Genomic DNA, 57,671 nt, shown 5'->3' on the forward strand with positions numbered 1-57,671 from the left:
CCGACGCTGGTGTCGCGGTATGGGTACTGGCAGGGGGCGCAAGGGGTGCTGGAGCAGTACGAGAACATGCAGTATCGCCCGCGGCAGTTTGCCGCCGGTCTCACCCTGGAAACCGGCGCCACCAGCTACGGCACCCAGGTCGTGGCTAACCCCGGCCCCTACGCCCGCTGGGACGCCCTCTCGCTGCCCAACACCTATATCGTCACCGTCCAGGGCCAGCCCGAGGTCGTCCACTTCACCCTCAGCCGACCCGCCCGGGTCGGCCTGATCTGGCGCGCCGGTTCCTTCCGCCCCGGTTGGCTGGGCTCCTGGTCGCAGAACGGCAGCGTCCAGGTCACCCGCTCGGGCAGCACCCTGACCTACCCGGTGTTCGTCAAGGACCTCCCCGCGGGCCAGGTCAGCCTGCCCAGCGTGGGCTACCCCAGTGAGAGCGGCACCCAGAACTACAGCGTGATCGTGGGCGAGCAGGGCGGGGTGGCCCCGGTGGTGCCCGCCGTTCCGGCGGGCCAGACCGTGCCGGTGCCCAACCAGAGTTGCCCGGCCTGGGTGCATGATCAGTACAAGGCCCAGGGCCCCGACGGCCAGTGGTACCCCACCTGGCACCCCCAGATCGACCCGGTGTACTGGTGCTACTTCCGCCACGAACACGGCTCTGATCCCAAACTTGCGGGGGTAGACGCGGGTGGCAAGCCACTGTACACGCCGCTGTACGGCTACACCGCCGCGCAGGACGGCCATAGCGAGCCGCACGAGGGCTTCAAGAGCCAGGTGTTCCGGAACACCGACGGAACCTGGTGGAACGTGACGGTGCATATGGGCTCCAGCGGCCTGGGGCGGGTCTGCACCCGCTACCACACCTTCGACCTGGGGGTGACCGACGGCCAGACCCTGAAGGCGGACGTGCACCTGATGGGGGACTTTGGGCGGGCGAGGTATTCCCCGGCGACCAATATGGTCGCGAACGTGACCGGGTGCAAGGACGCGGCGGGCAATCTGGTGGATCAGAACAGCATCCGCGACATGGGCTCCCGCACGCTGGGGTCACCCAACACCAACGGGTATGAGCCGTGGGTGGTGGACAACGAGTACAACGTGACGGGGTTCTTCCCGAACTTTTTCAGCGTGAAGCAGAGCTTTCCGATGACCCGCTGCGCGGTGGTGCCCAGTTGCACCTCGTTGCAGGACCTGATGGCGCTGGACCCGGTGCACTCGGGGAGTGAGCGCTTCCTGGAATATGGCCCGACGCGGGTGGTGGCGGGGGACCACGGCCAGAATGTGGGGGTGTACTACACCGATCCGATGGGCGCGAAGTTCGTGGGTTCCAGCGTGACGGGCGCGACGCGGCAGTTCATCGCCAGCGGCTTCCGCTCGACCCTGACGTCACCGCCGGACCCGACCGGGTATTGCACGGCGCGCGACGCCTGGGGGGTGGAGTTCAAGTGCCAACTCCGTTTCCTCACCGGCGACAAAAACCTCGAACACTCCCTCAAAGCTCCTAACTGAATGGCGGGTCGTCCCAACCGAGTGGGACCTAGAAATATTAAACGTGCTTGACATGTTGCTGTGGAGACTGGCGCTGGGTGCGCTACTGGTCCTGTGGTGGAGCGTGCTGTTCTGGCAACGGGGCCACCTGACCCGCTGATTGCCACCCTCTGATCCTCTCCTCTCGCCAGCGAGTCCTCTCGCTGGCGAGTTCTCATTCAGTCATCCCCTTCCGTTCTCCTGTCGTTACCCGCTTTGGGATCGAGAGCGGCAATCAGCGTGGTTCCGTGGCAAACATACTCGTGCCCCTTCCGTTCCTCCTGTCCGGGGAGAATAGGGCAGGTCGTGACGTTGCCCCCGTTTTGAGACTCTGCGCCAGGTTTGACGAGGGGGGGCAAGCTAAGGGATGGACTGCGACCTGCTCCCCCTCCTACGTACCGTTCTCCCCCAGGTGTCGTGGTTCGCCAGATCCTCGCCGAGCCGAATCAGCTGATCACCCTCGAACTTGACGCTGTCGCACCACAGGCCTGTTGCCCTTTGTGGCAGCAGGCGTCCAGCCGGGTTCACAGCCGTTACGCGCATACCCTCCATGACCTCCCCTGGTCAGGTGTTCCGGTCAGGCTTCTCGTTCACGTCCGCCGCTTCCGTTGCTGGCCACCCGGCTGCCCCCGAGTCATCTTCGCCGAGCGGTTCTGCACTCTGACCCCTCCTGATCAGCAACACACGTCGCGCAGCACAGCCGTGCTGCGCACGCTGGTGACCGCCCTGGGTAGTCGGGGCGGTGCCCGTCTGGCACCCGACCTGCAGGTCCACCCCAGCGCCTCCAGCCTGCAGCGCCTCCTGGGCCGCGTCACGGTCCCCTCGTCGGGGACTCGATCATCGGTGTGGATGACTTTGTCCTCAACCGCGAGCAGACCTAAGGCACTGTGATCGTCGACCTCGAAACCCATCGTCTCATCGAGCTGCTGGGGGATCGGACAGCCAGCACGCTGGCCGCCTGGTTGCAGAGTCATCCTGAAGTGCAGCTCATGGCCCGCGACCGGTCACCCGAGTACGCCCGCGGCATCCAGGGCGAAGGGAAGACTTAGTTCTCAGTGCTGCAGCGGCAAAGTGAACATGGTACATACGTCCTGAATAACGGGCCATCACTTGTGCCGTGGCAAATAGCAATCCCAGGCAAGGTGAAACGCAATCCCAGATCAGATGGAAATTCCCAGCCGTGCAGTTGCCCTGGTCGAACGGGCCGGTGGAGGGGATGGTGAACAAGATCAAGCAGGTGAAGCGGTAGGTGTTTGGACGCGCTTCGTTCGGGACGCTACGACACCAGGTTCTGCTGGCCTTCGACCCCCGTCATCAAACCTGGCGCAGAGCCTAAAAAGAGGGGCAATGGCAACCGCCGCGGTGATAAGGTCATCCGCAGCCACGCTTGGGGCGAACTGGCTGGCCGCCCGCTGCCTGATTCGTGGCAACCGCAGGACGCCCACCTGTACCGGTGTAACTTCGCGTTTTCTGACTCGCCGGGGGCCTCATACGCCTGCGGGGACCACAACGTCGCGTAGCAAGCTGAGGTACTCGTTGGCCAGGGTTCGCCACTCGTAACGCCGCGCCACAGTGGGATCAAGTGTTTCATCCTGGGTGTTCACAAACTCCCGGACCCCGGCAGCGATGCCTTCTGGCGTGGGCTCGGTCCAGATCAGGCCGGGAATGCCCATGCGGCGCGTTTCCTCGAGTTGAGTAGAGATCGTGCGTTTACCAGCCGCTGTGTATTCCAGGAGCTTGATGGGGCAAGCCCCACCCGTGAAGTCCGTGACGTCGAAGGGCAGCAGGCCGACGTCAATCCCGGCGAAAAAATCGCGGACATTCCTGACCCATCCCAGAAAGGTGACCCGGTCCTCGAATCCCCCGGCCACCGCAAGGGCCCTCGCCCGCGCCAGTTCGGGCCCGTCTCCCGCCACCAGCAGGCGGGTGCCTGGCGGCCACAGCGCGAGGCTACGCACGCTACGAGTCAGGCCCGAGAACTCCCCGAAAAAGCCGATGTAGCCCACCAGCGTGTCGGACTCTTCTGCCCCGACACTGCGGCGAAATGCGGCGCGGTCCCCACCAGCCACACGTTCAGTGTGAACACCGTTGGGGAGGTAGGTGGCATCATGGCCCCAGCGCGCGAGCTTCTCCACCAACACCTGTGAGGCACACACCCGGAGGCGGGCGTCCCTCGCCAACTGCTGCTCCAGACGATCGATTTCCTTTGCCAACCGCGGGTGCCCACGGTGATCCTGCCAGTAGGAGGGATTGTCATCGAAAAAGTCGGCGACGACGGGAACTTTGAGGGCCGGAAGCTGCATGGGACGCGCCGCGACCACTACGTCAATGTCTGCCCGCGTCACCAATTCTGTAACGTGGGACGCCAGGGTGTTTAAGTTGTGCGCGCGGAGTATGGGGGAAAAGAGGGCGAGGGGAACATTTGGGATGTGAGATAACGTAAGCCGCCCCTGTGTTTCGGTGAGTGTTTTGCCAGTGCGCTGCAGCAACCGCGGATCAAGCAGCTGGCGGGGGTGCTCCAGCTGGGTCCAGGTCACGACATTCACCTCTATATCCGGATGATGCAGGAGGGCTTCGACGAAGTAACGAGCACGCTGACTGGTTGTCCAGGGAGCGTGGGGAAGCCAAAGGATCCGCACGAAGATTACCTGCCCTGGCCTGACTCAATCATTTGCAACCTCCCAAAACGAAGCTGATCACATTGGAAGAGCAGGGCCAAATCGTATACAGGAAAGCTGGAGTGGTCAGGAGTGGCTCGCTCTGGACAGGATGGGCTACGGCTTGGATCCCCCGATGGGATTACTGTCGGGCTCTGGGGGACTGTTAGGACTAGGTTCCGGTGAAGAGTGCAGCGCCTGGGCCAGATGTTTCCAGTTGCCCAGATGTTCGAGACGCGACCAGGTATAGGTACCTGACACAGCCCCACGTCCAGCATACGACTCTCCTTTTCATGGGAGCGGACTGTGCTTAAGATCGACTATCGCTGGACGTCGAAGTCTAAGTCAGGTGCTTCCAGCTTTTCGAGCCGGGATCGCTGATACGCTGCACGCTGATTTCGTGCGTTTTGCTGCCGTCCCTGCGCGCTATCCTCCTTTCGACCGTACAATGCATGTCTAACTGCCGGTCAAAAGACCCACACCTGTGCTATTAGATTTTTCATATTTTAAACGAGGTCGGTATCAGATGCAACCTTGATAACCACAAGTAGAGGCTGCCAAGGACGCCATGCAAAAAGGGGTTTGACTCAGGAGTTGCACCTGAATAAGCAGCGAAAAAGCGCTCCTGGCCGAGAACATCTGGGAGTGTCAACGTCTCAGATTCTGGGAGAGCGTGATCGCATTCTGACAGATCAGCTCCTCGCTATCCCCACCACTGTTTATTGTCAATGGCGCCCGTAGGGATCTCCCTCGCTTTTGGTGACGCGGGCCGCCGGGCATCAAGGTCGGTGAAGCTCAGGTCTTGCACCTGGGTAGGGCGAGTGAATAGCCGTACTGCTGCAAGAAATCCTCCTCTCGCCAGACTAGTACAGCAAGTCGCTGAACGACCAGCCGGGGCAGGGCCACCCGGGCCGCGACTTCGGCCGCTTGTTCCAGCGAGAGGGTGTCGGTGCGGCAGAGCAATGCCAGCGTGAACGTAGCGAAGACCAGCAAGACCCAGCGGTCCAGTCCCTGCGCGGTTCGCAACGCGAACCGATTCAACCCGAAGCCATGCTTGGCCTTTTTGATAAAAGACTCGATGGCCCACCGGTTTCCCCCCTCCCGGGCGACGGTGTCGCCCGGGAGCAGTTGGGAGGCCACAGAGAAAAGGGTCCGCTCCCCTCGGTCGACCCGGGCGAGCGTCAGGATCTCCCACGGCCAGTTGGCGAGGTGAACCCAACTCCCGTGCTCACAGTCCTGCACCGTGACGTGACCGGGATGGTCCGTCCGGCGAGTCGAGCGCACGCCGACCACGAACTCGAAGTCGAGGTCCCGCACGCCCTCCAGGAACGCCGCCGCCTCGAAGCCACTGTCGGCTAGCACCCACACGGCGAAGCGGCGACTCACGTCGGTGGGAACGGTCGCCAGTAGGTCCAGGGCGAGCCGGACGGGGGAAGGGGACCCCTTCCCTCGATACACCCGGTATCCCACCGGAAACTTCAGGTCTCCATACACCGCGTACAGCACCACCAGATGAATGCCGTGGACCTCGCCCTGCACACGAACAAAGGGCAACCCGCGTCCCGTCTTCGGAACGCTGGTCAGGTCCACGCACAGCCGCAGGCGAGGATGGTGTTTGCGCCGGGCCGCGAGCAGCAGGGCGTCCCATTGGGTCTGGACCAGGGTCGCCCAGCACTCAGCTGTGTCCCACTCGTACACGTTCAGCAGGCGACTGAGCGCGCTGGCACTGACCATATCGGCCCGGTGCAGTGCCGTTTTCGTCTTCAGGTCGAGAAAGACCCCCAGCGCAGCCTCCAGGCTGCGCTGCTGATACGGGCTGGTGGGCACAGACAGGAATCTGTCAGGATACGAGCGCGCTCCCCGAGAAGCTTAAGGTTCCACACACCCTCTTTCTCGTGTCTGGGAGCGCTGCTTCACTACCTATTCAGGTGCAAGTTCTGAGCCTATCCAGGTGCAAGACCTGAGGCAATCCAACTTCTCACCTCTCAAAAGCCGAAATACATTCCGTCTCCCGCTTAAAATCAGGCGCTAAAATTCAAGTCGTCTTCACTCAATCTGATTCGGTTATTTTATATATGATTGGGAGTCCTATGCGCTCTACTGAGGGTAGCACGATTCGTTATAATTTCTCTGGTTAATTCCTCGTAGCGGTCTACGACTACATCCCAGTTGAACTTAATTAAAGCTTTCTCGTAGGCTGCTTCGCCCAGTCGTGCGCGAGTTGAGGGATCCAATAGCTCATAAATTGCCTTCACAATACATTCAGGCTTCCCTGGATCAATCAATAAACCTTCTATATTGTTCTCGATCATATCTTCAACACCCCCAACACGAGTGGCAATCACCGGCTTTCCGTAGCTCATTCCCTCAAGTACTGACAGAGGAAAGGTTTCTGCTTCACTGGGTACAATTACAATGTCGGATTCTTGGTAGAGTTGGTCTTTGATTTCATCACTCACTCTCCCATGACATATAACCTTTTCTTGAAGATTGTGAAAAGTAATAGCTTCCTTAAATTTCTCTTCGTGCGCTCTCCACAAGCTGCCGCCAGAACCTATCACATGATATTCAACATTCAAGTCGCTCTGTGAGAGTGCTTCGAGAACATCCATGTGCCCCTTATTCGGCTTGAGGCTGGCTACATGAATTAACTTTAACGGCCGATCTTTGGATCGCGTACTTGGAGTATTGAGTCTTTGTAAATCGACCCCATTTAACAGAATTTTATACGTTCCATGGAATATATGGCTGTTCTTCAGTATTTTTACGTCAAAACTGGACAGTGCTCCTAGTGCAGTGATTTTAGAAAATAACATTGATAGGGCATGCCGGGCTAACAACCGATAGATTCTTCCCTTGAAACCACGATAGCCTCCATCTACTGTTTCAAATATACCGTGGGTTATTATAATTGAAGGTATATCCCTTGTCTTGATGTGAGACGAGGCCTTTGCAAGGAAATATGGAAAAGTGACCGAGTGTATATGAACGACATCTGCCTCCAATCGTTTCATCGCCTGCATAAGGCTGGGAGAATGGATGTCGGTAAAGCCGAAAAGCTTGATGAATTCGAATGGGTGACGAAATACTTTAATAGAGCCTTCAAGTACTTCGATTGGAAGTGATTGCTCATATCTAAGGGTGTGAACCTCGACTAAGTGCCCGCGAGCCGCCAACATACGTGCTACTCGTTCTGTTACTACTTCCGCCCCGCCTATAAACGGCGGGTAGAAGGGAGTCAAGATTCCAATTCGGTATTTCTGTTCCACCATTCTAACACCTTCCTTAGGCCGTCAATCAGCGAATGGCTTTGTCTGAATCCTAGCGATTTCAACCTCGTAATGTCTGGTTTTAAAACTGCAATATCTCCGGGCCACGAATGTCCTGTTATGGTAATTTTCTTATGTGTCTGTCCAGTTATATCTAGAACCTGTTTAGCGAGATCAAGCACTGTAAAAGATTCCTCTGAACCGATGTTGTAAGGCTTTGAATCACCCTTCTCTGCCACCAGCACAGTTGCCTCAGCTGCATCAGTAACATACAATTGTGTTCTTACTTGTTCTCCGCTGCCAAGAACTTGAAATGTATCGCCCGATTCGTATGCCTTACGCAAATAGTCAAACACGATGTACCGTGGTTGACGAGGTCCAAAGCAGTTAAAATACCGTATTATACGAGTGTCCAGACCATACTCGCGTCTGTATAGATCTGTATAATGTTCACCGGACAGTTTCGAGGTGCCGTAATAGCTAATAGGCTCAGTAGGATGCACCTCGTCAGTAGGAATATATTGAGGTGTCCCGTACACAGCCGCACTGGATATGTATATGAATTGTGAACGTCTTTGGCGTGCGATTTCAAGCATGTTTAACGTTCCAACAACGTTAGTGGTTAGATCATACATCGGGTCTTGTGAAGACCTCGGAACACTAGCATTTGCGGCCAGGTGAAAAACTCTGTGTATATTAAAATCTTTGATAATGTTTATTAAAGATTCGTCCCTGGTGTCGGCTCGTATAAGTTCTATCATTGACTTTGAACAATTTAGATTCTCCTCACGACCAGCATCGAAATTATCTACAACAATAACACTGCGGCCCTGATTGGTTAAATAATCAACCAGGTGAGAGCCAACAAAGCCTGAACCGCCGGTAACGAGGTCGTAAATTGTTTCCTTGGGCATTACCTATTCTCCAAATTGTGCTATTTGCTGGTGCTATATTTTCGATGCTTCAACTAAGTGATTTTTGACCAAATCTTTATCTCCCTTCGGCTGGTTTTTGGACGTGGGTGGCTTTGTTGGAATGATATCGACTGAGCCTGTAGTCCTAGCGTTCGAAGGGGCGCTGGGGCAGGCGGCGCACCAGTTGAACTGTCCCGTTATCGTAGACCCGGTTACCCAGCAGGAGCAGCGGCAGGCTCGCCCGGTCCGCGAAGGCCTGTGCCCGTACCGCTGGGGAATCCAGCCCCATCTCGACCCTGGCGCCTGGCGTACCCGCCACGAACTCGTTGCGGTTGGGGCGGAAAGTGGAGTACAGGCTGGCGTAGGCGAAGTCCAGGCGGCCCCGGGTGCCAGTCCACAGAGCGGCGTACTGCTCCTGCTCCGCCCAGAAGTGCATGGCGCGGACCTCCTGGGGCAGGTAGAAGGTCCACAGGTTGCTGATGGCCGGGTCCACGGTGGCCTTGAGCAAGCTCAGCAGTGCGAAGGCCACCAGAGCTGCCTGCAGGGCAGGCCTCATCCCGCGCCGGGCGAGAGCGGCCCGCGCCACCCTTAGGCGCAGGACCAGTGCCAAGCTCAGGCTGAAGAGCGGCGCGGCGAGCAGCACGAAATAGGTGTACAGCCGGACCTGCAGGTTGTTGCCCTCGGCCAGCCCCAGGAAATCCACCGGGATGCTGCATGCCAGCAGCATGCCGAAGGCGCCGTAGAGCCCCAGCAGGAACAGCCGCGGGGCCGGGGTACGGTCCAGCCGCCGCAGGGCCCGGCCCGACAGCAGCAGCCAGAAGCCGAACGAGACGAGAAACAGCAGCCAGCGGAAGGCCGAGACGACGCGGTAGACGAGCTGGCTGGCCCATTCCTGCCGCACGGCGGTGTACGGGTTGGACTGGGTGTCGAAGGAGAGGAACAGCGAGGCCAGGCGCTCCAGCATGGTCCGGTACGTCAGCAGTTGGCTGCTGGCGAGCGGGTACAGGTACCACATCACCAGCAGCACCAGGCACCAGGAGAGCCCCGCCATCAGCAGCAATCGGCGGGCGGTGAGGGCGTGCCGCGCCGCCCCGGCGGGTCGCCAGCGCAGAGCCAGCCCCATGGCCAGTGCCAGCAGGGTCACGGCCGCCGCGAACGTGGACCCGAAGAAGGTGTTGCTCGTGGCGAGGGTGAAGACAGCCAAGTGGTACGTGAGCGTCCAGGCCACGAACACGCCCCAGCGCCGGGATCCGGAAAGTTCCCGCGCGCTGCTCACCAGGGCCAGCAGCGCGAGCAGGATCATGCTGATGTCGATCTTCTCGTGGTTGCCCCGGGCGACCGTGAAGACGAACTCGGGCACCAGGAAGGCGGTGCCGACCGCCAGCAGCCCCAGGCGGTCCCCACCCAGCAGGCGCCGAAAGGCCGCGTACCCGAACAGCGCCACCAGCAGCGTGCTCAGGGCCGGGAGGTAGAGCTGCACCAGCCCCGGCACCGGCAGCCCAGTGAAGTCGCTCAGTGCCGAGGCCCAGACCACGTACGCGTAGCCGTGCAGGTAGGCCCCGGGGTACGACAGCCGCCCCGCCTCCTGGAACCCCTGGATGGCGGTGATGAACACGCTGGAGTCGATCTCGGCCCAGTAGCCCTGGTAGCGCAGCATGAAGTAGCTGCCGAAGGACAGCCCGATCAGTACCACCCACCACAGGGTCCGCCGCTTGCTCCCCCTCATTCCAGGTGCCCCCAGACCCGCCACATGCCGTAGCCCCCCAGCACCAGGACGCCCAGCAGCAGCGCGGTGCCCAGCGCGGGCTGCCCGGGGAGGGACAGCAGGAGCACCGAGTATCCCTCCACCCGCGGGGTGTCCTCCACGCGGACGCTTCCCAGGGAAACGGGAGGGCCCTGCCACCGCACGGGCGCTCGACCCCGCGGCGGGGGCGCGTTCACGAAGCCCTGCTGCCAGCGGATGGCGACGGGCACCGCGCCCGCCTGCTCGGGGGACCACGCGAGACGCTCGGTGAGGGTGCCCCCGCCGGGCACGGTCAGGTTCTCCCAGTCCTTCACGGGGATACCGTCCACCAGCAGGGTCGCCCGGCCGCTCTGGTCGAGGGTGCCGCTGTTGCGCAGCGTGAGCGTCAGTTCCCCCGGCCGGAAGGCCTGCGCCCGGGGGGCCCGCGCGGTCCCCTGCACGGCAGCGGGAGTGGCCCGCATGGCCGTCCAGCGCCCGCGGTCCAGGTGGTACTCCAGCACGTGCTGCCCAGCCCCCAGGCGGGGGAGGCCGGGGAGGGCCGTGGACGCGGTGCCCCGGGGCAGGCTCAGGACCAGGCGAAAGCCGGTCGGCGTCGCGCGCACCGAGCGCAGGGCACCCCCGGGCACCGTCAGGGTCGGACCCTCAAAGGCCCCCAGCCACGCCCGCAGATTCCGGGGACTGCGCGGGGCCTGGCGCTGCGTGCCGCTCAGGAAGGCCTGCCAGCGGCCCCGGTCGTCGGGGGTGGGCAGGGGAATATCCGGGGGCAGCGTCGCCCGCCGGATAGCGGCCCCCCGCGCGTCGCTGTAGAGCAGGTAGCCGCCCAGGGCGAACAGGCTCTGAAGTGGTTCACTCTTGTAGGCGCGGGGCGTCTTGGAGAGGCGCTCCCCGGCGGGCAGCCGCTCCAGCAGCCAGGCGTTGATCCGTTTCCCGCCGTTGACATTGTGCGTCCGCAGCACATACCCGTCGCCCAGGTTCCACAGGCCGCCCAGCGCGTACTCCAGATGCACCCGCCCGTCCACCGGCGAGAGGTAGAGGCGTGGGGCGTGGTTGTAGATCAGGTTGTACTCCCCGCGGTAGCCCGCCGGGAGCTGGTGGGGGCTCACGATCGACACCCCGCGCAGGATGGGCGCGGCGAAGGTGGTCGGGGGCGCGTCCGCCAGCCCGTTGAGCCAGGGGAACAGGTCCGGGTTGGCCTCCACGCTGTAGGCGTAGATGCCCTCGCTGCCCCTCAGGCCCTGCGTTGCCTCGACGAAGGAGACGGCCCGCCAGGGCTGGGCGGTGGTCCAGCCGGGCAGCCGGGCGTAGGGCACGGCCCGCACCTGCCGGTCCCCCACCTGCACCCGCTCGTTCAGGGGATGGCTGCCCGCCACCGACAGCGAGTAGCGCCAGGCGCGGTAGTCCTCCCCGGTCCAGCTCAAGCGGATGGCCGTGCGCTGAACGGTGGGCAGGTTGGCCAGGGTGTAGCCCGGCGGGAACTGCTCGACCCGCACCGTTAGGTTGGGAAAGGAACCGATGCGCGGGTCGAAGCGGTACCAGGCGAAGGGCGCCTCGAACGCCACCCGCGGCGGCAGGGCGTACGAGTTGAAGGCGTAGATGCCCGCCGTCTGGAACCCCACGAAGCGGTTGAGGAACGACCGCGAGCCGACCTCATAGGCCAGCGGCTGGTTCGGTCCATAGAACTCATAGAGGGTGGGGGCGCTCAGGTAGGGAAAGCCCGGCAGCAGGGGGGGAGCCAGCCGGTACGGGACACTGGGGTCGGCACGCACCGCCGCCGTGAACAGCGGGTAGGCGACCGTGCGGTCCACCGGGTCCGCGACCACCGCCGTCGTCCAGTCCGGTTCCCCGGGGACGCGGCTGCCCACCCGGAAGTTGTACCGGATGGACTGGAAGGCTTCCCCGTAACTGACCACGTCGTGGAAGACGCCCCGCAGGTTGAAGTTGGGCCGCTTCCCCACCAGCCAGTCGCCCCCCCGGGGCTGCAAGGTCATGCGGATCGGGGTGTTGGGGGGCACCGTGTACCCGTCGGGCCGCACACCGATCCGCTGCCGCTGCGCCTTGTCGATCACGAACAGCGCGGCCTGCGGGGTGTTCCCCTGCAGGCTGAAGTCCAGTATCAGGTCTACCCCGGGTCGCCCGAAGCCGAAGAGGTAGGCGTCAGTGTGGGTGTTGCCCCACTGCCACCAGGGACCGGACCCATTTCGAATCGGGTGACCCCGGGTCACCACCGTCACATACAGGTCCTGCCCCCGCCACGGGCCATGCCAGCTCGCGCGGTCCGCCCCGGCCACACCCAGACCGGCCAGCGCTCCCAGGGCGCCCGCGACGACGGCCCGGTGCCAGCCCATCACGCCTCCAGCCCCCAGTCGCGGCGCCACGCCTCCAGGAGCGCGACGCTCCAGCGCCGGGAGGCGGCGCGGCCGGGGTGGGACTGCGCGCCCAGTGGCGTGAGGTCCAGCCAGCCCCCCGCCCGCCGGGTCCACTCCTCCACCCAGGGGGCCAGCGGCTCGGCCACCCAGCGGGCGACGGGCGCCTGGAACTTCTGCTTGTGCCGCCCGCGGATCTCCTCCGGCAGCAGGTCGGCAAAGGCGTCCTTGAGCAGCCCCTTGAGCCCCCCCTGCAGCAGGGTGGTGTGCGGCAGGCGCAGGGCAGTGTTCACGACCTCCAGATCCTGGAAGGGCACCCGCGCCTCCACCGACTGGCTCATGCTGGCCCGGTCGAGGCGCAGGTTATAGTGGTCGGTGACGTTGAGCACCAGGTCGAGGCGCGCGAACAGTTCCAGCGGGTGCAGGTCCCGCCCCGCGGGCAGGCGCCCCGCGGCATCCACCGCCTCCCGCATCACCCCGTCCACGGCGGCGCGCACCCCCTCGGCGGGCAGGCCGGTGAGGGTCGCGGCCTCCTCCACACTGAAGGCTGACGTGCTCAGGACATACCACTCCGGCAGGGGGCGGCGCCAGCCGCGGATCGCCAGCCGGTAGTCCTGCCGCCGCTCGTCCGGCAGGAAGGGCAGGCGGTCCACCAGGGGCAGCGCCGCCCCCAGCAGGGGAATCCGGTTGTGGCTCAGCCACCTCTGGACCGAGGTGTAGCCCTCGTAGCCCAGGAACAGCTCGTCGGCGGCATGGCCGGTGAGCAGGACCGGCACCCCCGCCTCCCGCGTCGCCCGGCTCAGCAGGATCTCGGCGAGGATGTACGGCTCGTTGACCGGCTCGTCCAGCATGCTCAGGACGATGCTCTCCTCCAGCACCTCCTGGGGGCGCACCGCGATCTCGTGGTGCCGGAAGCCCAGCATGCGGGCGGTGACGGCCGCGAGGTCCGCGTCCGCGCCCGCCGCCGGGCCGCCCGCGTGCGCGGGCCGGATGCTGAACGACGACAGATCGGAGGTGCGCCGCGCGGCGAGCACCGCCACCAGCGTGGAGTCTACCCCCCCGCTCAGGGCGATGCCCAGCGGCACGTCCGCCAGCAGTTGCCGTTCCACCGCGTGCTCCACGGTGGCCCGCACCTGCTCCTCCGGCGTCTGCCCCGGGTCGAGGGGCTGCTCCCACGCCTCCGGGGTGATCCAGGCCTGGCGGCAACTGTCGCGGTAGATCCGCAGCACCTCGCCGGGCCGCACCTTGCGGACCCCTTTCAGCAGCGTGTAGGGCGAGGGCACGAAGCCGAACACGAAGTACAGCGCGAGCGCCTCCCGGTCGAGCCCCCCGGTGGCGTGGGGCCGCAGCGCCTTCAGCTCGGAGGCGAACTGCACGCCCCCCGGGCCGCGCTGCACGTACAGCGGCTTGACCCCCAGGGGATCGCGGGCCAGCGTGAGGGACGCGTCCCGCGTGTCCCACAGCGCCAGCGCGTAGATGCCGTTGAGCCGCGCCAGGGTGGTCCGCACGCCCCAGTGCTCGACGGCACGCAGGACAGTCTCGGTGTCCGACGTTCCCCGGAAGGCGTCCGGGCCGACCCCCTCGCGGGCCAGCGCCCGGCGCAGGTCCCAGTGGTTGTAGATCTCGCCGTTGAAGGCCAGCACGAAGCGTTCCCCCCGCATGGGCTGATTCCCGGCGGGGGAGAGGTCGAGGATGCTCAGCCGCCGGGTGCCGACGCCGAAGGGGCCCTGCTGCACGCAGCCGCCCTGGTCGGGGCCGCGGTGAAAGATCACGTCGCTCCAGGCCCGCAGGTCCGGCCTCGGCCCGGGTCCAGCCTGTACATAGCCCACAAAACCACACATGTCAGCCTCCCAGGTGCTGAGCGTAGATCGCTTCCAGGGACCGCGCGGCGGCGTCCCAGGAAAGGTGCCGTACCCGCTCGCAGGCCCGCTGCCCGAGCGCGAGCCGCGTCTGCCGGTCGCGGGCGAGGCGGCGCATGGCCTCCTCCAGCGCCCGCTCGTCCCCCGGGGGCACCAGCAGGCCTGCCCCCAGCCCGACCACCTCGGGCAGGCCGCCCACTGCGGAGGCGATGACCGGGCGCCCGCTCGCCATGCTCTCCAGTGCGGACAGCGAGAAGGTCTCGGTGTACGAGGGCACCGTGAGGACGTCGCAGGCGGCGTGGACCGCCCCCATGTCGCGGGCGCTCACCCGCCCCAGGGCGTGGACCTGGCCCGGCGGGCGGACCTGTCCCAGCTCGCGCAGCACCTCCGCGTGGTACGCCTGCGCGCCCTCATGGGGCCGCACGGTCAGGTCCCACAGGCCCGCGTCCCCGGCGAGCACCAGATGCACGCGGGGCTCAGTGGCGCTCAGGTGCGCGAAGGCTCGGCCCAGCTCCAGCACGCCCTTTTCCGGCACGATGGCCCCGGCGAACAGAAAGGCGACGTCGTCCTCACCCAGCCCCCACTCCGCCCGCAAGCGGCGCCGCTCGTCCTGCCAGCGCCCGCTGTCGAAGGTGGCCAGGTCCACCCCGTTGTAAACCGTGTGAATGGAGCCGACCCCCGGGAGGCGGCGGCGCAACCCCTCGGTCACGAAGGCGCTTACGCCAATCTGCGCGTCACTGTGACGCAAGATGAGCTGCAGGTCCGGCACGCTTATGCCGCCGGGATCACTATGAAAGTGGGTGACCCGCGCCCTCCCGCGCAGGAAGCGCAGGTACGGGTACATGTGGCCATGGATCACGTCGAAGTGCTCCCGACGAGTCAGGGCAATGTAAGGCAGGTGAACGCTGAAATCCAGTGTCCGCCCCCCGACGCGCCCCTTTGCCCAGGGACGGTGTGGGAGCTGCACCAGATGCACCCCGCGCCACACCTCACGCCAGGCGCCCTTCCCCACCACCGCGATCCAGACCTCGTGCCCCTGTTCGACCTGCGCGCGGGCGAGTTCCAGGGTGGCCCGTGCCACGCCGCTGCACCCCTCCACCTCCGGATGGGGTGGCAGACGGATCGCGCCGACCACATGCAGGATCTTCATGACGGTCCCCCCTGAGTCTGAAGCAGTCGCAGTTCCCCCCCACGCCACAGCAGCGCGAGGTAGCAGGCCCCGCTCACCAGGGTAGCCAGCAGCAACTTCAGCAGGTCCGGCCCGGGCAGAAGGTGCAGCAGCAGCAGCGGCAGCGCCAGCGTGGTCGCGCTGGCCAGCAGCAGCAGCCGCGTCGGCGGCGCCCAGGCTATCCGCAGTCCACACACCCGTGACACCACCCAACTTAACCCGAGGAAGTACACGAACTGCGCGGCCGTCGTGGCCACGGCGGCCCCCAGGGCCCCCTGACGAGGGATCAACCACAGGGCCAGCCACAGGTTGACCAGGGCCACCAGCAGGCCAAGCGTCACCCCCAACCATACTCGGCCCACCGCGGATAGGGTGAGGGTGAGCATGCCGCAGAGCACGCCCGGCGTCAGGCCCAGCAGCAGCACCTGACCGACAGCCACGGCAGGCAGCATCTTGTCCCCGTACAGCAGCCGGACCACGCCGTTCAATAGCACGACCGCACCGAAACTCACTGGGGCAGCGTATAGCACCGCCAGCGTCACGCCCTGCTGTACCTGACGGCGAATAGCCTGGGGCTGCCGCGCTCCGTGATGGTGCGAGATGGCTGGGTAGTACCCGTTGATCAGCGCCCAGCCCACGGCCAGGGCGATGCTGTAGATGGTGTACGCCAGGTTGTAGAAGCCGATCTGGGTCTCGCCGGAGAAGCGGGAGAGAAAGAACAGCTCGGAGCGCTGCCAGACCACAACCTCAATCAGGCGAGAAAGCGTGGCGGGCAGCAGGAATGCCGCGTACTGCCCCAGCACTGGCCGCAACACCCGGCCGCCCCGGGAGCCGGGTATGCGCCCCAGGTGCCCCAGTAGGCCCAGCCAGGTCACGGCACCGCTCCCCAGGACAGCTGCGGCAAAGCCTGGGCCAGCCCAGCCGAACGTGTGTGCCAGCACCACCAGCGCCACCTGCACCAGGGCGGCGGCGCCCGTCCAGAGAGCCACGGGCCGATAATCCTGCCGTGCCCACAGATGTGACGAGACGATGCTGGCCAGGGCCAGGGGAAGTTGCGTGGCCGCGACCATCAGGAGGTACGGGTTGCGGCCTTGCCCTAGCCACACGGCGGTTAGTAGCAGCAGGATGACCCCGTTGAGGAGCAGAGTGACCCGCCACACCAGTGCGGTGAGGGCCTCCGCGTCCGGCTCACGGTTCTGGCCGAGCAGTTCCGCGGCGACCTTGGTCAGCGCGTGCGGCAGCGCCAGCGTGCCCAGGGCGCCGGTCACGCTGGCAAGCCACAGGTAATAGCTCATCACGCCGTACGCTTCCGGGGACAGGCTGCGGACCACCACCACCGAGCTGAACAGGCCTGCCACGGCGATCAGCGCATTGGCCCCGGCATTCCACAGGCCATTACGCACGGTCGAGGGAGCCGTCCGCTCCGGAGTAACATCCCCATGAAGGCCCGGCGCGTGGGTCAGCCCGCGGGGCGTCTTCCCCAGGTCACCGGACACGCTGCTCCCCATCCCCCGCCATGTCCTGCCGCTCGTCACGCAGCCCCAGGCGGCCCCGGGCGTGGAGAGGACGCCACGGGCCAGGCCCATCGCGCTCCGGCCCGGTGTGGACACGGCTACAGGTCATACACCCGCGGGCTGGGTTCGCCCTTGGCCCAGTGGTAGCGCAGCCGCCCCCGCGCCCCCAGCACCCGCAGGCTCTCCAGCGTCTCCTCGAAGGTGCAGCGCCGTCCCCGCCACGTCACCTCAAGCCCGTAGGACTGCACGGGGACGGTCGGCACCCGGCCCCCCGGGGGCAGGGCGAGCGCCAGCGCCCGGAAGGCCTTGTCCACCCAGCCCACGACCGGCAGCACGTCGCGAAGGTCGACCCGAGAGGTCGAATGGGACAGCCCCTTGGCCGCGAAGCCCCGTGCGGTTGGTAGACCTCCTCCCGGCGTCTGCGCGCCCAGCAGCAGGGCCGTGAGGGTCCCCACCCCCTGCTCCACCGGGGCCAGGTCCCGTTCCCGCACCCGCAACAGGAAGCGCAGCACGTCCCCTGCCCCCGCCACCATCAGCGGGTTGCGGGCGGTGCGCCCCTCGCCGTAGATGCCCCAGAGGACGCCCTCCGGCGTGATGAGCCGCCCCAGGAACTCCGCGGCCTGCCCCAGGGCCGCCGTCACCCGCGGGTCCCGGGTGCGGTCGAAATAGGCGAGCAGCCCGTTCATGGAGCGCCCAGTGTAGATGGGGATGGCGAGCCGGGATGGACCGATCCCCAGGTGGACGGTGCCGCCCCGCTGCGGCCCACCTTGCATCTGCGCGCCCAGCACGACCGCGGCACAGCGCTCGATGTATTCCGTGAAGTCGGCCCCGGTGAGGGCCTCGCACGTGGCGAGCGCCTCCAGCAGCGTGGCGTGCTTGTTGGCGACCAGGACGGGGTTGTACGGCTGGTCCTGAAAGCCCCGGCCGTTCCAGAGCTGCCCGATCCAGTACCCCTCGATGTTCGCGCGGGCGGCCCGCACGTAGCGTTCCCCATCCCGGCCCAGGTCCCGCAGGGTGCGTGCGAGTCCCAGCAGCGCCGAGTCCAGCCCCGCCTCGTGCGGGGTCCCTCCCGCCACGGGGCCGAACTGGAAGGAGGAGCGGCGCCAGCGCCCGTCGGGAAGCTGCTGCCCCAGCAACTCGTCCGCCGCGCGGATCGCCCGGTCCAGGAACCCGGGCTGCCCCGTCCGCAGGAACAGCTCGCGGTAGCCGTCGATCACGCCCTCGTAGCGCCAGTCGTACAGCGCGCCGGTGTACAGGAAGTTGCTCTCCCACCAGTGCATCACCGGCCCGCCGTACCCGTCGGGGCCGCGCATGCCCTCCAGCCAGGCGTCCAGCCCACCGAGGGCGCGGGCGAGGTGGTCCGTCTGGACCCCAGACGGGGCGGTCAGCGTCGCCGTCATGCCCGGCTCCCGACAAGCAGGCCCTGGGGGCAGGCGTAGCGCGGCCAGCCCCGCTCGGTGGGGGTCAGCAGCGCCCGGTCCGCCCAGGCGTATCCCAGGTCGTAGCGCCGGGCGCGGTTCGCCAGGGCTGAGGCCGCCAGCCATGCCACCCGCCCCGGCCCCAGCACGCCCCACCCCGCGCGCAGCCGGTACGCCCGCCGGAACTGCCGCTCAAGGGTGGGGTACCAGACGCCGCGAAAGCGCCGGTTGACCAGCGATCGGTGGCTCAATCGGTTGCGAAAGGCCACCAGCACGTGCCGCGCCCCGGGCGGGAAGGCGGGCGGTCCAGCCTGCAACTCCAGGCTCCAGAGATAGATATGGACGGATGCCTCCTCCGCCTGCGGTCCGCTCACGATCCGCACCTGGTCCTCCAGGCGGTCGGCCAGGTCCTCGCGCAGTTCGGAGTGCGCGGCGTGGACGGCGACCGGGGTTCCGGGGGGCAGCCCCAGGCGGCGCAGCTCGTAGGCGGTGAGGTCCAGCAGGGTGCGGGTGTCGATGGCGTAGCGTTCTTGTGGATTCAGGGTCATGGTTCGGTCCTCCGCCGCCGCTGCCCTTTGAAGTGCGCGGACACCCGACCAAGGCTGAGGATGGCCGACCACGACGCGGCGGCGGACACCACGAAGCTCAGGAGGTAGGTAGGCGTGAGGCGCAGCCAGCGGGGGTCGCGGGTATAGGCGTACACCCGCAGGCAGGTCGTGGCGTGTCGGCCCAGCACCCACCCGGCGAACAGGCCCCACGCCAGCAGTCCGGACCGGGCAGGCCTCCTCGCCACGCGGGCCGCCGTGGGGAAGGCCAGCCACCCCAGCAGCACCGCCGCCTGCACCAGCGGCACGTACAGCAGCCCCAGCAGCCGCCCCGGGCGCCTATCCCGGCGCAGATGCCGCATCTGGCCCCGCAGGTACGCGCGGCGCCAGCGCACCTCGCCCCGCCAGTACTCGGGCCAGGTCTGCGCGATCTCCGTCCGCACCCGCGCCCCCTCGCAGAAGGCGAAGCGGGCGCCCGCCTGCCCCAGCCGTTCGGAGAGGTCCCAGTCCACGCCGACGGGCACGTCCTCGGGGAGCGCGCCGCCCACGCGGTCCAGCGCGGCGCGGGACAGGGCGATGCTGCCCCCGCCGAACAGGGTGACCCGCCCGTCCAGCACCTGCCCAGCCAGTTGGTCCACCTCGAAGAGGCCGCTGACCGGCGTGGGCGTGTAAGCACTGAATCTTCCGGTCGTCGCCTCCGCCCGTTCCCCCACCAGGGGCCGGACCAGCGCGGGAAGCCAGCCGGGTTCAACGGTCGTGTCCGCGTCGAGAAAGACGAGGAGGTCGTGGTGGGCCGCCTGCACGCCTAAGTTCAGGGCGGCGTTCTTGCCGCGGGCAGTCTGCGGCAGCACGGCTCCCCGAACATTCGGCGCGGGGGGCGAGCGCAGCAACCCCTGCGCCCGCTCGAAGGTGCCGTCCTGCCCGCCCGCCACCAGCAGCAGTTGGACCTCGCCGGGGTACTCCGTCAGGGCGGCGCTCAACGCCGGGAATATTCCTTCCAACGCGTCCGCATCATTCCAGGCGGGAACGATCACGCTCACGCCGGGCAGGATGGGGGTCGTCCGCGGTTCGTGAGCGGGGGCCGTCCCGCGGGCGCCTGACCCGCTCCGCCATGCCTGCGCGGCCCGCTGTGTCACATGCCCCGCCGCCGCCCAACCCAGGAGCCGCAAGGCATTCACAGGGGTCTCCCCGGCCAGGCCGTTGCGGGCCACCCCTGTCCCTCTGGTAACGTCCTCCGCGCTGCCAGGCCTCGCAGGGACCGGGCGACGATGTCCGCAGTCCGGTTCCAGCTGAAACGGGTGAGATACTCGCCCCGCCGCGCGTTCACCCCGGCTTGCAACGTCGGGTGATGCCGCACCCCGGCGCGCAGGGCCCGCAGCAGGCTGGCGGTGTCGCCGGGCGCGGCGAGATAGCCCGTCTGTCCCTCCTCGATCAGGGACGGGATGCCGCCCACGCGCGAGCCCACGACCGGACAGCCCGCGAGGAGCGCCTCGGCCAGCACCATGCCGAAGGATTCCGCCGAGGAGGTGGACGGCAGCACGGTCAGCAGCGCGGAGGCGTACCAGTCCGCCAGCTCGCGCCGCGAGGCGACCAGCCCCACCCAGCGCAGGCCGGGCGGCGTCTCCCGCGGTGGGGCGGCCCCGATCACCGCCAGCTCCAGGTCGGGCTCTTCCAGCCGCAAATGCTGCCACGCGCGCAGCAGCGCCCCGAAGCCCTTGCTGGGAACATCCGGTTTGCCCACGAACAGCAGGTAACGTCCCCCGGGTCGCCGGACCCCCCCGGCCATCACGCCGTCCACACCGGGGGGCGCCTCGACCACGGGTCGCCCCAGGCGGCGCAGGGCCGACGAGTATTCGACGTACCCGCGCGTGCCCACCTGCACCTCGTCCGCCGCGGCCAGCGAGCCGTCCCCCAGCAGGCGCTGGTACAGGGTGCCCAGCATGCGCTGCACGGGTCCGGGGCCGGTGACGTCACTGTGGTACATCAGTGCGACCGGCACCCGCAGGCGCCGGGCGGCGCGCACGGCGATGTCCGTCAAGCCGGGCACCGTGTGATGCACGTACAGCGCGTCCGGGCGCCACTCGCGCAGTACCCGGGCGACTTCCCCCGGCCAGCGGGGATGCATGCCGGTACTTGCAAAGTGCCAGCGGGCGGGGGACAGCTCGGCGGGCAAGTCCGCGGCCAGGTGGTGCAGCACGAAGCCGTGCTGGCGCTCCAGGCGGCGGCATACCTCGTCAATGTACCGCTCGGCGCCCCCCACCCCCACTGCCCGGTACTGCGAGACGACCAGCACCCGCGGTGGCCGGGCGAGTTCTCCCGGGGCCACGCTCAGGACCTCCCGGGCAGGACGTCCGCCAGGTCCGGCGCGACCGGGGTGCGGCCCGCCAGGAGGTGGCGGTACACCGCCTCGTAGGCCAGCGTCATCTCGCCCAGGGAAAACTCGCGCGGCGGGACCTGCGGGCGCGGGGTGCGCCACACCCGCAGGAGCCCGGCGGCGAGGGCCTGCGGGTCCCCGGGCGGCACGAGCACGTTCCGTTCAGTCAGCACCTCGGGCAGCGAGCCCACGTCGGAGGCGACGACCGGCACGCCGAGCGCCGCAGCCTCCGCGGCCGTGAAGCCGAAGCCCTCGGTGAGGGACGGCACCACCACGGCGTCGCTGGCGACCAGATAGCTCGGCAGCTCGGCGCGGGGCACGGACGGCAGCACGCGCACCGCCTCGCCCAGCCGCGCGAGCGCCAGCCGCTCCAGCTCCGCCCGGCGCTCCTGAGGATAATTGCCCAGGATCAGCCGCAGCCGCGCCTGGGGCAACTGCTGGCGGACCCGCTCGAAGGCCGCGATCAGCACCTCCACCCCCTTGGTCACTCCGGGCCGCCCGTAGTAGGTGAACAGGGGGCCTTCCGTCCCGGCGGGGAGCAGCTCGGAGCGCAGGCGCGCGGCCAGCTCCGGGTCGGCGGCCCAGCCGTGCAGGTCCATCCCGTTATAGATGAAGGTGAGCCGCTCGTCGGGCACCCCGATCTGCCGCAGGGCGGCCCGCGTGGAGCGCGAGACCCCCACGTAACCCTGGAAGGGCAACTTCACGCAGGCGTACTCCAGGGCACGCAGCAGGGCGGCCTGCGGCCAGCTCAAGCCGGGGAGCGCGTGCCAGGCGCCCCCCAGCACCTCGTGGACGGTGATCACGACGGGCCTGCGCGCCAGGCGCCCGGCCAGCCAGGCGGGGGGGGCGGCGTTGTAGGTGGTGGTGTGGATCACGTCGGCCCGCCGTGCCAGGCGGACGGCCAGCGGCGTGGCCTGCAGGGTGAAGGCCAGGCGGTCTGTGCCGCGCGCCCGGCCCACCCGGTGGATGCGGACGCCTGCGCGCTCCTCGAAGCGGGGGGTGCCCTCCAGGCGGGTGGTGAGCACATCGGCGGAGTGCCCATGCTCCACCAGGCTGCGGGCCAGAGTGTCGAAGAGCGTCTCGACGCCCCCCACCTGCGGCCAGAAGTATTCCAGAACGAACAGGACCCTCATCGGGTCCCCGCTGGGCGCATGCGCAGACCGACTTGCGGGTAAAGAAGAACGTCTGGTGAGCTGTCCGGATGTTCTGCAAGCAGAAGGGCTCGACCGTCTCTGCCTCTCACTCTGCCCGGGTTCGTCCTCAGTTCATGACCACCCAGTCTCACTCGCGCTCCATCTGCGTCTTCAGGTCGTTCCTAACCTGCCCGGCGATGTGGGACGCCATGTGCTGCATGGAATGCAGCAGCACACCCGTGAGTGCCAGCAGCAACCCGCCAATCACCAGCAGGGAGGTCAGGAGGGCGCGGCCTTCCAACAGGTTGCCCGTCCGCTCCATAGTGGACCACACATTGAGGCCGACGAGCAGGCCGATCATCGCCACCAGTGACCCAGGCAACGAGAAGAACAGCAGCGGGCGGCGGCGTGCCACCAGGCTCAGGATCGCGTCGAGCACCTGCAGGCCGTGGACCACCGGGTTGCGCTTGTTGCCGTCCAGATAGCGCACGCTGATGGGCACCTCCCTGACGGTCAAGCCGGAATTCGCCAGCAGGAACTGCATCTCCGACTCCACCGACAGGCCCGGCGTGTCGAAGCGGAGCAGGCGCAGGGCCGCGGGGGAAAAGGCGCGAAAGCCGCTCTGCGAGTCGGTCAGGTGAACGCCGCTCGTGACGTTGGTGACCCGGGTGAGGGCATGCTGACCCACCTGGCGCCATCCCGGTGCCGTGTTCTCGATTCCCAGAAAGCGCGAGCCGATCACTACGTCGGCGCCTTCTTCCAGAATGGGCCGGACCACCTTCGGCAGATCTGCGGGGTCATGCTGCGCATCGCCGTCGAGGCAAACCACAGCGGCGGGAGCGTGGGCGAGGGCCGCCCGGAACCCGGCGTTGATCGCCTGCGCCTTACCCATGTTGTGCGGTTGCTGGATCACCTGCGCCCCTGCCTGGAGGGCGAGGAACGGCGTGCGGTCGGAAGAGCCGTCATCCACCACGATGACGCGGCGGACGTACTGCAGGGTGCTGATCACCACGCTGGCGATAAACCGCTCCTCGTTGAAGGCCGGGATAACGGCGACCACATCGGGGGGGACGGAGTCCGGAAGGGGCGCCAGTTGAAGCAGTGGCTCGACAACATCGGCGTGCTTGGTTGCTTGCAGCATGACCACTCCTCAACTCGGGGGGGCAGGGACTGCGGCGTCAGGTGGGCATAGACAGGCTCTGGTGGGAGACGTTCTTCCGCCTCAACCGTACGTTGAGGCCACAAAGAGTGGCTGGACATGGGATGTGCTGGCACGCTGCTCTGGCTACAAGAGCGTTGCTGGACTACTCATATGGGGCACATGATGTGAGACCTGGTGCTGAGATAAACTTAACATTAATCGAAAGAAATGTCAAAAATTTCACAGCCGAGCGTCTTAGGAGAAGCTGTATGGTTGGCTCGACCCCGGCCGCCCCACCTATCTCATCAGGGCGCACGGCCAGATGGTTCTCCAGCCGACCTCAAGTGCTGTGTACCGGTGGGGATGACAGCGTGTTCGAACGCCGTGCAGTTCGGGCTCACACCAGACAGGGAAGGTCAGGCAGATGGCCAGCCGATAACACGTCAGCCAAGTGGACGGGCGTTCCCCGCATCGTTCCCAGGCGCAGTCTCCACCTGTGGGGTGTCGCCCTAGTGGAGTGGAGGGCAAGGGCGGCGCCATTCTCAGGGATCACGAACAGAAAGTGTTCCTGTCAGCCACTCGACTCACGCTTGTTGCCAGAACGTCAAAGGGTAAAGAACGGCTCGGCCGCGGCGCCCTCCTTCGCCATCTGTCAAAGGAGGATCACCTTCGCTCTGAGATGAAAATTCTGAGAGGTCTGCTTGCCCCCCGGCCCCCAATCCTGCTGATTTGGCCACGGTCAAGAGTCGAGACAGGATTAAAAGTATCTCAAGACATTCTCACGTCTACCCCGCGAGTGTGAAGCATTCTTAAAGAACAAAACAATTCGGGAAGCAATGACCTTTTCCTCATAAACGGTCACCGAGGAGGAAGAGTGAGCTAGTGGTGAGACCGGCCCGGAGGGGGTACCCATGTCTACTCTTCCTGCCACCCGGCCCTCTCCTCTGGGCCTTCGTCTACTCCTCCTCGGCCTGCCACTCGCGCTCGCAGCCTGTTCTGGCCCCGTTGCGCCCATCGCAGCGGGGCAAAAGGGCAGTCTTGAGGAGGCCAGTCTCGCGCCGACGCTGTGCGGCGGCGTGCAGGACATGTACGTGGTCGCTCATCAGGACGACGACCTGCTGTTCATGAACCCCGACCTGTCAGCCGCCCTGCGCGCGGGGCACTGCATCTTCACGGTCTACCTGACCACGGGGGACAACCCGCCGGGTGTCGCCAACTACAACGCGGCCTACGGAACGAAGGTCACGGCGGCTGAGTATGCCCAGCAGCGCGAGGCGGGCATGCTGGCCGCCTATGCCCAGATGGCCGGGGTCTCCAACGCCTGGCAGCGCGGGACGATGAGGACCAGCACGGGCAAGACTGTCGCGACGGCGACCCTGCTGGGGAATTCACGGATCGTTCTGGCGTTTATGCGGCTGCCGGAGGCGGCGGACAGGTCGGTGAGCAGCTCTGTCGTCACGCTGGACGATCTGTATTTCGGCCTCGCCCCTTTAACCACCTCGTCGGATGGGGTGCGCTACACGCGGGAAGAGCTGATCGCCACCCTCGCCGACCTGATGAACCTCGCCCAGCCCAAGTACCTGCACTTCCAGGACTCCGATCCCGACCCCTTCATCAGGGACGTGGACGGGAACGTCATGTCGGACCACACCGACCACATCATCGGCGCCCGCTTCGCTCAGGCGGCCGACCGCCGCTATCTCCCGCCTCACACCCGCATCCGCTACCGCGACTACAACATCAACGCCGAGAACCTCCCGAACCTGAGTGCGGCGGAGGTGGCCGCGAAGAGCAGCACGTTCGGTGTCTACGCTCAGCATGACATGCTGATCTGTCCGCCTGCCACAGACTGCACCAACGTCGCGCTGTTCCCCCAATGGATGGGCGCGGACTACCAGGGCTGGCTGAAGCGGCAGTACTTCAATATTGCGGACGATCAGGGGGGCAGCGTGCTCAGGAACGGGCAGGGGCTCCTGCAAGCGTTCATGACGGGTGACCGCACCAGCACCATCCGCACCCTCCGCCAGAGTGCGGCGGGAGGCTCGTCCTTCGGCGCCTGGAGCGACCTGGGCGGCAACTTCTCCGCCCAGCCCGTCGTGGCCGCGTACGCGGACGGCCGTCTGGCCGCATTCGTCCACAGCAATATCGGGACGATGCTCTACAGCTTCCAGACCGCCGTGGGTGGCCCCTGGACCTCCTGGCGCAGCCTGGGTGGGAGCGGCGTGTCGGATGCCGCGGTGACCCTGAACCGCAAGAGCGGCGCCATGCAGCTTTTCGTCGTGAGCAGCGGCGGCGAGATTCTCGTCAGCACGGACAAGACCGGGAACGGGGGCTGGAGCGCGTTCGCCTCCCTCTCGGGCCGGTTCCCCGGCTTCGAGGTCTGGTCGAACCCCTCGGCCGCCCTGCTGCCCAGCGGACGCACCAGCCTCTTCGTGCGGGACAACGGGGGCAACATCCGCTACACCACCCAGGTGGGCTCGGGCAGGGCCTGGAAGAAGTGGATCTCCCTGGGGGAGGGCTTCCAGTCCGACCCGGTGGCTGTCGCGAACACCAACGGCCGCCTCGACCTCTTTATGCGCGGAAACGACAACCAGCTGTACACCCGGCAGCAGGATGACCAGGACGTGTGGACGCCCTGGCGCAAACTCGAGTTCGGCACCATGCAGTTCATGGGCGAGCCCGTCGTCGCTACGGCGCCTGGCGGCCGGACCGAGGTCTTCGTGCGGGATCTCGACACCAGCATCGTCCGGTTCACGCGGCCCTCGCCGAGCGGCAGTTGGAGCACCCCCGAGCGGCTCCCCACGCAGGCCCGCGCCATGTCCATCATCGGGGTCGACTTCGACGGCTCCGGCACGCTGAACGTGGTGATTCGCGGCACCGACGGCCAGGTGTACACGACCTCGACACGCTCGGTGGCCGGTGGGTGGACCCCGTGGGTGAATCTGGGAAACTGAGGAGCCCTCCCTGACCCATTGAACGGCGCAAGCCCCTCCGTTCAGGGATGGGGTGAGCGAATCGCCGCAGAAGGGGGCCGGGAAGCTGAAGCTTTGCCTTAGATAGCTGCCTGCCAAATAAACCTTCATGGCGAAATTGCCGCTCCAGTACAAGCGGAGCCGCAGCGTGGTCTACTCCTGCAAGTACCACGTCGTCTGGACGCCCAAGTACCGGAGAAGCGTCCTGGTGAACGGCGGAGACGAGCGGCTGAAGACCATCCTGAACGAGCTGTGTACCGAGAAGGAATGCGAGCTGCTGGCCGTGGAGGTCATGCCCGACCACGTTCACCTGCTGGTGGAGGTCGACTCCCAGTTCGGCCTCCACACCTTCGTCAAGCTCGCCAAAGGGCGTTCCAGCCGTCTGCTGCGCCAAGAGTTCCCGTGGCTGAAGTCCCGTCTCCCGACCCTCTGGACCAACTCGTACTTCGTCTCGACGGTGGGCAGCGCTCCGCTCAGCGCCATCAAGCAGTACGTGGAAAACCAGAAGGGGGTCTGAGTGAGGGCCTTCCGCTACCGTCTCTACCCGACGAAAGCGCAGGAAGCGGCGCTGCTAGACACCCTGCGTCTCACGCGAGAGTTGTACAACGCGGCCCTCCAGGAGCGCCGGGATGCCCACCGGAAGGTGGGCAAGAGCGTGTCCGTCTATGAACAGATGCGCTCCCTGCCCGAAGTCAAGGCGGTGCGCCCGGAGTTCAAGACGGTTCACGCTCACGTTCTGCAAGGCGTGGTCACGCAACTGGACCGGGCCTTTCGGGGGTTCTTCCGTCGCGTGAAGCAGGGCGTCACGGCGGGCTACCCCCGGTTCAAGGGAGCAGACCGCTGGGACAGCTTCGCGTTCAAGTAGGTCTGGGACAACAGCCGGAATACCTGGTTTGGCCCCGGAAAGATGCTGGACACCGGACGCATCTACCTCCCGAACATTGGCAACGTGCGGATGAAGATGCACCGCCGGATGGAGGGCAAGCCCAAGACGCTCACCATCAAGAAGGAGGGCAATCAGTGGGTATGCCGTCTACGTCTGTGATGCTCCCACCCGTCCGCTGCCCGGAACGGGCAGCGCCGTTGGACTCGACCTCGGCACCACCCACTTCCTCATCACCTCCGATGGGGAGTTCGTGGACAACCCTCGCTTCCTTCAGTCCAGCCTGAACAAGCTGCGGGTGGCGCAGCGTGCTCTGTCCCGCAAGAAGCGGGGCAGCCAGCGGCGCAGGAAGGCCAAGCAGCACGTCGCCAGGATTTACCGGAAGGTGGCCCGGCAGCGGTTGGACTTCCACCACCAGGCGGCGCGCCGCCTGGTCAACAACCACGACCTCATCGCCCACGAAGACCTGAACGTGAAAGGGATGAGTCAGGGCAACCTCGCCCGCTCGATTCACGATGTTGGGTGGGGCCAGTTCCTTAACCTGCTCTCCCTCAAAGCGGCGGATGCTGGACGGAGAGTGATCGGCGTAGACCCGCGTTTCACCTCGCAACGCTGCTCACGGTGCGGGCATACCGAGAAGGCCAACAGGCGCTCTCAGGCGGTGTTCGTGTACGTGTCCTGCGGTCATGAGGCGAACGCCGACCACAACGCCGCGAAGAACGTTTTGGGACGGGCAGTCTCTTCGGGCCTGAACGGTAGCGGACGACCGCAGGCCGTGGCCCGAGAAGCCCTTACCTTCAGGCATGGGGCCTGTCACAGCCTGATACCAGGGTCGAGAAGGTGTTCCCCACCGGGAACACTTTCTGTCTGCTCGTCGTACATCTTGTGGCGCTGGACCTGGGTACGCTTCCCACTGAGGCACTTGACGACCAGCCCACCCTGGGAAGACACGAGGGGCAGCCTTCTGCCTGGGGACGAACCCGAACGGACGGTGAAGAGTTTGAACCCCAGCGGTTTTCCAGAGTTGAGGGGGTGGAGCAACTGCTGAGAGGGAGTCCCCTGCGGCAAGCACGTTCTAGAACGTTGCTTCATCCAGGCCTGAATCCGCCGCCAGTTGTTTGAGTTCGCGGTTTTCTCCTGGGGAAGCCCCGGGGAGCGGCTGGTGTGACCGACGGGGGCGACGATTTCAGCCCCTCGGAGGGCGCCGCGTGCCCCTCAGTTCGGTCTGCTCCCTTCAACCTGACCTTCAGGGGATGCCCTCAAGGAGGCCAGGCGCTTTATTCTCCTACGGATCAGCGCTTGGGGCACAACGGGCGTCATGGCGAAGGATCCGCCCCTCGCCCGCAGGGTTCCGTTCGTATTCAACATCGTCACCCTCATTGCTCCCCAGAGTCCTGCCCTCCCTCACGGTGGCGTTCTGATCCTGCTCCACCGTCAGAGCGGGGACCTGACCGCCTTCGTGAGGCAACTGAAGACTGCGGTCCAGTCCTTCAACGCAAGCGAAGGGCCTGGACTCCCGTCTGCTCAAGGTCCTTATTGACAAGGCAGGGCGCGCCCTCTAGAGTTAAGTACTCCAACATTTTTGGCACGGCCCACTGCTTGTGCGGAGCACCTTTCTCTCCTTCTTTTTGCTTCTTGTCAGCACTGCTTGTGGTCGACGTCTCGCGCCAGGGCCTGTCTCTGGCATCCTCGGTGCGTCTCTCCTGAAGCTGGAGGTGTTCCCGCCGGAGTTGACGATTTCTTCTGACGCTGCCGGGTCCTCAGCCTCGGTCTACTCATGGCTGTGGTGGGGCGTCCGTCGACTGTGGGTCCAGGCCCATCCTCCTCCCCATGCGAAAGGGGAAAGGTTATGCGGAAATGGTTTCCCGCCGGTCTGATCACTGGGGCCCTGCTGGTGGCCTGCGGCTCACAACGACTGGGCGCATCCGGCCCACAGACAGCGCCGGTCAGTCAGGCGGTGACGGGATCGCCGTCCCAAATCGGTCAGTGGGCCTTTGTGCCCGGTTACAGCACGTCGGTGGACACGAACTGGCCTCTGATTGCGATCAACACGGCGGTGATGCCCGACGGCAACGTCATCACCTGGGGCGGCAACGAGCAGACCGCCTACTACAGCACCCGAAAGGGCAAATACCAGCCGGTGGACGTGTGGGACCCGGTGGCGAACACCCACAAGTCCTATCCGTTCCCGATGCTCACCACCGGTTCGGCCATCTCTATCTTCTGCAGCGGAATGACGTTCGACGCTGACGGGCGCCTGATGGTCGTTGGGGGCGACCGACCGCCGGATGGCGGAGTGACTATGGGCATGGGCAGCAATACGCTGAACATCTTCGACGCGAAGAGCCGTCAGTGGCGCAGCGGTGCCCCCATGGCCAACGGACGCTGGTACCCGAGCGCCACCACGCTGGCCACCGGGGAGATTCTGGCTGTGGCGGGTGAGAACGACATGGGCTTCGGGAACCCCAACAGAATCCCCGAGGTGTACCGGGCCGACGGCACGTGGCACCAGCTCACAGGGATCAACCGCGAGACCCCCGGGTATCCCTGGTTGTTCGTCGTCCCCGACCCGGAAGGCAAGGACCCCAACGGGCGGGTCTTCTTCGCCGGGCCAACGACGACCTTGGGCTACATCGACACCAGTGGCGCCACGGGTGGAAGCTGGCAGGATCTGCGCGAACGGGATGAAATTCTCCGCCAGTACGGCACCGCTGTCATGTACAACCAGGGCAAGATCTTGGTGATGGGCGGCGGCGGCGTGGACATCGGGTCCCCTGAATACCCGACCAACACGGCAGTGGTCATCGACCTCGCCAAACTCAACGCAGGTGCCCCCGACGCGGTGCGGGCCACGGAACCCATGCACTACGCGCGCCGCCAACTGAACGCGACCCTGCTGCCTGACGGTAAGGTGCTGGTGACCGGCGGGACCCAGGCGCAGGGGGCCAGCGAGGCCAACGGGTGCTTGAGCAACGGCGTTTGCGGCGACTTGCAGGTGTATGCGGCGGAAGTGTGGGATCCCAGTACGGAACACTGGACGGAACTGGCGAGCATGACCAAGCCCCGGCTGTACCACTCCACTGCCGTGCTGCTTCCGGACGGGCGGGTACTCTCGGCGGGGGGCGGCGCGGGGGCGAACACGGCCGATCAGCAGAATGCCGAGATTTTCTCGCCGCCCTACCTCTTCCAGACGACGGTGAAACGGCCCGTCATCGCCAAGGTGCCTGCGCAGGTGAGATACGGCCAACGCTTTACGTTGAACACGTCCGACGCGGCCAGCATCGACCAGGTCACCTGGATTCGCCTGTCCTCGACGACGCACGCTTTCAACATGAACCAGCGCATCAACTTCCTGCCGTTTACCCGGGGATCAGGATCACTCTCCATCACCGCGCCCGCTCGTGCCGTGGACGCCCCGCCCGGCCACTACATGCTGTTCATCCTTTCCAGGGGCGTGCCGTCCGTCGCCAGGATCGTGCAGGTCAAGTGAACTACCCCAGGCCAAAAGGCCGGGGCTTCTCGTGGCACGCATCTTCCAGCGAAGTACGTTGCGCCACGAAAGCCTGTCCCATGCTCAAGACGTTTTTGGCCGCGTTCACGTCCGCATTCTCGGCGTGCCCGCAGTTCAGACATCTGAAGTTCGCTTGACTCGCTCGGTTCCCCCGCTCGGTGTGCCCGCAAACGCGGCACCGCTGAGAGGTATGCCGAGGGTCTACGGCGATGACTCTCCGGCCAGCTTCTACCGCTTTGCTGGAGAGGATTTGAAAAAACTGCCCCCACGCCACATCGTGAATCTGCTTGCCCAGGTTCCCCTGGGCCATCCCCTTCACGTTGAGGTCTTCGTGACAGATGAGGTCGTGGGCGGTGACAAGTTTCTTGGCCTCTTCGTGGTGGAGTTGGAGCCGTTGCCGCGCCGTCTTGCGGTACAGCTTGGCAACCCGCTCCTTGGCCTTTCTGCGCCTGTTGCTCCGCTTGTTCGGCTTGCGTGCGAGGGCACGCTGAGCCACCCGGAGTTTCTTGCTGCTGGCCTGAAAGAGCCTGTGGTTCTCGCAGAACTCCCCGTCCGAGGTCACGTAAAACCACGTCGTCCCCACGTCTATCCCGACCTGGGAGCCCATCTCTGGCAACGGCTCGGCCCTGGGTATCTCGCAGGTCAGGACGGCGTACCACTCCCGACCCTCCCGCTTCACCGCCAGCGTCTTGAGCTTCCCGCAAAACGGGCGGTGCAACTTGATTCTGACGTTCCCAATTTTGGGCAGGTACACATGCTTCCCGTCCCCAGAGACGCTGTTCTGTGACGGCTGCGGGTACGTGAACGAGTCGTACCTGTCCCTGGGCTTGAAGCGGGGATAGCCGGGGGTCTTGCCTGCCTTCACTCGACTGAAAAAGTCCTGAAAGGCCCGGTCCACGCGGCGCACGACGTTCTGAAGCACCTGAGCGTTCACGCCCCTGTACTCCGGCACGCCCTCTTTCACGTCGGGCAGGGCCTTCATCTGGTCGTACACCGACACCGATTTGCCCGCCTTCCTGTACGCCCCGCGCCGTTCTTCGAGACAGCCGTTGTATAAGCGCTGGCAGAGCAGCAACGTGGTGTCCAGCGCGGCAATCTGCGCTTTGGTGGGGGACAGGCGGTACTTGAACGCCTTGAGCGTGGTACTTTCTCCTCTAAAGGTGTTCGCCACGCTCCCAGCCGTTGACGCGGCGTGGGGGCATTGCTCGTTTAGCTAGCACAGAACGCTTCAGCTTGGCCGCCCTGACCGGCGGGGGCCGCTACACCCCCATGCCTAAAGGCCGGGGCACGGCGGCCCTTTAGTAGGCAGGGCAGTGAGAGGAGTGGGGGGCGTCGTGGGCGAAGCGTCCCGGCTGCCCCTGTGGAAGAGTTGAAGGGCGAATGGAAGGGTCCGGGGAGGCCCGGGAGCCGCACCACCCCCCCGGAAGACCGCTATACAGTCCTGTCCTCCGCTTCGGCCCTCACGCTCCCCAGTGACCGCGGGACTTCAGAGAAGGAAGAGCGGGCCAGTGGTGAGACCAGCCCGCAGGAGGTTCGTATGTCTCCTCTTCCTGCCCTCCGGCACTCTCCTCCCCGTGTTCGCCTGCTGCTCCTCGGCTTGCCACTTGCCCCGGCAGTCTGCCCTTCGGCGGGGACGGGCAACCCCGAGGTGGCCAGCATCACGCCGTTTCTGTGCAGCGACGTGCAGGATATGGATGTGGTCGCCCACCGGGATGACTTGCTATTCATGATTCGGACCTATCGAGCGCCTCGCGCGCCAGGCACTGCCTCTTCGCGGTCTACCTGACTCCCGGGGACAACCCTGTGTCCACAGGTTGTGGCAAGTTTGTGTGTTGAGCCGAGTCGTGGGAAGCTCGGCCCGTCACTCCCACTCGAGCCGACAAGCCTGCGAGCAAGGAGGGTCCTCCAAGGTCGCCCAACAAATCCTGGCTGGCTCAAGGCCCCCAAGGTCAGGCGCAACAGTATCTGAGGCTAGAGAAGCCTGAATACAACATTCCGCCGACCGGACCCGGGTGGTGACCCTTTTTCCCTTTTTGGGGGTTTGTATGTGGGTCCTGGGTCTCGATGTCGGCAAAAGCGAGTTGTACGCCTGCCTGCTCTGGGTTCAATCGCCTGGGTCCTCGACGACCATCGGTGCGGTTAAAGCCATGGCGAACACCACCCAGGGCCATGAACAGTTGCTCGTGTGGCTGACGAAGTCAGCCACAGTCGGAGAAGAGCTCTTGGTGGTGATGGAATCCACCAGTGTGTACTGGGAGCGAATCGCGATGACCCTGCATGACGCGGGTGATGTGGTCAGCGTGGTCAATGCGGCGCAGATCAAGTCCTCCGCGAAAAGCACGTTGAGGTGGGGGAAAAAAGTTGGATGCGGAGTTGATCGCACGGTATGGGGCCGTGATGCAGCCAGCACGCTGGCTGCCCCCCGAAGCGGACCTGGTCGAGTTGCGGGCGCTGCTTCATGCCCGTGACCACATCGTGGAGCTCCTGACCCTGGAGGCTGGCCGTCACCACGCCATGGATCACCAGCACCAACAGAGTTCGAAGGCCCTCGGTTTCTGTGAAGCACGCCAGACGCTGCTCGAACAGCCGTTGGAGGAAGCCAATGAGGCCATAGGGGCGCTGGTCCTGGCCTCTCGGGAGGTGCAGGAGCAGGTCACCCTGCTGACTTCCATTCCCGGGATCGGCCCGTTGACGGCCTCCATCCTGCTGGTCGAGACCATGCACTTGAGCCACATGGAGAGCTCGAATCAATGGGCCGCTTATGCAGGTCTTTCTCCCGTTCCCCGTCAGTCTGGCAGTTTCACTGGGCGCACCCACATCTCAAAAATAGGAGACGCACGTCCGAGACGTACATTTTACCTCTGTGCTCTAACCGCGTCGCGAATGAAGAATCCCTTCGGGAACTTCTATCGCCATCTGACCGCACAGGGGAAGCCCAAAAAAGTCGCCCTGATTGCCCTGGCTCGCAAACTCCTCCGGGTCGCGTTCGCCGTCCCGGGGTCAGGCCAGAAATGCAATCCAGATGATCGACGCCAGCCTCCCGTAGCCGCTTGACGCTCCTCGGCCAACACAGTATTTGTTGAGGCCCAAGAAGCGGGAGACCCTGAAAAGGCAGGTGGCCTGAACTTCAGGCCGCCTGTTGCATGGCCTGCTGCTACGTCTTGAAGGCTTCTTCTGGGTGAAGACAGCGCTGGGGGGCGGGGATGCTGGAGTGAGCGGGATGGTGACGGTTCGAGACTCGGACGTGCAGGTCGAGCAAGCCCTGGGCTCGTTTTCGTGTTCGGAACCCTCGCTGCTGACGAACACGGCGTCGTGTGGGGCGGTGGGATGGCTCGATCAAATAATGGCAGCAGGCTGTCGACACGACCCCTACGTGCTCCACCCGGTGGAGCACGGGAAGCTCGCGGAGAGCCGCGCTCTAGCTTCACAACTGGTCGGTGTGGATGACCTCCGGCACGTCGTACTCACCCAGCAGTCGTGCGACGCACAGTCACTCGCAACGCCTCCCCCAGGCACGGCTCCGGAACTCCTTTTCAGGTGGAACATGGAGGTTGGGCCAGGACTGGACGGGAACGGTCAGCGCTGACCCCCTGACCACTGAAGTTCGGGAGCGGAAGGCTTCACTGCTGCTCAATTGCCGGGTCGCGCGGTGCCGCTTGCCTTACTATCCCCGGAGTAAGGTAAAGCTATGCTGTAAGGAGGGAGGCAGCATGAAGCACACCACACTGACGAGTAAGGGGCAGGTGACGATCCCCGCAGAGATCCGGGAAGCCCTCCACCTGCAAGCCGGGGACCGCCTCGTCCTGACGCTCGCCGAGGACGGGTTCACCGCATCGGTCGAGCGGGCCCCCAGGGTGGCGGACGTGCGCGGGCGGTTCCGGCACGCGGCCCGCCCCGGCACCTCCCGGGCCGAGGAACGGGCCGCCTTCGAGGAGGCCATCGCCGGGAAGCACGCTCCTTGAAAGCCCTGACCGACGCGAACGTCATTCTGCGGTTCCTGCTGGACGATCACTCAGACCTGTCCCCCCGCGCCGCGGCGCTGTTCGAACGGGCCGCGGCCGGGGAAGTGCAGCTCCTCGTTCCTCCCGCCATCCTGGCGGAGTGCTTTTACACCCTGAGGTCGTTCTACCGGCAGCCCCGGGCGGAGGTGGCCCGCGCCCTGCTGGACGTGCTGGCCCTGCCCGGCGTGGGGGCGCTGGAGGCACCGGCGGTCACGAAGGCCCTGCGCCTGCTGACCGAGCGGAGCGTGGACTTCGCGGACGCCTACCTGGCGGCCCTGGCCCGCACGCAGGCCCTGCCGGTCGCGACCTTTGACGGCGACCTGGAGAAGTTGGGGGCAACACTGCTCGACGGCTGAACACCGCGCGAACAGTCAGGGGGCCACGGGTCCGCTTCGGCTCCTCCCCGTGCTAAAGTGCGTGTGTTAACCCCTCTAAGCGCTCCCAGACGCAGTTTTCATCCTACTGTGTGGCATGACGGGCACTGGGTATGCCTCAGATTTGACGGACGCGGAATGGGTACTGCTCGAACCCCTCCTGCCCGGTCCCTGTTCGACGGGACGGAAACGGATTCATTCCCGACGCGTCCTCGTAGACGCCATGCTCTACGTCCTGCAAACCGGCTGCGTCTGGCGGCTCCTGCCCATGAACTTTCCCAGCTGGGGCATGGTGTACGCCCAGTACCGCAAATGGCGCCTTCGGGGCGTACTGAAGCACGTCCATGACGTGCTTCGTGAGCGGGTCCGGCTGGCGGTAGGGCGAGCGGCACAGCCCACTGCAGGCATCATCGACCGTCAAAGTGCAAAGACCACCGAAACGGGTGGCCCCAGGGGCTTTGACGGTGCCAAGAAGGTCAGTGGGCGCAAGCGGCACATCCTCGTCGATACCCTTGGCCTCATTCTCAAGGTCGTGGTGCATCCAGCGGATGTCTAGGACCGTGAAGGGGCAAACTCGTTCTAGAGGACATCAAGCGGACTTACCCCAAGCTGGAGAAGGTCTGGGCGGACCTGCAGCTCTGACCGCGTCATTGCGAATAAAGCCGTCGGTTTTGACCGCCCTTTTCCCGGCCCCGGTGGAATCGGCCTCAAATGCGTCCCAGAGCAACTTGAAGGGCCATCGGAAAGATGAGAAGTGGAACGTTGTGGTGGGTTGTGGCACGGCTCGGCACCCGCTACTGCACCACTACTGCACCAGGGGGGGTGGGGGGCACCGGTGGCTCACCTTCAGCTTGATTGCCGATGAAAGTCCGTGCCTGGCGGCCTATGCTCCGGCAGGAGCTGAGTTGCGAAAGGCCCCTTTGTCTCGTCACTGGCACCTGATCAGAAGGCTCTGACCACGATCACGCCACATACATCAAGCCAAATGGATGGTGGCGTCGGCGCGGAGGCGCACATGGGTGGTTGTGGTGGGTGCGTGCGCGGTGGTGAGCATGACCTTGGGGCCCAAGCACCATACGTGGGACGTAGTCTCGCCTGAAGGGCGGGAGTACGCTGAGTCATGTCGGCGCCGTTCCGGGTGCAGCTTCTCGGGCAGGTGCAGGGCCACTTCGGCGGCGCGCCCGTCCCCTTCCTGCGCGACCGGCGCCACCTGCTGCTCGCCTACCTCGCCGCCCAGGACACCTGGGTGGGGCGCGAGCGCCTCGCCTTCCTGTTCTGGCCGGACGATCCCGGCCCGGTCGCCTACCAGAACCTGCGCCGATTGCTGCAACGGGTCCGGGCGCTGCCCTGGCTGCGCGGTCTGGAGGTCACGGCCACGCAGGTCCGCTGGGCCGTCCCCACCGACGTGGCGGCCTGGGAGCAGGCCCGCGCCCCGGAGGGTTACGGGGGCTCCTTCCTCGCCAGCCTCGAACCCATCAACCTCCCCGAACTCGCTGCCTGGGCCGCCGCCGAGCGGGAGCGTTTACAGGGCCTGCAGCGTGACCGCATCCTCGCCCGGGCGCGGGAAGGTCCCCCCGAGGAGGCCCTGACGCTCCTCACGCCTCTCCTGCACGGCGAGGCGCCCGACGACGAGGCACTTGCCGAGTACCTGCGGGCTGCCGCGCGGGCAGGGCAACGTGAGCGGGGCATGCGGGAGTTCCGGCGATACGCCATGTGGCTACGAGACGAGCTCGGCCTCGACCCCTCCCCTGGGGTGATGCAGGCCCTGCGGGAGGATTCCGCGGCTCCGCCCGACCTCGTCCCGGCCCACACTCCTGTGCCCAGCGCAGTCACCTCCTTTGTCGGCCGCGACCTGGAGATCGCCGAGGTGTTGCACCTCCTGCGCGGCCCTGATCACCGGCTCGTCACGCTCATCGGCCCCGGCGGCGTGGGCAAGACCCGCCTGGCCGCCCGCCTCGCGCAGGAGACCGCACCGCACTTCGCCCAGGGCGCAGCCTTCGTGCCTCTGGAGGCCGCGCGAGACGAGGCCGAACTCGTTTCCACCCTTGCGCGTGCCGTGCCCGTCCCCCTGCCTCAGGTGACCTGGCCCCAGGTGCGGCGCGCCCTGGCCGCCTGTGAGCTGCTGCTCGTCCTCGACAATTTGGAACACCTGCCGGGGGCCGCGTCGCTCATCACTGACCTCCTCACCGCGGCGCCACGTGTCCGGGTCCTGGCTACGTCGCGCGCGCCTCTGGGGCTGCTCGCCGAAACGCAGCTTGTGCTCGAAGGTCTGCCGTTCCCGCCTGGCCCCGAGGCCTGGGATGACGGCTACGACGGGGTACGCCTCTTTACCGAGCGAGCCCGACACGTGGATCCACACTTCGTGATCCCGCCGGAAGACCGCGCCCACCTCTTGCGCCTGGGGGAGAGCGTGGGCGGCCTGCCACTCGCCCTCGAACTCGCCGCGACCTGGGTCCGGCTTCTCCCCCTGAGGGAGGTTGCTGACGCCGTGGGCGCTGGCCTCGACCTTCTGCACGCCGACCTGGCCGACCTTCCGCCCCGACAGCGCAGCCTGCGGGCGGTCCTCGAGAAGACCTGGGCGCTGCTCCCCCCACCCGAGCAGGAGGCCTTGCGTGCCCTGGGCAGCGTGGACACTCCCTTCCACCTGCGGGCCGTGGGAAGCGTCACCGGAGTGACGCCCCTCACCCTGCGGCATCTGGAGGCGCAGGGTTTAATTCGGCGGCTGGAGGGCGGCCACCTCAACCTGCATCCTCTGGTGCGCCAGTTCGCCGCCGAGCGGGCGGCGGACTACCCGCAAGAAGCCGAGGCGGTGCGCCGCAGGCACGCCGAGTACTACGCCCGCTTCCTGGCCGACCGTCCGCGCCCCCCGAACGGTGGGCTGCTGCAGGCGTGTGCCCTGGACGAGATTGCTGGCGAGATTGAGAACGTGCGCATGGCCTGGCGCTGGATGGTCAATCACGCGGCGGACGATCTCCTAAACCTGTGTCTGGACCCGCTGTGGCAGTTCTGCGAGGGCCGCGGCCGCCACCCGGAGGGCATCCCCCTGTTCCGCCTCGCCGCCGGCCAGACGGAGCTGCCCCGCCCCACCCGCGGACGGCTGCTCGTCCGACTTGGCATCTGCTTGCTGCACGCGAGCCCGATGCGGGAGGCGGAACGCGCCCTGCTTCAAAGTCTGACCCTGCTGAAGGGAACCGGACACGACCGGGATCTCCAGCTCGCCTACGTGCACCTGAGCATGATCGCCGAGGCCCAGGGCCACCCCCGCCGCGCGATGACGATCAACGAGGTCGGCCTACGCGAGGCCCAGCGCACCGGCCACCGCTGGTCCGAGGACGGCTTCATCACCCGCCTCGCGCTCGGTGCCCAGGCGATGGGGGACCTCCCACGCGCGCGCGCCCTCCACGAGCGCCGGTTGCGGTCCAGCGAGGCGCTGCAGGACGTCTTCGGGCTGGCCCTTTGCACAAGCTACCTGGCAGGTGTCAGCCTGCTGGAGGAGCGCTACGACGAGGCGGAGCAGTTCTTCCTGCAAGGTATCCGCCACTGGCGGAGCCTCGGCAACCCGGGGGCGGTCGCCCACCTCGTGCGGCGCCTGGGAGACCTCGCCTACGTGCAGGGAAATTTCCGCGCTGCCTCCGCCCACTACACCGAGAGCGCCGCTCTATATACCGAGCTCGGTTACCCGGACGAGGCTGAGCGCATTCGGCTGCGCGCCGGCCATGCCCGGCTTTCCCACTGCGACCGTGAGGGGGCCCAAGCCGCTCTTGACGCCGCCCGGGAAGTCGGGGCGGCCGCCCTCTTCGAGTGGCAGACGCTGCAGGTGCGCCTACTCGCTGAGCGAGAGAACCCCAGCGCCCAGGAAGATGCCCTCCTGCCGTACCTGCGCCGCCATCTCCCCTGGCACATCCTCTCTGCGGAACCCTCCAGCGACTGAACTCCTGCCCGCGTCACGCCTGCGTTACGGGGGTGTCACACCCCTTTCTGCATCCTCGGAACGTGGAAAGGAGCGTGACACGGCACGTTGACCGGGACAGCACCCTGGCCCGGTGAACCTGCCACGGGCAGGAGTGAACCGGCGCGGACAACAGCCGTCACGGGGAAAGGCTCTCAGGGACTCAAGCTCCTGCACGACGAAGGGGTGATTCAGATGAAGACGAATCCCATCACGGTTCGGCGGTTGACCGGCGCTCTGGCCGCAGGCGCGCTGCTCGGTCTGGTGGCTTCGGGCCAGACGCCTGGGGTCACCCTGAGGGCGGCGCACGCAGCCGTAGTTACGGGTCAACCGTCTGAGATCAACGTCGAGCAGGACGTCTTGGAAATAGCCCCGGGGGCCTGCACCGGCTATCACGAGCATGGCGGCCCGGGCCTGGAGACAGTCATCAGCGGCACGGTCACCGTGGAAACCCGGGGTGCGCCAGGCACCAAGGCTTTCACCGCGGGGCAGATGTACGTGTACGCGGCCGGGACCATCCACAACTTCTGCAACCGGGGCAAGGTCCCGGCCGTGTTCACGGCGGCCTTCCTGCTCCCCAAAGGCGTGGCCCCCGTGACGCCGCGGTGAGGTACGTGTAAGTCGCCAGCGCGCAGAGGGGTGAGGGCCAGCCCCGGACCCCGAACAGGAGCGTGAAGCCATGAACCCTGTGTCACGCAAATCGGTTTCGAGCGGATTCCGCCCCCTCGCCCTCGCCCTGCTGAGCGCGCTCGGCATCGGATGGGCGGCGCAGACGGGCCGCACCGGTGGGCGCTTTGACGTGGGCGGGTACCGCCTGGATCTCCACTGCACAGCGCCCGCCCCCGGCCCCACCGTCCTGCTGCTGGGCGGCTTGGAGGAGGCGACGGAGGCGTGGCCGGTCACGGCCTACGACGTGGCCAGGACGCATCGCGTCTGCTGGTACGCTATGGCAGGTGTGTCGCCCAGCGACCCGGCCCCGGGGGTCACGGACGGGGTGGCCCGGGCCGAGGAGCTGCACCGTCTCCTCATCCGGGCGGGCGTGAAGGGTCCTTTCGTCCTCGTCGCCTACCGCTTCGGCAGCCAGATCGCCCGGCTGTACACGGATCGCCATCGCACCAACGTCGCCGGGATGGTTCTCGTCAATCCCTGGCAGGAGGACCTCGCGCCCGCCCTGGACGCCTTCTTCCGCCAGAACCCCCCGGTGCTCGATGACCTCGGCTCCGCCCCGGCCAACCGCTACACACCCCCCTCACCCCTGGGAGGTGTACGCGCCCTGCAGCAATTTGTTCGCGCCTACACGGTAGGGGCAAGCACCTGGAAGGCCGGCTGGAACATCCGCGCCGGGGACGCCCAGGTTCGCCGTGCGGCGCCCTTGGGCGAGCTCCCACTCGTGGTGGTCACGCCCCACCTCGACGCCTTTAGCGTCGCCCAGGCAGGGACCCTGAAGTCGATGTACGGCCAGAGGCTGTGGCGAATCCTGGGAGACAGCCAGGCGCGGCTGACCCGGCTCTCACACAACAGCGACCAAGTGTTCTCCGAGGTCGCCTGGGACGCCGTCCAGAACGAGGACCCTGGCCTGGTGCTGGGAGCTCTCCGGCGGGTTCTGACCGTCGCACAGGGCTCATCCGCTCTCGGGCGGTAAGCACCTGTTCATAAAGGCGGAGGGAACCGGCGTTCCCGCGGCGATAAAGGCAGTCGCGGGAGGCATGACACCTGGGACAGTCGCTCTCCGTTGAGCCTCTGGACCTTGACGGCCAGTAGGCGTAAGCAACGGCGCGGCGTGTGTCGCCACAACTACACCCCAACCGGACGCCCGCGCCCGGCCCATTTCGTGTCCATCTGGGGTCGTTCCCGCCTTTCCTGGGCACCTGTCCGGCCAGGTCCAGGTCTTCCCCTGACACCATGGCGGGCAAGACGGGTGTCGCGGGCGCAGCGGGTGGGGTACGTGCGGGTGAGCAGCGCCGGGCAGAACACCGCGCGGCAGCTCGATGGTGTGCCGGTGGACCGGGTGTTCGAGGATCACGCCAGCGGAAAAGGCGCGGCGCGGCCGGCGCTCGGTGAGCTTCGCCGCTACGTGCGTGAGGGCGACGTGGTGGTCGTGCACTCGATGGACCGCCTGGCCCGCGACCTCGACGACCTGCGTGCCCTGGTCGACGAGTTCACCGGCCGCGGCGTGCAGGTCGAGTTCGTCCGGGAGGGGTTGCTCTTTTCTGGCGACGATACGCCCATGGCGCGGCGGCTGCTGAGTGTCATGGGCGCGGTGGTGGAGTTCGAGCGGACGCTGATCCGCGAGCGGTAGCGCGAGGGCATCGAGGTGGCCCGGGCGCGCGGCGCGTACTGGGGCCGCAGGCGGGCGCTGTCGCCCGCCCAGGTGGAGCAGGTGCGCGCGGGTGGCGGCAGCGGAGAAGACCGTCATCGCTCGCGAGCTGGGCGTCGCGCGCGAGACGCCCTACCAGGCATTGCGGGGGTAACGCACCGGGTGGGGCACCCTCGCAGGCTTTGGCCCGCCGACGAAGCGGCCCCTCCCAGGACGGGGGGCTTGCGGTTCTTGGGCCTCTGGCGCTGATCCGCGTGGTGGGCTTCATGGGTTCTCCTGCCGCGGGCGAAGTCTGACTTTCACGTCCCCGGCGCTTTCCCTCCCGCCACAGCTGCCGCGAAGCGCAGGACGAGGGGGTGGGGCTCTTCCGCGCCGCAGGTGCGGCCCCCACCCCCAGGCGGCTCCGTATGCTGCTCCTGTTGCCGGTCGGCCGCAGGACTGCCCTTGTCTTGCCGTGGCAGAATTGCACTCAAATATTCCACCTGTTACAATTACGCCTTGACCGTAACTGAAAAGGAGTTTACGCATTGACCCGCTCTTTCGACAGGCTGACCGCCGAGGTCGCGCTCGCCCTCGCGCCGGACAGCAGCAGTGCCAAGGCTGCCCAGAAGCTCGCCCGCCCTGCCGGGTGGCCCACGCTGGCCCGCGACGGCGACGTGCTGTGGGGTGAATGTCAGGGCAGCGGCGCGCACCCCTACCTGGTGGGCGTGGACGCCCGCAGCCCGGAGGTCGGCAGCAAGTGCAGTTGCCCCAGCCGCAAGTTTCCCTGCAAGCACGCCCTGGGGCTCCTGCTCCTGCACGCCGCACAATCCGGCGAGTGGAAGGACACCGCCCCACCCCCCGACCTCGCCCGCTGGCTGGAGGGCCGCGTCACCCGGGCTGAGAAAGCCGCGCAGCCCCCCGGCGACGATTCCGCCGACCCTGCGGCGCGCGCCGGAGCGCAGGCGAAAGCCCAGGCCGCCCGCGACCGCAAACGCTCGGCAGGGCTGGAGGACCTTGAAGTGTGGCTGAGCGACCTCGTGCGCGAGGGGCTCCAGGCGGCCCGGGCCCGCCCATACAGCGACTGGGACCGGCAGGCCGCCCGGCTGGTCGACGCGCAGCTTCCGGGCGCGGCGCGGCGGGTCCGGCAGATCCCCGAGTTGCTGCACGACGAGACTGGAGAGGCCCTCACCGCCCACCTGGGGCAGTTGTGGCTGCTCACGCAGGGTTGGCGGCAGCGGGACGCCCTGAGTGAAGTCGAGCGTGCCGACCTCCTCACGGCGCTGGGCGCACCCCTGGACCGGGCGGGCGTGCCCGCGGCCGCGCCGCAGGTCTGGCAGGTCCTCGGCTCGCTGCAGGAGGAGGAGGGCAAGCTGACGGTGAGGCGCACCTGGTTGCTGGGGGCAGGCCCCCCCGGCGGGGAACCGAGGCTGGCCCTGCTGCTCGACTTCGCCCCCACCGGGCAGGCGTTGCCCGCCCCGCTGCCCCCGGGCCAGACCCTGACGGCGGCGGTGGGCCACGCGCCCTCGGCCTATCCCCAGCGGGCCCTGGTGCAGAGAGAGGTGACGGCGGTGGCCGCCCCGCTGTCCCTTCCCGGCGGGACGCTGGCCGAGTTGCAGGCGCGCTACGCGGCCGCCCTGGCCCTGAACCCCTGGCTGGAGCGCATCGGCGCGTTTGTCGGCCCGGCGTACCTCCACCTTGACCCGCCGCAGCTCTGCGACGCGGAGGGCCACGCCGTCCCGCTGAGCCCGCGGGTGGAGCCCGCCGAGCTCTGGGCCATGCTCGCCCGGGCGGAGACGCGCCTGCCGACCTATTTCGGGGAATGGGACCGGCAGGGCTTCCTGCCGGTGGCGGCCGTGGGCCTTGAGGCGGCCGAACCCGGAGTGCCCGCATGAGCCGCGAGCTGCGCGACCTGGCCCTGGTCGCCACCCGCGGCACCAGCCGGGCCGAGCTGCCCGCGCCCGCCGGACCCCTGGCCCCGGCCCTGGCGAGCGTACCCGGCGACACCCCCGAGGCCCGCCTGCTGGCCCGCGCCGCCCTCCTGGGCCTGCACGCCCGCGCCGGAGCGCCCCTCCTGCGGGCGGCCGCGCCGCCTCCCCCACCTGTGCCTGCTGCCGAAGCTCCACTGCCGCCGGCCCTGGCGGCCCTGCTGCCCACCATGATTCGCACTGGCTCCGCCCTGACTGCACGGGCGTTGGCCACCGTGGCTGTGCGCGGCTGGACCCTGAACGCCGCGCAGGTGCTGGCGCTGTACCAGCAGCAGCCGGACCTTGCCCAGGACCTGTGGTCGCTGGCCGACGCGCGGGCGCGGGTCACCCTGGAGGCCCATCCCCTGAGTAGGCAGGCGCGGAAGGCCGGGGAACTCACCGCCTGGCACGCCAGACTGGCTGCCCTGACCGAGCGGCGGGCCCATGACCCGGCGCAGGCCGCTCTGGAGCTGGAAGAGCTGTGGGTCAGCCAGCCCGCCGACCGGCGCAAGGACCTGCTGGCCCTGATGCGCCGCGACCTGCACCCCGGGGACCGCCCGCTGCTGGAAACGGCGACGCGCGACCGCTCACCCGAGGTGCAGAAACAGGCGCGGCAACTCCTGGGTCATCTTCCCGGTCCCCTGCAGGACGAGCTGCTGGCGTTGCTGCTCCAGGCGGTGAAGGTGAGTGGTCGGCTGAACAGGAAGATCACCTTCGGGGCCTTCGACCTGCCCGCCGCGCTCGGCCAGCCGCGGGCCGGGCAGTACGACGACGGCGACCTTCACCGCCTGCTGGGCGCCCTGCCCACCGGGCTGATCCTGAGGACGCTCGGGGTGACCTGGGCCGAACTCCACCAGGCGGCCCGCGCGCACCACTGGTCGCTGGCCAACGAAGTGCAGGAGCCGCCGCCCCCCCTGCCGGAGCCGCCGGACCCGGAAACCGCCCGTGCCCGACTGCGCGACCTCGCCGGGCAGCCGCAGGTCTCCGCGGAAACACTGCTGGACGCGGTGCGGGCCATGCTGCCCGATCCATGGGCGGACCTCGTGGCAGAACCGGTGGACCTCCAGGTCACCCTGGCTGCGCGCGCGGTGGGGCTCGTTCAGCGCGAGGGTCAGAGCGGGCCGGTGCGGGGCCTGACCGGGCTGCTGGGCGATCGCCTCTCGCCCGACCTCACGCTGCCACCGCCCACGCCTCTCCCTTTCGAACTGCCACCGCGCCCGAACAAGCTCCCCACCTGGCAGACCGCCGCCGACTGGGAGGAACGCCAGCGCCTGGACCATGCCCAGAGAGAGCAGGCCGCGTTCCAGGCCTGGCGCGAGCTGCAAGGCGTCCTGCGGCTGCGCCGCGAGTGGCGGGACGCCCTGGCCGCGCACACCTCCTGAGCCCCCGAGAACGCCTTCCCATCCCCCGAGGAGCCCCCATGACCATCACCCCCGAAGTCCTGCGCCAGCACGCCGAACACGCCTACGCCGTTGAGCTCGCCGCCCTCGCCGAGCACGACCGCCACCCGCGCCCGCCGCGGTGGAACCTCAGCCCGCGGGCCGTCCTGACGTACCTGATGGGCGGGTGGGCCGGTGACACGGAGATCACGCCGAAGTACGTTGGTGAGGCGCGGCTGATGGAGATCGCGGTGGCGACCCTCGCCACCGACCGGGCGCTGCTGCTCCTCGGGGTGCCGGGCACGGCCAAGAGCTGGGTCAGCGAGCACCTCGCCGCCGCCATCTCGGGGGACAGCACCCTGCTCGTGCAGGGCACGGCGGGCACCGACGAGAGCGCCATCCGCTACGGCTGGAATTACGCCCGCCTGCTCGCCGAGGGGCCGAGCGAGGCCGCGCTCGTCGAGAGTCCCGTGATGCACGCCATGCGTCAGGGCAAGATCGCCCGCCTCGAGGAGCTCACCCGCGTGCAGAGCGACGTGCAGGACACCCTGATCACCATCCTCTCCGAGAAGACCTTGCCGGTGCCCGAACTGAACACCGAGGTGCAGGCGGTGCGCGGCTTCAACCTGATCGCCACCGCCAACAACCGCGACAAGGGCGTGAACGACCTGTCGAGCGCCCTCAAGCGCCGCTTCAACACCGTCATCCTGCCCGTGCCCGACAGCCTGGAGGATGAGCTGAGAATCGTGACGCGCCGGGTCGAGTCGCTGGGCCGCAGCCTGGGTCTGCCCGAGCTGCCCCCCGCCCTCGACGAGATCCGGCGCGTGGTGACGGTGTTCCGTGAGCTGCGCGCGGGCGTCACCGAGGACGGCAAGACGAAGCTCAAGACGCCCAGCGGCAGCCTGAGCGTGGCCGAGGCGATCAGCGTGGTCACCAACGGCCTGACCCTGGCCGCCCACTTCGGTGACGGCGAGCTGAGGGGCCGCGACGTGGCTGCCAGCGTCATCGGGGCGGTGGTGAAGGACCCGGTGCAGGACCAGGCCGTGTGGAACGAATACCTGGAAATGGCGGTGAAGAAACGGGCCGGGTGGAGGGACTTCTACGCGGCGTGTAGGGAGGTGAGCTGAAGGTGGAGGCTTTTGAAGAGTGGACCGGGGAGCGAGTCGAGAAGTTTTTGGAGGACTTCAAACGACTCAATATCCGGCCCACCAGCGTGCTGGAAGTTGGTGGATTCAGGCCGACAAGTCACCCACTGGCCTCGCACATTGGTCTAGCTCCCGTCATGCGTGTGGGCGAGGAGTGGCCTCGTGACAGCGAGGGGCGCGGTATGCAGTTCATCGCGCAACTCAACCTGACGGAAGCGCCATTCGTGCCCGAAGTGCTGCGCGACATCGCACTGCTCACGATCTTCGTGGGCGAGGAGTGCATCGAACGCGGATTCAATCCCGGGAGTTGGGAGCTACGTGCGTATCCTTCGCTTGACGGCCTCTCGCGTGTGACCGCGCCGCCACGACCCTGGCGATGGCTCAAGGGCTTCGAGTGTCGGTGGCAGCAAACAGAGGATTACCCTTCCTACGACGACGATCTTCTGAAACTGCCTGACGGCTACCGCCTTGAGGACGATCTGCCCGAAGAAATGCACGGTTTGAATGTTCACCGCAGCAAGGTTGGAGGCTTTGCCTCGACGATCCAGTATGAAGTTCAATTCGTTCCCGCGATCAGAACGGCAAACGGCTGGGAAAAGGGAGCGGAACCGCCCTTCGCCTTGCAAATTGTCAGCGAAGAAAAGGCCGGGCTGATGTGGGCTGACAATGGCGTCTTGTATGTGGGGCGGCGGCCTGAAACGGACGAGTGGTTCGCGTCGTGCCAGTTTTACTGATCTCGTTGCTGGTTATCGAGGGACCGGACGCCGCCAACGCACTCACTCCGCTTCCTCCCGCGTCCAGTCCTCGCAGCGCAAGCCCGGTACGCGGCCAAACTCCCCGAGGTTATTCGTGACGACCCGGGCGTTCAGGCTCAGGGCATGACCCGCGATCAGCACGTCATAGGGGCCGATGGGCGAGCCGCTTCCTGCCAGGGCGGCCCGAATTCCGGCGGCGGTTTCGGCGGCGTCCGGACCGAAGTCGAACACGTCCAGCGTCTGCGTCAGGGTCGACAGGCGGGCGGTGTTCTGCTCCGGGCGGCCACTGCGGCGCACGCCGTACCAGAGCTCGTGCAGGGTCACGCTGGAGAGGCCGATCCGGTGCCCGGCCGCCGTCACCTCCCCCATCCTGCGCCCGACCTGTTCCGGGCGGCGGTTCATGGTGAAGATGCAGATGTTGGTGTCGAGCAGGTAGAGGAGAGGAGAGGTCACATCAAGTCTTCCCGTTCCTGCTGCGCCGTGGGCTGCTCCCGTTCGAGGGGACCTTCAAAGGCCGTCAGAGCCTTGAAGATGGCGAGCCCATCCTGCCGCTGAACTGGCGTGATGATCAGGTCTCGGCCCCGGCGCACGATCTCGACCTCACCGTAGGGCAGTTGCAGTTCCTGCGGAATTCGGACGGCCTGGCTGTTGCCACTCTTAAATGTTCGGCTGCGTGTCATGAGGTCACCCCCACCCAAGTATATACCGTAAATACACTCTGGTCGCAGAGTGCTTCCTTTGGAGCGTTGAAATGGCTCACCTCACCATCTACCCCATCCGCCACCACGGCCCCGGCTCAGCACGCAGCGTGGAAAGGGCGCTGGAGGCCAACCCGCCCGCCACGCTGCTGATCGAGGGGCCGGTGGACGCGGACGGCCTGTTGCCTTTCCTGAACGACCCCGCGCTCACGCCGCCCGTCGCGGTCATGGCCCACGTACAGGGCCAGCCCGAGCGCTCGGTGTTCTACCCGCTCGCGGAGTTCAGCCCCGAGTTCGTGGCGATCCGCTGGGCCCTCGCGCGCGGCGTGCCGGTGGCCTTCATGGACCTCCCCGCGGGCGTGACCCTCGCCTGGAGAGAGGAAGACTCGCCTGCGGAGAACGCTGCTGACCCGGAGGCCGAGGCCACGCCCCCTACCGACGCCGTCCGCGCCGATCCCCTCGCCCTGCTGGCCCAGGCGGCTGGCTACAGCGACTTCGAGCGCTGGTGGGACGCCCTGGTCGAGTCGCGCGGCGAGGGCGAGGCCGTCTTCGTGGCGATTGCCGACGTTATGGCGGCGGTGCGCGAGGCGGAGGACGCTCACAACTCGGAGCGCGACCTCATGCGCGAGGCGCAGATGCGCCAGACCATCCGCGCGGCCCTGGGGCGCGGCAGCGTCGCGGTGGTATGCGGCGCCTGGCATGCCCCGGCGCTCACGCCCGAGGTGCTGGCCGGTGAGGCGAAGGCCGACCCGGCGCGCCTCCGGGGGCTGCCCAAAGTGAAAGTCGCCCTCACCCTCACCCCCTGGACGCACGGGCGGCTGACGCAGGCGAGCGGCTACGGGGCGGGCGTCGCGTCGCCGGGCTGGTACGCGCACCTCTACCGCACGCCCACCCAGGTGAGCGAGCGCTGGCTGACCCGCACGGCGCGGCTGCTGCGCGGGCACGGGCTGGACGCCTCGAGCGCCCAGGTCATCGACGCGGTGCGGCTCGCGGACGCCCTGGCGGCCCTGCGCGGGCGGCACCTGGCGGGCCTGGACGAGCTGACCGACGCCACGCGGGCCGTCTTCGCCTGGGATTCCGACGTGCCGCTGCGCCTGCTCTCCGGGGAGCTCTTTGTGGGGGAGGCGCTGGGCACCGTGCCCTCCGGCGTGCCCGCCGTGCCGCTGGAGCAGGACCTCGCCGCGACGCTGGCTCGGCTGCGCCTGAAGCGCGAGGCCCAGGCCCGCGAGCTCACCCTCGACCTGCGCGAGGACGCGGGCCTGGGCCGCTCGCAGCTCTTCCATCGCCTGAACCTGCTGGGCGTGCCGTGGGCGAGGGAAGCGGTCAGCCGGGGCGCGGGCACCTTCAAGGAGGCGTGGAGCCTGCGCTGGGAGCCGGAGTTCAGCGTGCGCCTCGTCGAGGCGAGCCGCCACGGCAACACGCTGGTGCGCGCAGCGAACGCGGCCGCCCTTTCGCGGGCGCGGCAGGCCCCGGACCTGGGCGCCCTCTCGGCGCTGCTGGAGGTGACGCGGCTGTGCGAGCTGCCCGGAGCGGCCGACTTCACGCTCGCCCGCCTGGACGCCCGCGCGGCCGACGCCGACACCGCCGCGCTGCTGCTGGCCCTGCCGCCCCTGGCGCGGCTGGCCCGCTACGGCGACGTGAGGGCGCGCGAGGGCGACGACCTGCGCCCCGTGTTCCGCACCCTGGTGGCGCGCGCCGCCGCTGGCCTGCCCAACGCGGCGCACGGGCTGGGCGGGGAGGCCGCCGGGGCGCTCCACGCTCAGGTCGCGCAGGCCGACGCGGCGGTGCGCCTCCTCGACGACCTGGAGGCGAGCGCCGGGTGGGTGGCGGCCCTGCACGCCCTGGACGCGGAGGGCACCGCGCCCCTCCTGCGCGGCGACGCCGTGAACCGCCTGCGCGACCGGGGCCTCTTGGACGACGGGCAGGTGCAAGCAAGGCTCGCGGCGGCCCTCGCGCCGGGGGCGCCGCCGCTGGACGTGGCGGCGTGGCTGGGCGGCTTCATCGGCGAGGACGGGGGGACGCTGCGGCACGACCCCGCGGCGCTGGCCTTGCTCGACGCCTGGGTGGTGGCCCTCGAACCGGACGCCTTTGGCGAGGTGCTGCCCCCCCTGCGCCGCGCCCTCTCACGCCTGGAACCGCATGCCCGCAGACGCCTGGGGGAGGACCTGCGCGGCCTGGAACGCCCCGAGCACGCGGCGTCGGGGAATGACGACCTGGGAGAACTGGTGGTGCCCGTCGTGCTGCGGCTGCTGGGCGTGCCCCTGCCTATTGGAGAGGCCCATGACTGAACCCACCCCACAGGACCTGACCCCGGAGCTGGAGCGTCTGCGCCGCTGGCGGCTGCTGCTCGGCGGCGAGACCGCGCGGGGCGAGAGCGCTGACGGCATCGGCTGCGAGCTGGGCGAGCACGACCGCCGACTCGACGCGGCCCTGGCCTCGCTCTACGACGGCGCGCCCTTCACCGTGCAGACCGAGAAGCCCGGGAAGGGTCGCAAGTCGCACCTCAACGTGGGGTTCGGCAAGAGCGCCCCGGCCGTGGCGGCGTGGCTGGGCGAGGTCCGCGAGCTCTTTCCGCGGTCGGCGGTGCAGGTCATGCAGGGGGACGCGGTCGAGCGCCTCAACCTGAAGACGCTGCTGCTCGAACCTGAGCTCCTGGAGCACCTGCAGCCCGACGTGCACCTGGCCGCCACCCTGATCAGCCTGGGGGACGCCATGCCCGACCAGGCCAGGGCGCTGGCGCGGCAGGTGGTGGCGCGGGTGGTGGACGACCTGCAGGCCCGCCTCGCCGAGCCGCTGCGCAGCGCGGTGACAGGCAGCCTCAACCGCTCGCAGCGCCAGCGGCGCCCACGCCAGAACGAGGTCGACTGGGGCCGCACCCTGCTGAAGAACCTGCGGACCTACGACCCTGAACGCCACCGCGTGATTCCCGAGCGGTTGGTGGGCTACGGGCGCGCCCGGCGGCAACTCAAGACAGTCACGCTGTGCGTGGACCAGTCGGGCAGCATGGCGTCGAGCGTGGTGTACGCGGGCATCTTCGGCGCGGTGCTGGCGAGCCTCCCGGCGCTGAAGACGAATGTGGTCGTGTACGACACGGCGGTCGTGGACCTCACCGACCACCTCGCTGACCCGGTGGACGTGCTGTTCGGGGTGCAGCTCGGCGGCGGCAACGACACCCCGCTTGCCCTGCGCTACTGCCGGGGGCTGCTGACAAACCCCGAGGAGCACACCTTCGTCCTGATCTCCGACCTGTACGAGGGGGCGGGCAGCGCCGAGATGATCCGCCGCCTGAACGAATTCCGCGAGATGGGCGCCCGCGTGATCGTGCTGCTGGCCCTCGACGATGACGGCACGCCGAGCTACGACCACGAGAACGCCGCCCGCCTCGCCACCCTGGGCATCCCGGTCTTCGCCTGCACGCCGGACTTCTTTCCCGAGCTGATGGCGACCGCCCTGCAGGGGGCCGACATCGGGGTCTGGGCAGCCTCGCGTGGCATCGTGACCGCCCGCGCGGGGGCCGCGGCTGATTCGCTGGCCGGACCCTGACCGGTAACCCGGCAACCCCTCCGGTCGCCCTGGGGCAAGAGGTGCAGGCGGCTGAGTCCAGGATTGTCCGCGGGCCAGCGCTGGCGGGGCGGTGTACCACAGCTCCGCTTGGACAAGCTGTTTCACGCCACGATGCTCTCCACTGTCTCCCTGCGTGCTGGACAGCGTTTCCGCCCGGCGTAGGTCGGGAGCAGCGCGGTGCCGTCGATGGCCGGGCAGAACGTCTCGCCCACAGCAGGGGATGAAGAAAGCCCACCAGGACGCGGTTTCCTTAGAGGAGGCCTGTCGTCCTGCCTCCCGCTTGACATTTGCCGCGGCATGTGGATCAGGCCAAAGGCGAAAAAGAGTGCCGTGCCAGGCTCCAGGCATGAAGTTCTCCATGCCCGCCCACAACCCCCGCCTCGCGCACCTGACGCACGCCCTGGCCGCCGCGCACCGGGCGACCAACACCACCGCTCGGCGCCGGGCCTTCGCACTGGCCAGCCGCAGAATTCTGAAGCTGTCCTCGGTGGCCCTCGACTGCCTGCGTGAGCGGCGGCGGCAGCAGGCCGAGGACCGCGCGGCGCTCGGGGGAGCCTGGCAGAACACCGGCTTCGTCTTCACGCAGATCAAGGGGACGCGCATGAACCCTGACAACCTCAGGCGTGAGATGCACCGGCTGTGCGAGAAAGCTGGCGTGCGGCCGGTGACGATTCACACGCTGCGCGACACCTACGCCACGCTGCTGCGGCGTGAGGGCGTGGAGCTTGAGGTCATCAGCAAGTACCTCGGCCACGAGGACCCCATGTTGACTGCCCGCCGCTACCGCCAGGTGCAGCCGGACGAACTCGAAGCGTGCACGATCGACCTGCTGGGGGAAAGCCGCGCGCGCCGGGGCCAGCCGAACCCTGGGCAGGAAGACGACCTGGATGAAGGCGAGCAGACCGCCGCTCAATAAGGCAAGAGAGGAGGGCAGGCAGGGCGGCTTTGGCGCCCTGCCTGCCCTCCTCTCTTGCCCACCTGGGGGTGTGCCGCTGCAGCGTCTTGCACGCCAGTGCTGGTCCCTGCGTGGTTGCAGGGCGAGCGGCGTGGGGCAGAACAGAAGGGCTGAACACGCCCTGAGCAGAAGACTTCGGCTATTGCACCCGCATTGCACCCAAAAGGACGAACCCGCCCCTTCGGGCGGGTTTCTGTGGTGGAGTCGAGGGGGATCGAACCCCTGACCTCGTCATTGCGAATAAAGCTGTCGGCGTTTGCCACACTTTCCTCAGCCCCGATGGAATTGGCTTCAGTGAGTCACAGCGCAGCTTGACAGGCCATTAGAAAGGTGAGAAGTGGAACGTCGTGGTAAGACCTGGAATGGTCGGGCACCCGCTACTGCACCACTCCTGCACCAGAGGGGGCACTGCCTGGTTGGAGGCCCATGCGAAACATGTAGCCCTCACCGCCCGCGCGGATCGAAGGCGTCGCGCAGGCCGTCACCGATCAGGTTGAAGGCCAGCACGGTCAGCAGGATGGCGATGGCGGGCGCGCTCGACGCCCACGGGGCCTGCACGATGTAGTTGCGGGTCTCGGATACCATCGCGCCCCACTCTGGGGTGGGCGGCTGCGCCCCGAAGCCGATGAAGCCCAGGCCCGCCGCCGTGAGGATCGCGCTGCCCACGTCGAAACTGCCCTGCACCAGCAGCGGCGCGACGGCGTTGGGAAGGAGGTGTCGCCCGGCGATCCGCCCCTGCGAGCCCCCCAGCGCGCGGGCGGCCTCCACGAACTCGCGCTCCCGCAGAGCGAGCACCTGCGCGCGGATCAGCCGGGCGTAGGTCGGCCATGACACCAGCGCGACCGCGATCATCACGTTGGTGAGGCTGGGCCCCAGCGCCGCCGAGATGGCCATTGCCAGGATCAGGCCGGGAAAGGCCAGGAAGATGTCGGTGAGCCGCATCAGCCCCTCGTCCCACCAGCCGCCCAGCAGCCCCGCCGCGAGACCGACCGCCGAGCCGGTGAGCAGCGACGCCAGCATCACGCTGACGCCGAGCCCCAGCGAGATGCGCCCGCCGTTTAGCACCCGCGTCAGCACGTCGCGCCCGAGCTGGTCCGTGCCGAGGAGATGGGCGGCCGAGGGGGCCGAGAGCCGCAGGTCGAGGTTCTGGGCCCCCGGGGCGCCGAGGAAGGCGGGGCCGATCAGGGCGGCCACAACGAGGAACACCAGCAGTCCGAAGCCGATCAGCGCGCCACTGTTGCGCCGCAATCGCCGCCACGCCGCGGACCCGCCGGGGGAAGACACGGCGACCGTCACGAGAAGCTGATCCGGGGGTCGAACGCGGCGTAGGCGAGGTCCACGAGCAGGTTGACGACCGAGTAGGCCAGCCCGGCCACGAGCGTGACCCCCACCACGGCGGGAAAGTCCAGGCTGATCGCCGAGGTCGTCGCGTAGCCGCCGATCCCCGGCCACGAGAAGATCGTCTCCGTCAGCACCGCACCGGTCAGCAGGCTGCCGAACAGGCCGCCCAGCACCGTGAGCACGGGGAGCGCGGCGTTTCTCAGGGCGTGGCGCCAGATCACCCGGCCGGGCCTCAGCCCCTTGGCGCGGGCGGTGCGGATGTAGTCCTGCGAGAGCACCTCCAGCAGCGCGCTGCGGGTCATGCGGGTCAGGAGCGCCGCGGAGAAGGCCCCCAGCACCAGCCCCGGCAGGATCAGGTGCCGCAGCGCGTCGACCAGCGCCTCACGGTCCCCGGCGAGCAGGGCGTCCACCGTGACCAGGCCCGTGTGGACTGGCGGGGCCAGGGTGTAGGCGTCCAGCCGCCCGGGGCCCGGCAACCAGCCCAGGCGTTCGTGGAAGAGGTTCAGCGCCAGGATTGCCAGCCAGTAGACCGGCGTGGCGCCTCCCAGCAGGGCGAACAACCGGGCGAGCAGGTCCGGCAGGCGCCCGTGGTACAGCGCCGCCACGATGCCCAGCGGCAGGCCGATCACGAGCGCGAACAGCACCGCGCCCAGCGTCAGCTCCAGGGTGGCGGGGAAGAACTGGCGCAGGTCGGCGGTGATGCTGTTCTGGGTCCGCAGCGAGGTGCCCAGGTCGCCGCGCAGCAGCCCCGACAGGTACAGGCCGTACTGGACGGCCAGCGGGCGATCGAGCCCGTTGCGTTCGCGAAAGGCCTGAAGCTGCTCCTCCCGGGCGTTGTTGCCCAGCGCCGCCGCCGCGGGGTCAGCCGGCAGGGCGTGCGAGATCAGGAAGGCGGCCAGTGTCACGCCCCACAGCACGAAGACCATCAGCGCGAGCCGGCGCAGGATGTAGATGAGCAAAGAAAAACCTCCCCCGGGACGGGGCGGGTGAATGAGAGGGCGCCCGGCCGCAGGAGGGCCGGGCGCTCCTGGCGCTACTTCTTGCTGACCTTCTCGAACTGCACGTCGCCGTTCGCGTTGCGGTTGAAGCCCATCACGTTCGTGCTCAGGACGACCGGCTTGTACGGCTGGTAGAGGATCGCGTAGGGCCCCTCCTTCACCATCAGCTCGGTGAGTTGCTTGTAGAGGGCCGCGCGCTTGGTCTGGTTCGTCTCGACGGCGGCAGCCTGCGCGAGCTTGCTGGCCTGGGGATTGTTCCAGCTGTTGCGCCAGGCGAGCGACTTCGCGTTGTAGTCGGACAGCGGCGTGCCGTTGCCGTCGGGGTCGGGGTAGTCCGGGCTCCAGCCCACCTGGATCAGCGGGGCTTTCTGGGCGCGGTAGGCGGTGAGCAACTCGGCATTCACGAGCTGGCGGATGTTGGCCTTGATCCCCACCTTGGCGAGGTCCGACTGGATCTTGGCGGCGAGGTCCTGGCAGGGCACGCCGCCCGAGCACGCCCCGGTGCTCACCAGGAAGTCCACCGTGAAGCCGTTCGGCTTGCCCGCCGCCTTGAGGAGCGCCCGCGCCTTCGCCGGGTCGTAGGGGTAGGGCGTCGCCGGGTTCGAGCCAGCCAACCCGATGGGAATGATGGTCTGGGTCTTGCGCCCCAGGCCCTGGAGCAGGTTCTTGATGATCCCGTCCTGGTCGATGGCGTAGCGCACCGCCTCCCGCACCCGGGGGTCCTCGAAGGGCGAGCCCTTGGCCGAATTCATGCCCAGGTACGCGAGCTGGAAGGTGCCGCTCTTGAGGGTCTTCAGCTTGGGGTTATTCTGCGCGGCCTTGAAGGCGTCCGGCGTGTAGTCCCAGGCGACGTCAATCTCGCCCGAGTTCAGCGCCGATTGCTGCGCCGACGATTCGAGCATGTAGCGCAGGATCACCCGCTGGATGCTGGCCGAGCGCCGGAACGCCTGAGGGTTGGCGTCGAGCGCCACCTGCGCGCTGCGGTCCCAGCGGTTGAGGGTGAAGGGCCCCGACCCCGCCGAGTGGTCCTTGAGCCAGCCGCTGCCGTAGTCCCCGTTCTGCTCGTGCGCCTTCGCTTCCGCCGAGTCCACCACGCCGCCCACGTTGAAGGTCAGCAGGGCGAGCACGATGTTGGGGTTGGCGGTCTTCGGGAGGTCCATGACCACCGTGCGGGCGTTCGGGGCGGTGACCGAGCCGACTTTGAGATTCGCCACGTCGGTCAGCAGGAAGCTGGAGGACGTCTTGAGGGCGATCACCCGGTTGAGCGAGTACACGACGTCGGCAGCGGTGACGGGTCGTCCAGTGCTGAACTTCGCGTTCCTCAGCGTGAAGGTGATCCGCGAGCCGGTGGCTGTGGGGGTGACTTTCCAACTCGACGCCAGCCGGGGCCGCAGGGTCTGGAGGTCGTTGCCCTCGTAGGCGACGAGGGTGTCGTAGAGGTTGCCGGTGATCAGCGAGCCGGAGAATTCGTATGACACGCCGGGGTCAAGCGTGATCAGGTCGGAGAAGTCGCCGCCGATGACGAGGGTGCTCTGGCGTCCCGACTGCGCGCCCGCTGCGGTCAGGCCGAGGGCCAGCGCGAGCGTGAGGGTCCGGGCGCTCCAAGTCAGGGCTGCTGTTGCCGCGTCCTTCATAAGTTGACCTCCCCAAGGGTGTGCTGACAAATGTCAGCATCCGACTTTTGACGTGTTGGTTCGTTCTCTTTCTACACCATCGCCGCAGGGGGGGGACGCCGGAGCCTTGATGGACAGTCCGGGCACCCGGCCCCCCTGCCTTCACATGACTCTGTCCAGCCGGGTATACCCCAGTCTGACGAACGTTCCCTCTCGACGGCTTCACACGCCAGAAATCTGCCCGGGTGCTCGTTTGGGTTTCCACAGAACATCCGCCACGCGAAGGCCAGCGCCAGAGAACCAAAAGCGAGGTACTCTCACTGTTCGCGTACCACTGATTCACCGTCACTCAGTGGTACGGGTTGACGAAGGGGAAACGTGGGGGCGCGAAACGAGCCCTTGTGCGTACTTACTGTCAGCGATTGACCGGGGGCTGTCCTCCAGCCTGCGGGTAGCGTGCCACTTCCTCCACCCGGTACCGCAAGTTGAAATCGCCCCGAGTGTCCGCGCTGCCATTGCGGGTGGACGCGTCATCATGCGACCCTCGACCGAAGTTCGTGGATGACGTGTACATTCGGTTCAGTGTGCCGAGGCGGTCGTTGCCGTCCACCAGGCACTGAAGGTCGGCCACGGAGGTGTCATTCTGCTCGGCTTCCGCCTCCGTGTCGCGGAAGCGGCCGTCACAGTCATCCTCCCAGCCGGTCGTCTGCACGCTCCACGACCCGTTCTCCGGCACGATGAACGTCACCGACCGCCGGATCTGAATGGTGTCGCCGTCATCCACGTCCCCCAGCCCGCGCACCTCGAACCAGGTGCTGCCCGCCCGTACCCAGAAGTTCCACTCCCCGGACGCGCCAGGATCATGGTCCTGGTTGATCCGCAGGCTGTCGAACGTGACCCGCAGCTGCCGGAACCGGGGAGAGCCCCCCAGTGGCAGGGTTGGGCGCCGATCCACCTCCTGCCAGCCCACGGCGAGCACCGCCCCGAAGCGGAGATTTGGATCGGGGTTCCCCAGCGCGAGTGGGTAGACCACGTGCACGCGGGTGGGGTTGTTCGCTGGCTGGGGCGTGAGGGTGGGGCGTGGACCGCCGTAGGGAAGCGACAGGACCTCAGCACGCAGCTGGTTGCGGCGCAGGAGAGTGTCTGCAAACGGTTTGGGAGGCAGGGGAACGTCGAACTCGTAATTCTGGGTGGCGACCGGCGAGCGGTAATACCCGCTGCGCCCGTGTACGTACACGTACGTCCGGTTCGTCAGGGCGGGCATGGTCTGGCCAGGGAACAGGGTGGGTTCCAGGCGCGTGAACGCCACGGCTTTGGGCGGGTGAATCTCCGTGCGGTAGGGCGGGTGACCGCAGTCGAAGATCCAACGGCCCATCATCCAGACCCGGTCCCCAGCCACCGGCCAGAACTGCGGGGGGAAATACCGGGTCTCCCACTCCATCTCCATCTGGCGCTGGCCCGCCTCAACGTCATTGGCATCGCTGTGCAGGCCCTGGGAGGCGGGGTCCAGCACGACGTCATAGTTCCAGTCGTGGCTGGTGTGATTCGCGGGGTTGTCCTCGTGCGTGACCTTGCTTAGGGTGACAGTGCCCTCCGCGACCCGGGGCTGATCGCTGGCTTCCACGCTCACCCATTGCGGGTCGATGCGGC

General features: G+C 67.2%; 45 protein-coding genes, 1 pseudogene and 1 riboswitch (1 of these 47 running past the window's edge). Of the genes and pseudogenes, 24 read left to right on the forward strand and 22 right to left on the reverse strand.

The genetic code is table 11. From position 1 onward, the window contains the following. Both F784_RS26685 and F784_RS26405 read left to right on the forward strand, forming a co-directional pair. Positions 1-1,503: hypothetical protein (locus tag F784_RS26685; RefSeq protein WP_019588348.1), on the forward strand; the 1,503-nt coding region annotated here is incomplete at its 5' end. A gap of 905 nt (positions 1,504-2,408) precedes the next feature. Continuing rightward, positions 2,409-2,570 (forward strand): hypothetical protein, encoded by a 162-nt coding sequence (locus F784_RS26405; RefSeq protein WP_019588349.1) that lies wholly within the window; start codon positions 2,409-2,411, stop codon positions 2,568-2,570. Between the two features lie 438 nt (positions 2,571-3,008). Here the strand turns inward: F784_RS26405 and F784_RS0119200 are convergent, their stop codons facing one another. From F784_RS0119200 to F784_RS0119260, 15 genes and pseudogenes are all read right to left on the reverse strand, one after another. Continuing rightward, the gene (locus tag F784_RS0119200) at positions 3,009-4,058 is read right to left on the reverse strand and encodes a glycosyltransferase (RefSeq protein ID WP_157465376.1); all 1,050 of its coding nucleotides are present in this window, start codon (positions 4,056-4,058) and stop codon (positions 3,009-3,011) included. Positions 4,059-4,973: 915 nt separating this feature from the next. After that, a pseudogene (locus F784_RS0119205) lies at positions 4,974-6,061 on the reverse strand (transposase). A gap of 186 nt (positions 6,062-6,247) precedes the next feature. Further along, positions 6,248-7,450 (reverse strand): glycosyltransferase family 4 protein, encoded by a 1,203-nt coding sequence (locus F784_RS25570; protein WP_083939279.1) that lies wholly within the window; start codon positions 7,448-7,450, stop codon positions 6,248-6,250. Next, a complete protein-coding gene (locus F784_RS25575) occupies positions 7,417-8,361 on the reverse strand; it encodes an NAD-dependent epimerase/dehydratase family protein (RefSeq protein ID WP_083939280.1) in 945 nt (314 codons plus the stop codon). Before F784_RS25575 ends, F784_RS25570 begins: the two co-directional genes overlap by 34 nt. 145 nt (positions 8,362-8,506) lie before the next feature. Further along, on the reverse strand, positions 8,507-10,087 hold the full coding sequence (locus F784_RS23865; RefSeq protein WP_157465378.1) for a hypothetical protein: 1,581 nt from the start codon (positions 10,085-10,087) through the stop codon (positions 8,507-8,509). Beyond that, positions 10,084-12,480: a hypothetical protein gene (locus tag F784_RS0119215; protein ID WP_157465379.1), complete on the reverse strand. Its 2,397-nt coding sequence runs from the start codon at positions 12,478-12,480 to the stop codon at positions 10,084-10,086. Before F784_RS0119215 ends, F784_RS23865 begins: the two co-directional genes overlap by 4 nt. After that, complete coding sequence (asnB, locus tag F784_RS0119220) at positions 12,450-14,309, reverse strand: asparagine synthase (glutamine-hydrolyzing) (protein WP_040383587.1); 1,860 nt, start codon at positions 14,307-14,309, stop codon at positions 12,450-12,452. The genes F784_RS0119215 and asnB overlap by 31 nt, the downstream gene beginning before the upstream one ends. Before the next feature lies 1 nt (position 14,310). Further along, positions 14,311-15,477 (reverse strand): glycosyltransferase family 4 protein, encoded by a 1,167-nt coding sequence (locus F784_RS0119225; RefSeq protein WP_019588355.1) that lies wholly within the window; start codon positions 15,475-15,477, stop codon positions 14,311-14,313. Continuing rightward, on the reverse strand, positions 15,474-17,105 hold the full coding sequence (locus tag F784_RS0119230) for an MATE family efflux transporter (RefSeq protein WP_157465380.1): 1,632 nt from the start codon (positions 17,103-17,105) through the stop codon (positions 15,474-15,476). Before F784_RS0119230 ends, F784_RS0119225 begins: the two co-directional genes overlap by 4 nt. A gap of 2 nt (positions 17,106-17,107) precedes the next feature. Beyond that, complete coding sequence (locus tag F784_RS0119235) at positions 17,108-18,409, reverse strand: hypothetical protein (protein WP_019588357.1); 1,302 nt, start codon at positions 18,407-18,409, stop codon at positions 17,108-17,110. After that, on the reverse strand, positions 18,406-18,975 hold the full coding sequence (locus tag F784_RS0119240; RefSeq protein ID WP_019588358.1) for a hypothetical protein: 570 nt from the start codon (positions 18,973-18,975) through the stop codon (positions 18,406-18,408). The genes F784_RS0119235 and F784_RS0119240 overlap by 4 nt, the downstream gene beginning before the upstream one ends. Then, positions 18,972-20,012, reverse strand: coding sequence for a glycosyltransferase family 2 protein (locus F784_RS26690; RefSeq protein WP_169405715.1), 1,041 nt, complete (start codon positions 20,010-20,012; stop codon positions 18,972-18,974). The genes F784_RS0119240 and F784_RS26690 overlap by 4 nt, the downstream gene beginning before the upstream one ends. A gap of 134 nt (positions 20,013-20,146) precedes the next feature. Further along, positions 20,147-21,298 (reverse strand): glycosyltransferase family 4 protein, encoded by a 1,152-nt coding sequence (locus F784_RS0119250; RefSeq protein ID WP_040383590.1) that lies wholly within the window; start codon positions 21,296-21,298, stop codon positions 20,147-20,149. Between the two features lie 2 nt (positions 21,299-21,300). Then, the gene (locus tag F784_RS24900; RefSeq protein WP_019588361.1) at positions 21,301-22,479 is read right to left on the reverse strand and encodes a glycosyltransferase family 4 protein; all 1,179 of its coding nucleotides are present in this window, start codon (positions 22,477-22,479) and stop codon (positions 21,301-21,303) included. A gap of 148 nt (positions 22,480-22,627) precedes the next feature. Further along, a complete protein-coding gene (locus F784_RS0119260) occupies positions 22,628-23,620 on the reverse strand; it encodes a glycosyltransferase family 2 protein (protein WP_019588362.1) in 993 nt (330 codons plus the stop codon). 820 nt (positions 23,621-24,440) lie between these two features. After that, a riboswitch (cyclic di-GMP riboswitch) is annotated at positions 24,441-24,526 on the forward strand. A gap of 5 nt (positions 24,527-24,531) precedes the next feature. Between F784_RS0119260 and F784_RS0119265 the strand changes: the two genes are divergently transcribed. The 6 genes from F784_RS0119265 to F784_RS23880 all read left to right on the forward strand — a co-directional run bounded on the left by F784_RS0119265 (position 24,532) and on the right by F784_RS23880 (position 30,965). Continuing rightward, positions 24,532-26,574, forward strand: a complete 2,043-nt coding sequence (locus F784_RS0119265) for a DUF8189 domain-containing protein (protein ID WP_083939283.1) — start codon at positions 24,532-24,534, stop codon at positions 26,572-26,574. Between the two features lie 127 nt (positions 26,575-26,701). Then, on the forward strand, positions 26,702-27,109 hold the full coding sequence (gene tnpA, locus F784_RS0119270; protein ID WP_019588364.1) for an IS200/IS605 family transposase: 408 nt from the start codon (positions 26,702-26,704) through the stop codon (positions 27,107-27,109). Further along, positions 27,110-27,457, forward strand: a complete 348-nt coding sequence (locus tag F784_RS27350) for an RNA-guided endonuclease InsQ/TnpB family protein (protein ID WP_026332596.1) — start codon at positions 27,110-27,112, stop codon at positions 27,455-27,457. A gap of 42 nt (positions 27,458-27,499) precedes the next feature. Next, complete coding sequence (locus tag F784_RS27355; RefSeq protein ID WP_245557956.1) at positions 27,500-27,637, forward strand: hypothetical protein; 138 nt, start codon at positions 27,500-27,502, stop codon at positions 27,635-27,637. 16 nt (positions 27,638-27,653) lie between these two features. Then, positions 27,654-28,523: an RNA-guided endonuclease InsQ/TnpB family protein gene (locus F784_RS27360; RefSeq protein WP_245557958.1), complete on the forward strand. Its 870-nt coding sequence runs from the start codon at positions 27,654-27,656 to the stop codon at positions 28,521-28,523. Between the two features lie 948 nt (positions 28,524-29,471). Then, the gene (locus tag F784_RS23880; protein WP_211211917.1) at positions 29,472-30,965 is read left to right on the forward strand and encodes a galactose oxidase early set domain-containing protein; all 1,494 of its coding nucleotides are present in this window, start codon (positions 29,472-29,474) and stop codon (positions 30,963-30,965) included. 1 nt (position 30,966) lies between these two features. On the opposite strand, the gene F784_RS0119290 is transcribed toward F784_RS23880, so the two are convergent. Then, positions 30,967-32,157, reverse strand: a complete 1,191-nt coding sequence (locus tag F784_RS0119290) for an RNA-guided endonuclease InsQ/TnpB family protein (protein WP_019588366.1) — start codon at positions 32,155-32,157, stop codon at positions 30,967-30,969. An 874-nt stretch (positions 32,158-33,031) separates the two neighbouring features. On the opposite strand from F784_RS0119290, the gene F784_RS25580 reads away from it, so the two are divergent. The 13 genes from F784_RS25580 to F784_RS0119350 all read left to right on the forward strand — a co-directional run bounded on the left by F784_RS25580 (position 33,032) and on the right by F784_RS0119350 (position 46,831). Beyond that, positions 33,032-33,454: an IS110 family transposase gene (locus F784_RS25580; protein ID WP_083939285.1), complete on the forward strand. Its 423-nt coding sequence runs from the start codon at positions 33,032-33,034 to the stop codon at positions 33,452-33,454. Then, the gene (locus tag F784_RS25585) at positions 33,384-34,040 is read left to right on the forward strand and encodes a transposase (protein ID WP_083939286.1); all 657 of its coding nucleotides are present in this window, start codon (positions 33,384-33,386) and stop codon (positions 34,038-34,040) included. Before F784_RS25580 ends, F784_RS25585 begins: the two co-directional genes overlap by 71 nt. 656 nt (positions 34,041-34,696) lie before the next feature. Then, positions 34,697-34,948, forward strand: a complete 252-nt coding sequence (locus F784_RS0119300; protein ID WP_019588368.1) for an AbrB/MazE/SpoVT family DNA-binding domain-containing protein — start codon at positions 34,697-34,699, stop codon at positions 34,946-34,948. After that, positions 34,945-35,343 carry a type II toxin-antitoxin system VapC family toxin gene (locus F784_RS0119305; protein WP_019588369.1) on the forward strand — a complete coding sequence of 133 codons (399 nt, stop codon included), beginning with the start codon at positions 34,945-34,947 and terminating at the stop codon, positions 35,341-35,343. The genes F784_RS0119300 and F784_RS0119305 overlap by 4 nt, the downstream gene beginning before the upstream one ends. 115 nt (positions 35,344-35,458) lie before the next feature. Next, positions 35,459-35,917 (forward strand): IS5 family transposase, encoded by a 459-nt coding sequence (locus F784_RS24905; RefSeq protein ID WP_083939288.1) that lies wholly within the window; start codon positions 35,459-35,461, stop codon positions 35,915-35,917. Positions 35,918-36,481: 564 nt separating this feature from the next. Beyond that, a complete protein-coding gene (locus tag F784_RS0119315) occupies positions 36,482-39,292 on the forward strand; it encodes an ATP-binding protein (RefSeq protein ID WP_019588371.1) in 2,811 nt (936 codons plus the stop codon). A 213-nt stretch (positions 39,293-39,505) separates the two neighbouring features. Further along, entirely contained in the window at positions 39,506-39,919 is a 414-nt protein-coding gene (locus tag F784_RS0119320; RefSeq protein ID WP_157465382.1) for a cupin domain-containing protein, read from the forward strand. Between the two features lie 70 nt (positions 39,920-39,989). Then, complete coding sequence (locus F784_RS0119325; RefSeq protein WP_019588373.1) at positions 39,990-40,952, forward strand: alpha/beta fold hydrolase; 963 nt, start codon at positions 39,990-39,992, stop codon at positions 40,950-40,952. 276 nt (positions 40,953-41,228) lie between these two features. Beyond that, complete coding sequence (locus F784_RS23890; protein ID WP_019588374.1) at positions 41,229-41,609, forward strand: recombinase family protein; 381 nt, start codon at positions 41,229-41,231, stop codon at positions 41,607-41,609. A 545-nt stretch (positions 41,610-42,154) separates the two neighbouring features. Next, entirely contained in the window at positions 42,155-43,501 is a 1,347-nt protein-coding gene (locus F784_RS0119335; RefSeq protein WP_019588375.1) for an SWIM zinc finger family protein, read from the forward strand. Next, a complete protein-coding gene (locus F784_RS0119340) occupies positions 43,498-44,955 on the forward strand; it encodes a DUF5691 domain-containing protein (protein ID WP_026332597.1) in 1,458 nt (485 codons plus the stop codon). Before F784_RS0119335 ends, F784_RS0119340 begins: the two co-directional genes overlap by 4 nt. Before the next feature lie 38 nt (positions 44,956-44,993). Then, positions 44,994-46,079, forward strand: coding sequence for an ATP-binding protein (locus tag F784_RS0119345; RefSeq protein ID WP_019588376.1), 1,086 nt, complete (start codon positions 44,994-44,996; stop codon positions 46,077-46,079). A gap of 2 nt (positions 46,080-46,081) precedes the next feature. Continuing rightward, a complete protein-coding gene (locus F784_RS0119350; protein ID WP_083939289.1) occupies positions 46,082-46,831 on the forward strand; it encodes a DUF1963 domain-containing protein in 750 nt (249 codons plus the stop codon). A gap of 42 nt (positions 46,832-46,873) precedes the next feature. Here F784_RS0119350 and F784_RS0119355 read toward each other — a convergent pair whose 3' ends face one another. After that, positions 46,874-47,305, reverse strand: a complete 432-nt coding sequence (locus tag F784_RS0119355) for a type II toxin-antitoxin system VapC family toxin (protein WP_019588378.1) — start codon at positions 47,303-47,305, stop codon at positions 46,874-46,876. Then, positions 47,302-47,532, reverse strand: coding sequence for an antitoxin (locus F784_RS0119360; protein WP_026332598.1), 231 nt, complete (start codon positions 47,530-47,532; stop codon positions 47,302-47,304). The genes F784_RS0119355 and F784_RS0119360 overlap by 4 nt, the downstream gene beginning before the upstream one ends. 71 nt (positions 47,533-47,603) lie before the next feature. Here F784_RS0119360 and F784_RS0119365 point away from each other — a divergent pair, with 71 nt between their 5' ends. From F784_RS0119365 to F784_RS24910, 3 genes are all read left to right on the forward strand, one after another. Continuing rightward, positions 47,604-49,838, forward strand: coding sequence for a DUF5682 family protein (locus tag F784_RS0119365; protein ID WP_019588380.1), 2,235 nt, complete (start codon positions 47,604-47,606; stop codon positions 49,836-49,838). Further along, the gene (locus F784_RS0119370; protein WP_019588381.1) at positions 49,831-51,093 is read left to right on the forward strand and encodes a VWA domain-containing protein; all 1,263 of its coding nucleotides are present in this window, start codon (positions 49,831-49,833) and stop codon (positions 51,091-51,093) included. The genes F784_RS0119365 and F784_RS0119370 overlap by 8 nt, the downstream gene beginning before the upstream one ends. Before the next feature lie 367 nt (positions 51,094-51,460). Then, positions 51,461-52,030, forward strand: a complete 570-nt coding sequence (locus F784_RS24910) for a tyrosine-type recombinase/integrase (RefSeq protein WP_169405717.1) — start codon at positions 51,461-51,463, stop codon at positions 52,028-52,030. 483 nt (positions 52,031-52,513) lie between these two features. Here F784_RS24910 and F784_RS0119385 read toward each other — a convergent pair whose 3' ends face one another. The 4 genes from F784_RS0119385 to F784_RS0119400 all read right to left on the reverse strand — a co-directional run. Further along, positions 52,514-53,365, reverse strand: coding sequence for an ABC transporter permease (locus F784_RS0119385; protein ID WP_040383594.1), 852 nt, complete (start codon positions 53,363-53,365; stop codon positions 52,514-52,516). Beyond that, positions 53,362-54,369, reverse strand: a complete 1,008-nt coding sequence (locus F784_RS0119390; RefSeq protein WP_019588384.1) for an ABC transporter permease — start codon at positions 54,367-54,369, stop codon at positions 53,362-53,364. The genes F784_RS0119385 and F784_RS0119390 overlap by 4 nt, the downstream gene beginning before the upstream one ends. Before the next feature lie 74 nt (positions 54,370-54,443). Further along, the gene (locus F784_RS0119395) at positions 54,444-56,042 is read right to left on the reverse strand and encodes an ABC transporter substrate-binding protein (RefSeq protein WP_019588385.1); all 1,599 of its coding nucleotides are present in this window, start codon (positions 56,040-56,042) and stop codon (positions 54,444-54,446) included. Between the two features lie 394 nt (positions 56,043-56,436). Then, positions 56,437-57,671, reverse strand: partial view of a hypothetical protein gene (locus F784_RS0119400; protein ID WP_019588386.1) — the 3' portion only. Its footprint extends 139 nt past the window's final position; only the last 1,235 of its 1,374 coding nucleotides appear in the window; its start codon lies beyond the right edge, outside the window — the gene reads right to left on this strand; the stop codon is at positions 56,437-56,439.

The sequence above is a fragment of the Deinococcus apachensis DSM 19763 genome, from assembly GCF_000381345.1.
Taxonomy (GTDB): Bacteria; Deinococcota; Deinococci; order Deinococcales; family Deinococcaceae; genus Deinococcus; species Deinococcus apachensis.

Coding starts and splice junctions, on each gene's coding strand:
- F784_RS25570 (WP_083939279.1), bottom strand. CDS start 7,450: ATGGTGGAACAGAAATACCGAATTGGAATCTTGACTCCCTTCTACCCG.
- F784_RS25575 (WP_083939280.1), bottom strand. CDS start 8,361: ATGCCCAAGGAAACAATTTACGACCTCGTTACCGGCGGTTCAGGCTTT.
- F784_RS23865 (WP_157465378.1), bottom strand. CDS start 10,087: ATGAGGGGGAGCAAGCGGCGGACCCTGTGGTGGGTGGTACTGATCGGG.
- asnB (WP_040383587.1), bottom strand. CDS start 14,309: ATGTGTGGTTTTGTGGGCTATGTACAGGCTGGACCCGGGCCGAGGCCG.
- F784_RS0119225 (WP_019588355.1), bottom strand. CDS start 15,477: ATGAAGATCCTGCATGTGGTCGGCGCGATCCGTCTGCCACCCCATCCG.
- F784_RS0119235 (WP_019588357.1), bottom strand. CDS start 18,409: ATGACGGCGACGCTGACCGCCCCGTCTGGGGTCCAGACGGACCACCTC.
- F784_RS0119240 (WP_019588358.1), bottom strand. CDS start 18,975: ATGACCCTGAATCCACAAGAACGCTACGCCATCGACACCCGCACCCTG.
- F784_RS24900 (WP_019588361.1), bottom strand. CDS start 22,479: ATGAGGGTCCTGTTCGTTCTGGAATACTTCTGGCCGCAGGTGGGGGGC.
- F784_RS0119260 (WP_019588362.1), bottom strand. CDS start 23,620: ATGCTGCAAGCAACCAAGCACGCCGATGTTGTCGAGCCACTGCTTCAA.
- F784_RS0119265 (WP_083939283.1), top strand. CDS start 24,532: ATGTCTACTCTTCCTGCCACCCGGCCCTCTCCTCTGGGCCTTCGTCTA.
- tnpA (WP_019588364.1), top strand. CDS start 26,702: ATGGCGAAATTGCCGCTCCAGTACAAGCGGAGCCGCAGCGTGGTCTAC.
- F784_RS27355 (WP_245557956.1), top strand. CDS start 27,500: ATGCTGGACACCGGACGCATCTACCTCCCGAACATTGGCAACGTGCGG.
- F784_RS25580 (WP_083939285.1), top strand. CDS start 33,032: ATGTGGGTCCTGGGTCTCGATGTCGGCAAAAGCGAGTTGTACGCCTGC.
- F784_RS25585 (WP_083939286.1), top strand. CDS start 33,384: ATGCAGCCAGCACGCTGGCTGCCCCCCGAAGCGGACCTGGTCGAGTTG.
- F784_RS0119300 (WP_019588368.1), top strand. CDS start 34,697: ATGAAGCACACCACACTGACGAGTAAGGGGCAGGTGACGATCCCCGCA.
- F784_RS24905 (WP_083939288.1), top strand. CDS start 35,459: ATGACGGGCACTGGGTATGCCTCAGATTTGACGGACGCGGAATGGGTA.
- F784_RS0119315 (WP_019588371.1), top strand. CDS start 36,482: ATGTCGGCGCCGTTCCGGGTGCAGCTTCTCGGGCAGGTGCAGGGCCAC.
- F784_RS0119320 (WP_157465382.1), top strand. CDS start 39,506: ATGAAGACGAATCCCATCACGGTTCGGCGGTTGACCGGCGCTCTGGCC.
- F784_RS0119325 (WP_019588373.1), top strand. CDS start 39,990: ATGAACCCTGTGTCACGCAAATCGGTTTCGAGCGGATTCCGCCCCCTC.
- F784_RS0119340 (WP_026332597.1), top strand. CDS start 43,498: ATGAGCCGCGAGCTGCGCGACCTGGCCCTGGTCGCCACCCGCGGCACC.
- F784_RS0119345 (WP_019588376.1), top strand. CDS start 44,994: ATGACCATCACCCCCGAAGTCCTGCGCCAGCACGCCGAACACGCCTAC.
- F784_RS0119360 (WP_026332598.1), bottom strand. CDS start 47,532: ATGACACGCAGCCGAACATTTAAGAGTGGCAACAGCCAGGCCGTCCGA.
- F784_RS0119365 (WP_019588380.1), top strand. CDS start 47,604: ATGGCTCACCTCACCATCTACCCCATCCGCCACCACGGCCCCGGCTCA.
- F784_RS0119370 (WP_019588381.1), top strand. CDS start 49,831: ATGACTGAACCCACCCCACAGGACCTGACCCCGGAGCTGGAGCGTCTG.
- F784_RS24910 (WP_169405717.1), top strand. CDS start 51,461: ATGAAGTTCTCCATGCCCGCCCACAACCCCCGCCTCGCGCACCTGACG.
- F784_RS0119395 (WP_019588385.1), bottom strand. CDS start 56,042: ATGAAGGACGCGGCAACAGCAGCCCTGACTTGGAGCGCCCGGACCCTC.